This window comes from Burkholderia sp. LA-2-3-30-S1-D2 (genome assembly GCF_001523915.2).
Taxonomy (GTDB): domain Bacteria; phylum Pseudomonadota; class Gammaproteobacteria; order Burkholderiales; family Burkholderiaceae; genus Burkholderia; species Burkholderia diffusa.
In genome coordinates this window covers 1262976-1320469 of the sequence record NZ_CP013384.1, presented here as the reverse complement: position 1 = coordinate 1320469, position 57494 = coordinate 1262976, and the positions used below count along the sequence as shown (strand labels likewise).

Annotated in this window: 50 protein-coding genes and 1 tRNA gene (2 of these 51 cut by a window edge); 16 read left to right on the top strand and 35 right to left on the bottom strand. The window is 66.6% G+C overall.

Annotated elements, in window-relative coordinates; translation table 11 throughout:
* The 7 genes from WS66_RS18835 to WS66_RS18800 form a co-directional block, all read right to left on the bottom strand.
* Window positions 1–553, bottom strand: the 5' portion of a protein-coding gene (locus tag WS66_RS18835; RefSeq protein ID WP_059608386.1) for a class I SAM-dependent methyltransferase. It extends 50 nt beyond the left edge of the window; only the first 553 of its 603 coding nucleotides appear in the window; it begins with the start codon at window positions 551–553; the stop codon falls past the left edge of the window.
* Between the two features lie 9 nt (window positions 554–562).
* Window positions 563–1765, bottom strand: a complete 1203-nt coding sequence (locus WS66_RS18830; protein WP_044847993.1) for a tryptophan--tRNA ligase — start codon at window positions 1763–1765, stop codon at window positions 563–565.
* An 8-nt stretch (window positions 1766–1773) separates the two neighbouring features.
* Window positions 1774–2436: a site-2 protease family protein gene (locus WS66_RS18825; protein ID WP_059608387.1), complete on the bottom strand. Its 663-nt coding sequence runs from the start codon at window positions 2434–2436 to the stop codon at window positions 1774–1776.
* Window positions 2437–2481: 45 nt separating this feature from the next.
* On the bottom strand, window positions 2482–3114 hold the full coding sequence (locus WS66_RS18820) for an L-threonylcarbamoyladenylate synthase (RefSeq protein WP_059608388.1): 633 nt from the start codon (window positions 3112–3114) through the stop codon (window positions 2482–2484).
* 72 nt (window positions 3115–3186) lie between these two features.
* Entirely contained in the window at window positions 3187–4017 is an 831-nt protein-coding gene (locus WS66_RS18815) for a 3',5'-nucleoside bisphosphate phosphatase (protein WP_059608389.1), read from the bottom strand.
* Window positions 4018–4100: 83 nt separating this feature from the next.
* Window positions 4101–4991: an alpha/beta fold hydrolase gene (locus WS66_RS18810; protein ID WP_059608390.1), complete on the bottom strand. Its 891-nt coding sequence runs from the start codon at window positions 4989–4991 to the stop codon at window positions 4101–4103.
* A 200-nt stretch (window positions 4992–5191) separates the two neighbouring features.
* On the bottom strand, window positions 5192–6049 hold the full coding sequence (locus tag WS66_RS18800) for a ferritin-like domain-containing protein (protein ID WP_059608391.1): 858 nt from the start codon (window positions 6047–6049) through the stop codon (window positions 5192–5194).
* A 130-nt stretch (window positions 6050–6179) separates the two neighbouring features.
* On the opposite strand from WS66_RS18800, the gene WS66_RS18795 reads away from it, so the two are divergent.
* From WS66_RS18795 to WS66_RS18785, 3 genes are all read left to right on the top strand, one after another.
* Window positions 6180–6704: a gamma carbonic anhydrase family protein gene (locus WS66_RS18795; protein ID WP_059608392.1), complete on the top strand. Its 525-nt coding sequence runs from the start codon at window positions 6180–6182 to the stop codon at window positions 6702–6704.
* Window positions 6705–6729: 25 nt separating this feature from the next.
* On the top strand, window positions 6730–7680 hold the full coding sequence (gene hslO / locus WS66_RS18790) for an Hsp33 family molecular chaperone HslO (RefSeq protein WP_059608393.1): 951 nt from the start codon (window positions 6730–6732) through the stop codon (window positions 7678–7680).
* 138 nt (window positions 7681–7818) lie between these two features.
* On the top strand, window positions 7819–8178 hold the full coding sequence (locus WS66_RS18785) for a hypothetical protein (RefSeq protein ID WP_059608394.1): 360 nt from the start codon (window positions 7819–7821) through the stop codon (window positions 8176–8178).
* A gap of 95 nt (window positions 8179–8273) precedes the next feature.
* Here WS66_RS18785 and ftsB read toward each other — a convergent pair whose 3' ends face one another.
* The 9 genes from ftsB to WS66_RS18740 form a co-directional block, all read right to left on the bottom strand.
* The gene (ftsB, locus tag WS66_RS18780; protein ID WP_059608395.1) at window positions 8274–8699 is read right to left on the bottom strand and encodes a cell division protein FtsB; all 426 of its coding nucleotides are present in this window, start codon (window positions 8697–8699) and stop codon (window positions 8274–8276) included.
* A gap of 82 nt (window positions 8700–8781) precedes the next feature.
* Window positions 8782–10065 (bottom strand): phosphopyruvate hydratase, encoded by a 1284-nt coding sequence (gene eno / locus WS66_RS18775; RefSeq protein ID WP_011885396.1) that lies wholly within the window; start codon window positions 10063–10065, stop codon window positions 8782–8784.
* A gap of 106 nt (window positions 10066–10171) precedes the next feature.
* Window positions 10172–11026: a 3-deoxy-8-phosphooctulonate synthase gene (gene kdsA / locus WS66_RS18770; protein ID WP_044848177.1), complete on the bottom strand. Its 855-nt coding sequence runs from the start codon at window positions 11024–11026 to the stop codon at window positions 10172–10174.
* A complete protein-coding gene (locus tag WS66_RS18765) occupies window positions 11023–12681 on the bottom strand; it encodes a CTP synthase (protein WP_059464180.1) in 1659 nt (552 codons plus the stop codon). Before WS66_RS18765 ends, kdsA begins: the two co-directional genes overlap by 4 nt.
* Before the next feature lie 174 nt (window positions 12682–12855).
* Window positions 12856–13701 (bottom strand): alpha/beta fold hydrolase, encoded by an 846-nt coding sequence (locus WS66_RS18760; RefSeq protein WP_059608396.1) that lies wholly within the window; start codon window positions 13699–13701, stop codon window positions 12856–12858.
* A gap of 85 nt (window positions 13702–13786) precedes the next feature.
* Window positions 13787–16279: a DNA internalization-related competence protein ComEC/Rec2 gene (locus tag WS66_RS18755; protein WP_059608397.1), complete on the bottom strand. Its 2493-nt coding sequence runs from the start codon at window positions 16277–16279 to the stop codon at window positions 13787–13789.
* 54 nt (window positions 16280–16333) lie between these two features.
* Window positions 16334–17122 carry a TatD family hydrolase gene (locus WS66_RS18750; RefSeq protein WP_059608398.1) on the bottom strand — a complete coding sequence of 263 codons (789 nt, stop codon included), beginning with the start codon at window positions 17120–17122 and terminating at the stop codon, window positions 16334–16336.
* Window positions 17123–17186: 64 nt separating this feature from the next.
* Entirely contained in the window at window positions 17187–17882 is a 696-nt protein-coding gene (gene lolD / locus WS66_RS18745; RefSeq protein WP_059608399.1) for a lipoprotein-releasing ABC transporter ATP-binding protein LolD, read from the bottom strand.
* Window positions 17883–17937: 55 nt separating this feature from the next.
* The gene (locus tag WS66_RS18740) at window positions 17938–19191 is read right to left on the bottom strand and encodes a lipoprotein-releasing ABC transporter permease subunit (RefSeq protein WP_059608400.1); all 1254 of its coding nucleotides are present in this window, start codon (window positions 19189–19191) and stop codon (window positions 17938–17940) included.
* Between the two features lie 152 nt (window positions 19192–19343).
* Here WS66_RS18740 and WS66_RS18735 point away from each other — a divergent pair, with 152 nt between their 5' ends.
* The 5 genes from WS66_RS18735 to WS66_RS18715 all read left to right on the top strand — a co-directional run bounded on the left by WS66_RS18735 (window position 19344) and on the right by WS66_RS18715 (window position 26091).
* Entirely contained in the window at window positions 19344–20420 is a 1077-nt protein-coding gene (locus WS66_RS18735) for a hypothetical protein (RefSeq protein ID WP_059608401.1), read from the top strand.
* A 10-nt stretch (window positions 20421–20430) separates the two neighbouring features.
* Window positions 20431–22128, top strand: a complete 1698-nt coding sequence (gene recJ, locus WS66_RS18730) for a single-stranded-DNA-specific exonuclease RecJ (RefSeq protein ID WP_059608402.1) — start codon at window positions 20431–20433, stop codon at window positions 22126–22128.
* A gap of 171 nt (window positions 22129–22299) precedes the next feature.
* Window positions 22300–23404, top strand: a protein-coding gene (gene prfB, locus WS66_RS18725; protein WP_105787638.1) for a peptide chain release factor 2 whose coding sequence is annotated in 2 segments (ribosomal slippage) — window positions 22300–22380 and window positions 22382–23404 — 1104 coding nt in all. Because the reading frame shifts where the segments join, the coding sequence is not laid out codon by codon here.
* A 75-nt stretch (window positions 23405–23479) separates the two neighbouring features.
* On the top strand, window positions 23480–25006 hold the full coding sequence (gene lysS, locus WS66_RS18720; RefSeq protein ID WP_059535844.1) for a lysine--tRNA ligase: 1527 nt from the start codon (window positions 23480–23482) through the stop codon (window positions 25004–25006).
* Between the two features lie 341 nt (window positions 25007–25347).
* Window positions 25348–26091, top strand: coding sequence for a glycine zipper 2TM domain-containing protein (locus tag WS66_RS18715; protein ID WP_059608403.1), 744 nt, complete (start codon window positions 25348–25350; stop codon window positions 26089–26091).
* Between the two features lie 128 nt (window positions 26092–26219).
* Here the strand turns inward: WS66_RS18715 and iscX are convergent, their stop codons facing one another.
* The 12 genes from iscX to WS66_RS18655 form a co-directional block, all read right to left on the bottom strand.
* On the bottom strand, window positions 26220–26429 hold the full coding sequence (gene iscX, locus WS66_RS18710) for a Fe-S cluster assembly protein IscX (protein WP_059608404.1): 210 nt from the start codon (window positions 26427–26429) through the stop codon (window positions 26220–26222).
* Window positions 26430–26473: 44 nt separating this feature from the next.
* Window positions 26474–26815, bottom strand: a complete 342-nt coding sequence (gene fdx / locus WS66_RS18705; RefSeq protein WP_059464189.1) for an ISC system 2Fe-2S type ferredoxin — start codon at window positions 26813–26815, stop codon at window positions 26474–26476.
* A gap of 84 nt (window positions 26816–26899) precedes the next feature.
* The gene (hscA, locus tag WS66_RS18700; RefSeq protein WP_059608405.1) at window positions 26900–28768 is read right to left on the bottom strand and encodes a Fe-S protein assembly chaperone HscA; all 1869 of its coding nucleotides are present in this window, start codon (window positions 28766–28768) and stop codon (window positions 26900–26902) included.
* 54 nt (window positions 28769–28822) lie between these two features.
* The gene (hscB, locus tag WS66_RS18695; protein ID WP_034176899.1) at window positions 28823–29350 is read right to left on the bottom strand and encodes a Fe-S protein assembly co-chaperone HscB; all 528 of its coding nucleotides are present in this window, start codon (window positions 29348–29350) and stop codon (window positions 28823–28825) included.
* A 94-nt stretch (window positions 29351–29444) separates the two neighbouring features.
* Window positions 29445–29768 (bottom strand): iron-sulfur cluster assembly protein IscA, encoded by a 324-nt coding sequence (gene iscA / locus WS66_RS18690; protein ID WP_011885413.1) that lies wholly within the window; start codon window positions 29766–29768, stop codon window positions 29445–29447.
* Between the two features lie 64 nt (window positions 29769–29832).
* Entirely contained in the window at window positions 29833–30240 is a 408-nt protein-coding gene (gene iscU / locus WS66_RS18685) for a Fe-S cluster assembly scaffold IscU (RefSeq protein ID WP_009691729.1), read from the bottom strand.
* Window positions 30241–30308: 68 nt separating this feature from the next.
* Window positions 30309–31532 carry an IscS subfamily cysteine desulfurase gene (locus tag WS66_RS18680; RefSeq protein ID WP_059608406.1) on the bottom strand — a complete coding sequence of 408 codons (1224 nt, stop codon included), beginning with the start codon at window positions 31530–31532 and terminating at the stop codon, window positions 30309–30311.
* A 63-nt stretch (window positions 31533–31595) separates the two neighbouring features.
* On the bottom strand, window positions 31596–32135 hold the full coding sequence (gene iscR, locus WS66_RS18675; protein ID WP_009691731.1) for a Fe-S cluster assembly transcriptional regulator IscR: 540 nt from the start codon (window positions 32133–32135) through the stop codon (window positions 31596–31598).
* A gap of 117 nt (window positions 32136–32252) precedes the next feature.
* Complete coding sequence (locus WS66_RS18670) at window positions 32253–32735, bottom strand: low molecular weight protein-tyrosine-phosphatase (protein WP_059608407.1); 483 nt, start codon at window positions 32733–32735, stop codon at window positions 32253–32255.
* Window positions 32736–32836: 101 nt separating this feature from the next.
* Window positions 32837–33064, bottom strand: coding sequence for a hypothetical protein (locus tag WS66_RS18665; RefSeq protein ID WP_059608408.1), 228 nt, complete (start codon window positions 33062–33064; stop codon window positions 32837–32839).
* Between the two features lie 127 nt (window positions 33065–33191).
* Window positions 33192–34604: a lactate utilization protein B gene (locus WS66_RS18660; RefSeq protein ID WP_059608409.1), complete on the bottom strand. Its 1413-nt coding sequence runs from the start codon at window positions 34602–34604 to the stop codon at window positions 33192–33194.
* A gap of 34 nt (window positions 34605–34638) precedes the next feature.
* Window positions 34639–35361, bottom strand: a complete 723-nt coding sequence (locus tag WS66_RS18655; RefSeq protein WP_059535864.1) for a (Fe-S)-binding protein — start codon at window positions 35359–35361, stop codon at window positions 34639–34641.
* A gap of 184 nt (window positions 35362–35545) precedes the next feature.
* On the opposite strand from WS66_RS18655, the gene WS66_RS18650 reads away from it, so the two are divergent.
* Complete coding sequence (locus WS66_RS18650; RefSeq protein ID WP_059608410.1) at window positions 35546–36355, top strand: IclR family transcriptional regulator; 810 nt, start codon at window positions 35546–35548, stop codon at window positions 36353–36355.
* 101 nt (window positions 36356–36456) lie between these two features.
* Here WS66_RS18650 and pbpG read toward each other — a convergent pair whose 3' ends face one another.
* Complete coding sequence (gene pbpG / locus WS66_RS18645; RefSeq protein ID WP_059608411.1) at window positions 36457–37605, bottom strand: D-alanyl-D-alanine endopeptidase; 1149 nt, start codon at window positions 37603–37605, stop codon at window positions 36457–36459.
* A 654-nt stretch (window positions 37606–38259) separates the two neighbouring features.
* Here pbpG and WS66_RS18640 point away from each other — a divergent pair.
* On the top strand, window positions 38260–38826 hold the full coding sequence (locus tag WS66_RS18640; RefSeq protein ID WP_059608412.1) for a phasin family protein: 567 nt from the start codon (window positions 38260–38262) through the stop codon (window positions 38824–38826).
* 207 nt (window positions 38827–39033) lie between these two features.
* Here WS66_RS18640 and lpdA read toward each other — a convergent pair whose 3' ends face one another.
* The 3 genes from lpdA to aceE all read right to left on the bottom strand — a co-directional run bounded on the left by lpdA (window position 39034) and on the right by aceE (window position 45489).
* Window positions 39034–40803 (bottom strand): dihydrolipoyl dehydrogenase, encoded by a 1770-nt coding sequence (gene lpdA / locus WS66_RS18635; protein ID WP_059608413.1) that lies wholly within the window; start codon window positions 40801–40803, stop codon window positions 39034–39036.
* A 272-nt stretch (window positions 40804–41075) separates the two neighbouring features.
* Window positions 41076–42722: a dihydrolipoyllysine-residue acetyltransferase gene (gene aceF, locus WS66_RS18625; RefSeq protein WP_059608414.1), complete on the bottom strand. Its 1647-nt coding sequence runs from the start codon at window positions 42720–42722 to the stop codon at window positions 41076–41078.
* Between the two features lie 70 nt (window positions 42723–42792).
* Window positions 42793–45489, bottom strand: coding sequence for a pyruvate dehydrogenase (acetyl-transferring), homodimeric type (aceE, locus tag WS66_RS18620; RefSeq protein ID WP_059608415.1), 2697 nt, complete (start codon window positions 45487–45489; stop codon window positions 42793–42795).
* 273 nt (window positions 45490–45762) lie between these two features.
* Here aceE and fixL point away from each other — a divergent pair, with 273 nt between their 5' ends.
* The 4 genes from fixL to WS66_RS18600 all read left to right on the top strand — a co-directional run bounded on the left by fixL (window position 45763) and on the right by WS66_RS18600 (window position 52357).
* Window positions 45763–48279 carry an oxygen sensor histidine kinase FixL gene (gene fixL / locus WS66_RS18615; RefSeq protein ID WP_059608416.1) on the top strand — a complete coding sequence of 839 codons (2517 nt, stop codon included), beginning with the start codon at window positions 45763–45765 and terminating at the stop codon, window positions 48277–48279.
* Window positions 48276–48914, top strand: a complete 639-nt coding sequence (gene fixJ / locus WS66_RS18610; RefSeq protein ID WP_006493245.1) for an oxygen response regulator transcription factor FixJ — start codon at window positions 48276–48278, stop codon at window positions 48912–48914. The genes fixL and fixJ overlap by 4 nt, the downstream gene beginning before the upstream one ends.
* A 243-nt stretch (window positions 48915–49157) precedes the next feature.
* Window positions 49158–50015, top strand: a complete 858-nt coding sequence (gene folD, locus WS66_RS18605) for a bifunctional methylenetetrahydrofolate dehydrogenase/methenyltetrahydrofolate cyclohydrolase FolD (protein ID WP_059608417.1) — start codon at window positions 49158–49160, stop codon at window positions 50013–50015.
* Window positions 50016–50269: 254 nt separating this feature from the next.
* The gene (locus WS66_RS18600; RefSeq protein WP_059608418.1) at window positions 50270–52357 is read left to right on the top strand and encodes a M3 family metallopeptidase; all 2088 of its coding nucleotides are present in this window, start codon (window positions 50270–50272) and stop codon (window positions 52355–52357) included.
* Between the two features lie 63 nt (window positions 52358–52420).
* Here the strand turns inward: WS66_RS18600 and dinB are convergent, their stop codons facing one another.
* Window positions 52421–53626, bottom strand: coding sequence for a DNA polymerase IV (gene dinB, locus WS66_RS18595; protein ID WP_059608419.1), 1206 nt, complete (start codon window positions 53624–53626; stop codon window positions 52421–52423).
* A gap of 166 nt (window positions 53627–53792) precedes the next feature.
* On the opposite strand from dinB, the gene WS66_RS18590 reads away from it, so the two are divergent.
* Window positions 53793–54485: an aspartate/glutamate racemase family protein gene (locus WS66_RS18590; protein WP_059608420.1), complete on the top strand. Its 693-nt coding sequence runs from the start codon at window positions 53793–53795 to the stop codon at window positions 54483–54485.
* Between the two features lie 82 nt (window positions 54486–54567).
* On the opposite strand, the gene WS66_RS18585 is transcribed toward WS66_RS18590, so the two are convergent.
* Window positions 54568–54644 (bottom strand) — tRNA-Met (locus WS66_RS18585).
* A gap of 181 nt (window positions 54645–54825) precedes the next feature.
* Between WS66_RS18585 and xth the strand changes: the two genes are divergently transcribed.
* Window positions 54826–55602 (top strand): exodeoxyribonuclease III, encoded by a 777-nt coding sequence (gene xth, locus WS66_RS18580; RefSeq protein ID WP_203249536.1) that lies wholly within the window; start codon window positions 54826–54828, stop codon window positions 55600–55602.
* 26 nt (window positions 55603–55628) lie between these two features.
* Here the strand turns inward: xth and WS66_RS18575 are convergent, their stop codons facing one another.
* On the bottom strand, window positions 55629–57494 hold the 3' portion of the coding sequence (locus tag WS66_RS18575; protein ID WP_059608422.1) for a prolyl oligopeptidase family serine peptidase. Its footprint extends 261 nt past the window's final position; the window shows 1866 of its 2127 coding nt (coding positions 262–2127); its start codon lies beyond the right edge, outside the window — the gene reads right to left on this strand; its stop codon occupies window positions 55629–55631.

Genomic DNA, 57494 nt, shown 5'->3' with positions numbered 1-57494 from the left:
CGCCCTCGCGTACCGCGCAGATGCGCTGCACGAACGCCTCGCGCGGCGCGGCGACAAATCCGTCCTCGTACGCAACCACCCGCAGGCGGCCGCGCACCGCGTCCAGCAACTCGCCCGGGGCGAGCAGGAACGCAGGATTGGACGGCTTGCCGACCGTTTCGTTTCCTTGCGCGAAGGTTTCGTAGATCAGCACGCCGCCCGGCGCCACCGCATCGAGCAGTCGGGGCCAGAGCGGGCGATGCAGATAATGGGTGACGATCACCGCCGCGAACGACGCACCGGCCGGCAGCGGCCAGGGCGCGCCCTCGAGATCGGCGTCGCGCACATCGACACCGGGAATCGCGCGCAATGCGGCCAGCGCGGCCGCATCGCGGTCGAGCGCGACGACTGGATGCCCGTGCGACGCAAACCAGCGTGCATGGCGACCACCGCCCGCGGCGACGTCGAGCACCGTGCCGCTCGCCGGGACGAGCCGCGACCAGCGGGCGACCCAGCGCGACGGTTCGGTCTGGGCCACGTGGCCGCCCGCGGCGGCAATGACAGGTTCGCGCATGCCGTCAGGTCAGGTGTACGACAGGCCCATCGCCTCGCGCACGTCGCGCATCGTCTCGACCGCGTGCTTGCGCGCCTTGTCGCAGCCGTCCGCGACGATCGCGCGCAGCAGCGACGGATCGTCCATGTACTTCTGTGCGCGCTCGAGCATCGGCTGCTGTTCGCGCAGGATCCCTTCGACCACCGGCTGCTTGCAGTCGAGGCAGCCGATGCCCGCCGAGCGGCAGCCGCTCTGCACCCACTGGTGCGTCGCTTCGTCCGTATAGACCTGATGCAGCTGCCACACCGGGCACTTGTCCGGATCGCCCGGATCGGTGCGGCGCACGCGTGCCGGATCGGTCGGCATCGTGCGGACCTTCTTCGTGATCGTCTCCGCGTCCTCGCGCAGGCCGATCGTATTGCCGTACGACTTCGACATCTTCTGGCCGTCGAGACCCGGCATCCGGGACGCTTCGGTCAAAAGCGCCTGCGGCTCGACCAGGATGATCTTGCGCGCGCCTTCGAGATAGCCGAACAGGCGCTCGCGGTCGCTCATCGACAGGCTCTGCGATTCCTGCAGCATCGCGCGCGCCTGTTCGAGCGCCTCGTCGTCGCCTTCCTGCTGGTACGCGTTGCGCAGCTCGTGATAAAGCTTCGCGCGCTTGCCGCCGAGCTTCTTCGCGGCTTCGAGCGCCTTCTCCTCGAAACCCGGCTCGCGGCCGTACAAGTAGTTGAAGCGGCGCGCGATCTCGCGCGTCATCTCGACGTGCGGCACCTGATCCTCGCCGACCGGCACGAGCGAGCCGCGATACAGCAGGATGTCGGCCGCCATCAGCACCGGGTAGCCGAGGAAGCCGTAGGTCGACAGGTCCTTGTCCTTCAGCTTCTCCATCTGCTCCTTGTAGGTCGGCACGCGTTCGAGCCAGCCGAGCGGCGTGCTCATGCCGAGCAGCAACGCGAGTTCCGCATGTTCGGGCACCTTGCTCTGGATGAACAGCGTCGCCTGTGCCGGATCGATACCGGACGCGAGCCAGTCGATCAGCACGTCCCACACGTTCTTCTCGATGACCTCGGGTGTTTCGTAGTGCGTCGTCAGCGCATGCCAGTCAACCACGCAGAAGAAGCACGGGTACTCGGACTGCAGCTTCACCCAGTTTTTCAGCACGCCGTGGTAGTGGCCGAGGTGCAGCGACCCGGTGGGTCGCATGCCGGAGAAAATACGATCTGGGAACATGATTGTCGTTAGAAAAGCGAGGCGAAGGGAGACAGGATGGCGCTCAGCACGCCGGCCGCGGCATTCACGAGCGGCCGCAGCCAGAAGTTCGTCAGCACGCCCGTCGAGACCAGCACGAGGACGATGATGAAACCGTAAGGCTCGATTCGCGACAGCGCGATCGATTGCTTCGGCGGCAGCAGCGCCGCCAGGATGCGGCCGCCGTCGAGCGGCGGCAGCGGAAACAGGTTCAGCACGCCGAGCACCAGGTTCGCGCTGACGCCTGCGTAGGCCATCCGCGTGAAGAACGGCTCGTCGATGCCGGCAGCGGGCAGCACGATGGTCAGCACGCCCCAGATCAGTGCCTGCACGAAGTTGCAGGCCGGGCCCGCCAGCGACACCCACAGGCTGCCCCAGCGCGGATCGCGCAGGTTGCCGAACGATACCGGCACCGGCTTCGCATAGCCAAACAGGAACGCGCCGCCCGTCAGGAAATACATCGCGAGCGGGATCGCGATCGTGCCGAGCGGATCGATGTGGCGCATCGGGTTGAACGACACGCGCCCCATCATGTAGGCGGTGTTGTCGCCGAGCAGGCGCGCGGCATAGCCGTGCGCGGCCTCGTGCAACGTGATCGCGAAGATCACGGGCAGCGCGTAGACGGCGATGGTCTGTATCAGGGAAGCGTCCATATTGCGTTATTGTAACAAGCGCACTCGCGCAAAAATGAATGGCGCTTACGCGGCCGAAAGCCCGAACGGTTCGAGCGCACCGCGCCCGGCACGCACGAGCTGCGGCTCGTCGCCCGTCAGGTCGATCACCGTCGACGGTTCGCGCGGACACGCACCACCGTCGATCACGAGATCGACCTGCTTCTCGAGCCGCGCGCGGATGTCGTCGGGATCGTTGAGCGGCTCGGCGTCCGGCGGCAGGATCAGCGTCGTGCCAAGCAGCGGCTGTCCGAGCGATTCGAGCAGCGCGAGCGTGATCGCGTGATCGGGCACGCGCAGCCCGATCGTCTTGCGCGACGGGTGCGACAGACGACGCGGCACTTCCTTCGTCGCCTGCAGGATGAACACGTACGGGCCCGGCGTCACCGACTTGATCTGCCGGTACTGACGATTGTCCACCATCGCGAAGTTGGCCAGTTCCGACAGGTCGCGCACGAGCAGCGACAGGTGCTGCTTCTCGTCGAGGCCGCGGATGCGGCGCACGCGCTCGACTGCATCCTTGTCATCGAGGTGGCACGCGAGCGCGTAGCTCGAATCGGTCGGCATCGCGATCACGCCGCCCTTGCTGACGATGTCCGCGGCCTGCTTGATCAGGCGCGGCTGCGGATTATCCGGATGAATCCTGAAGAACTGGGACATGGGGACACGTAAAGAGGGAGAAGTCGGATGCGCGCCTCGGCGGCAGCGCCAGCGGCAAGCGGCCGCGGTACGTCAGAGCCAGCGCTCCCAGAGCGGTTTCAGGTCGGGCGGCAAAGGCGGCAGGCTGCCGAGCTCGATGCGACCCTCGCCCGGCGCATGGAAATCCGAGCCGCGCGACACCTCGAAGCCGAAGCGGCGCGCGACGTCTGCGTATTCGCGGTACTGGTCGGGGGTGTGGCTGCCCGTAATGACCTCGATCGCGCGGCCGCCGAGATCGATGAATTCACCGAAAAACGCATCGAATTCGACCGGCGTATAGCGGTAGCGGCCCGGGTGCGCGACCACGGCCTCGCCGCCCGCCGCGCGAATCCATGCAACGGCGTCGGACAACGTCGCCCAGCGGTGCGGGACGAACCCGGGCTTGCCGTCGCCGAGCAGGCGGTCGAACACATCGGAGGTCGATTCGGCATGGCCGTTCTCGACCAGGAAGCGCGCGAAGTGGGTGCGCGAGATCAGGTCGGGATTCGATACGTACTTCAGCGCGCCTTCGTACGCGCCGGGAATGCCAAGCGTCTCGAGTTGCGCGGCAATCGCCCGCGCACGGGCGGCGCGGCCGTGGCGCGTGCGGTAGAGGCCGTCGACGAGCGTCGGGTTCGACGGATCGATGTTCAGCCCGACGATGTGCACGGTGCGCGACGCCCACGTGACCGAAATCTCGACGCCGCTCAGGTAGCGCATCCCCAGCGCCTCCGCCTCGCTGCGCGCCGCCGCCTGGCCGCCGATCTCGTCGTGGTCGGTCAGCGCCCACAGGGTCACGCCGCCGGCATGGGCGCGGCGCGCGACGTCGGCAGGCGACAGCAACCCGTCGGAAACATTCGAATGGCAGTGGAGATCAGCGTTCATTGTCGATATGGCAGGTGAAGCTTCATTCTACTGCAATGCGGCAATTGCGCCGCCCGCCTGCCTCCCCCGCTGCCGCCACACGCCTACGCGCAGAACGCCTCGATCAGCGCCGCGATCTGCTCCGGCTGGTCGTGATGAACCATGTGGCCGGCATCCTCGACGAGCTTTTCGCGCCAGTCGGGGAACGCGCCGAAGCGCGCCTTGAACTCCGGCAGCGGGATGTCGCCGGCGAGATACGCGAGCGTCGGCGAATTGACGGCCTCGACGTGCAGCACCTTCGCGCGCACCTGCTTCCAGACGGCCATCACCTCGTCGAGCCGGTACAGCTGCGGGCCCGCCATCTTGTGCGCGGGGTCCGCCAGCAGGTGGTAGAGGCCGTCATCGCCACGCTTCGACCAGTGCGCGGCGAGGAACGCGGCGCGGTGCGGATCGAGCCGCGGATTGGTCTTGATCAGCCGGGCCGCCACGTCGTCGAGCGACGCATACGGCCGCAACACCGGCGGCTCGCGCAGCTCGTCGAGCCAGCCGCGCAGCCGGCGCGGCGCCTGCTCGGCCTGCGCGGGGGCGAGCCCGAACCCTTCGAGGTCGACCACGCGCCGCACGCGCTCCGGGCGCGCGCCCGCGTACAGGCACACGACGTTGGCCCCCATGCTGTGCCCGACCAGATTGACTTCGCCGGTGGGTGCATAGTGATCGACGAGCGCATCGAGGTCGCCCAGGTACTCGTGGAACCAGTAATGACCTCCGCCCTGCCTCGCGACCGGCCAGTCGGACAGGCCGAAGCCGCGTGCATCCGGCGCGATCACCTGCCAGTCGCCCGCGAGCGCGTCGACGACGAACTGGAACGATGCCGCGACGTCCATCCAGCCATGCAGCATGAACAGCGTCGGCGCATCGGGCCGGCCCCAGCGCCGCACATGCAGCTTGACGCCGCGCACCGTGACGAAATCGGAAACAGAACTCGATGCACTCATTGCAGCCGCCAAAAAAAGAATGATCGTTCGATTATAGCGATGACGCCTCCATTCCGGCGCCTGGCAGTCGAGGCAGCTCTCTAGCGACGGCGCGCGGAATCGGCCTGTCGGACGCCGCGGACATACCGCCGGACGCTGAGCGAGGCCGACGCAGCGACAGCCTTCGCCCGCCCGCCGGGAGCCGGCGGCGCCCGGACGTGCTAACCGGCCGCGTTGCCGTCCGCCGCGTCTTGCGCGGCGAGCTCGTCCAGCTCCGCCTGCTCGAATCCCGCGGTGCGGCGCGCGTCGAAATTGAACGGGCCGCGCAGCCGCGGCGCATGGTACTGCTCGGCGAGCTCGCGATAGGCCGGCACCGGATCGCGGCCGGCCTCGTCGCACAGGTACCGGAACCAGCGATTGCCGATCGCGACGTGGCCGATCTCGTCGCGCAGGATCACGTCGAGGATCGCCGCGGACGCATCGTCGCCCGCCTGCACGAGCCGCGCCCGGATCGGCGGCGACGCGTCGAGTCCGCGCGCCTCGAGCGTGCGCGGCACGAGCGCCATCCGCGCGAGCGGATCGGCCTTGGTCCGCTCGCACATCTCCCACAGCCCGTTGTGCGCGGGAAAATCCCCGTACGCATGCGCGAACTCGGCGAGCCGCCCGGACAACAGCGTGAAGTGATGAGCCTCCTCGGCCGCGACCTTCAGCCAGTCCGCATAGAATGCGTCGGGCATCCCGGCGAAGCGCCACACGGCGTCGAGCGCGAGGTTGATCGCGTTGAATTCGATATGCGCGAGGGCGTGCAGCAGCACCGCGCGCCCCGCGGGCGAGCGCATGCTGCGGCGCTCGAGCTCGCGCGGCTCGACGAGTGGCGGGCGCGCCGGACGGCCGGGCAGGTCGGTCGGTTCGTCCAGATCGAGCGTCGGTGCGGTCGTGGCCTGCCCGGCCAGCAGCGCGTCATGCAGCGCGCGGACCCGAGCGGCCTTCGCGGCCGGCTCGGACATCCGCAGGGCGTCCAGCGCGGCGCGACGCACGCAGTGTGGCGCAGCCATGAAAGAAGAAGGCTCCATGTTCATCAAACCGGGCACCGCCAGTGCGCATGCACGCGACGGTTTACAATGTACGTTTGTGCCGTCACGCAATGCACCCGGCACGCCAGACGCGCCATTCTACCGGCGCCCATCATCGAAGAGACCAGGAGACTCCGTGACGATCTACAAACTGGGCGAGACGGCCCCGACGATCCACGAAAGCGTATTCGTCGCCGATACGGCGGCCATCATCGGCAAGGTCGTGCTCGAGGAAAACGCGAGCGTATGGTTCGGTGCGACGATTCGCGGCGACAACGAGACGATCTCGGTCGGTGCCGGCAGCAACGTCCAGGAAGGCGCGGTCCTGCATACGGACCCCGGATTTCCTCTGACGATTGCCGAAAACGTGACGATCGGGCACCAGGCGATGCTGCACGGATGCACGATCGGGGAAGGTTCGCTGATCGGGATTCAGGCGGTGGTCTTGAATGGAGCGGTCATCGGCCGCAACTGTCTGGTTGGTGCCGGCGCGGTCGTGACAGAAGGCAAGACGTTCCCGGACAACTCGCTGATTCTCGGCGCCCCGGCGAAAGTCGTGCGCGAGCTGTCGGCAGACGACATCGCGCGGCTGCGCGCAAATGCGAAGACGTACGTCGAACGACGCGCGCATTTCAAGGAGCAACTCGTGCGGATCGGCTGATTCGCGCGGATTTCAAGGAAGAAGAGTGAGCGACCAGTTACAGAAATTCATGTTCAATTCGGCACCCGTGCGCGGCGAGATCGTGTCGCTGCGCAACACGTGGCAAGAGGTGCTTTCCCGCCGTGACTACCCTGCCCCGGTGCGCACGGTGCTCGGCGAGATGATGGCTGCGTGTGCGCTGCTGTCCGCGAACCTGAAATTTCACGGCACCCTGATCATGCAGATCTTCGGCGACGGGCCGGTCCAGATGCTGGTCGTCCAGTGCGGCTCGGACCTGTCGATGCGCGCCACGGCCAAGTTCGCCGGCGACGTCGCGCAGACGATCGGCGACGACACGCACTTCGCGTCGCTCGTCAACGCGAGCGGCCACGGCCGATGCGTGATCACGCTCGACCCGGCCGAGAAGCTGCCGGGCCAGCAGCCGTACCAGGGCATCGTGCCGCTGAACGGCGTCGACGGTCCGCTCGAATCGGTGTCGCAAGTGCTCGAGCATTACATGCATCACTCGGAGCAGCTCGACACGCGGCTGTGGCTCGCGGCCGATCGCGAGCGCGCGGTCGGCATGCTGCTGCAGAAGCTGCCGGGCGACGGCGGCATCGTGCCGCGCAACGCCGAGACCGACGCCGACACGTGGGAGCGCGTCTGCACGCTCGGCGGCACGCTGTCCGCGAAGGAATTGCTCGAGGTCGAACCAGAAGTCGTGTTCCGTCGGCTCTTCTGGCAGGAAAACGTGCAGCACTTCGACCCGGCCGGTACGCGCTTCCAGTGCTCGTGCTCGCGCGAGAAGGTCGGCGCGATGCTGCGCATGCTCGGACGCGACGAAGTCGACAGCGTGATCGTCGAGCGCGGTCACGTCGAGATCCACTGCGAGTTCTGCAACCAGCGCTACGAGTTCGATCCCGTCGACGTCGCGCAGTTGTTCGCCGCGCCGGAACTCGCGACCGGCATCACGCCCGCGACCGATCAGCGTCACTGAGTGAGCGGCGCGCCCGTGCCGGCCATGCGCGGCGCGGGTGCATAATGACGCACGAGCGTCGCACGCACGGCCCAGGCGCCGGAGGTCCGCCTTCGGCACAAACCGCTTTCCGCTGTCGGCGCGCTGCTGGAGAAACACATGAATCGCCCGTTCCGCACCCTCGTCCTGACCAGTGTCGCAGCCGGCACACTGGCCCTCGCCGGCTGCGCGGTGCAGCCGCCTTCGTCGACGATCCTGAGCCGCCTGCCCGAACCGGGCGCATCGGGCGGCCAGCCGCCCGCACTGTCGAGTGCGGAGCGCAAACGCTACGACGAGATCGACCGGCAAGTGCTGCGCGAGCAGAACAACGCGATGGCGGCGGAGGCCGCCGCGCGCGCGTGGGCGTATTACTCGCCGTCCCCCGTGACCGTCTACGGCGGCTATTACGGCGGCGGTTGGGGAAACCGGTGGGGCACCGGCATCGGATATGGCTACGGTTACCCGGGCTGGTGGTGGTGATGCGTGACGCGCGTCGACCGATTCGATTGACGACTGACAGGAAATAAAAAAGCGCGGCATTTCCCGCGCTTTTTCAATGGTTCGGACTCCCGCGCTCAGTGATGCGCGGCCTTGCCCTTCTCGCCGCCATGATGCCGCGACGGCTTCGCGATCGACTGCGGGTTCGGCACAACACGCACGGGCGCCGCGGAAACGGTACCGCGCGTCGACATGCTCGAAGGCGTGTTGTTCAGCGGCGCGGCCGGCGCATTCGGCGACACGAACTGCACGAATACTTCGCCGTCCTTCACCATGCCCATCTCGTAGCGCGCGCGCTCCTCGATGGCCGCGGTACCGCCCTGCAGATCCTGCACTTCGCCCGCGATCCGTTCATTGCGCAGCTTCTCGTCCGCGTTCTTCTGCAGTTGATCGCCGAGTTGCTGGCGCAATTCATGCACCCGCAACCAGCCGCCGTGTCCCCACCATAGGGGGTACTGAATGAGCGCCAGCAAGGCAATCAGGACGACAGTGACAAGCCGCATGTAGAAGACGCAGATATAAGAAGCGCCGCTCCGCGCGACATGCACAGAGCGGCGTCGAGATGACGAACCCGATAGTAGCGCGTTAGCGCAGGTTATAGAAAGCCGATTTGCCCGGGTAGCTCGCGATATCGCCGAGGTCTTCCTCGATGCGCAGCAGTTGGTTGTACTTCGAGATGCGGTCGCTGCGCGACAGCGAACCCGTCTTGATCTGACCGGCGTTCAAGCCGACCGCGATGTCCGCGATCGTCGAATCTTCCGTTTCGCCCGAGCGGTGCGAGATCACGGCCGTGTAGCCCGCGCGCTTCGCCATTTCGATTGCCGCGAACGTTTCGGTCAGCGTACCGATCTGGTTGATCTTGATGAGGATCGAGTTCGCGATACCCTTCTCGATGCCTTCCTTCAGGATGCGCGTGTTCGTGACGAACAGGTCGTCACCGACGAGCTGCACCTTCTTGCCGAGGCGCTCGGTCAACAGCTTCCAGCCGTCCCAGTCGCCTTCGTGCATGCCGTCCTCGATCGACACGATCGGGAACTTGTCGGCGAGCGTCGCGAGGTAGTCGGTGAATTCGGCCGACGACAGTTGCAGGCCTTCGCCCGCGAGCTGGTACTTGCCGTCGTGGTAGAACTCGGATGCCGCGCAGTCGAGCGCGAGCAGCACATCTTCGCCCGCACGGTAGCCGGCCTTCTCGATCGCCTGCAGGATCGTCGACAGGCACTCGTCGTTGCTGCCGAAGTTCGGCGCGAAGCCGCCTTCGTCGCCGACTGCCGTGCTCATGCCGCGGTCGCTCAGGATCTTCTTCAGTGCGTGGAACACTTCCGCGCCGCAACGCAGAGCTTCACGGAACGTCGGCTGGCTCACCGGGACGATCATGAATTCCTGGATGTCGAGGCTGTTGTTCGCGTGCGCGCCGCCGTTGACGATGTTCATCATCGGGACGGGCAGTTGCATCGCGCCCGAGCCGCCGAAGTAGCGGTACAGCGGCAGGCCGGCTTCTTCAGCGGCTGCCTTCGCGACGGCCATCGACACGGCCAGCATCGCGTTCGCGCCGAGGCGCGACTTGTTGTCGGTGCCGTCCAGCTCGAGCAGCGTCTTGTCGAGGAACGCCTGTTCCGACGCGTCGAGGCCCATGATGGCTTCGGAGATTTCGGTGTTGATATGCTCGACTGCCTTCAGCACGCCCTTGCCGTTGTAGCGGCCGGCTTCGCCGTCGCGCAGTTCGATCGCTTCACGCGAGCCGGTGGACGCGCCCGACGGCACCGCCGCGCGGCCCATCGTGCCCGATTCGAGCAGCACGTCGCATTCGACGGTGGGGTTGCCGCGCGAATCCAGAATCTCGCGGCCGATGATATCTACGATTGCACTCATGGGTTTCCTCTGAGAATGACGATGGATTCTTCAAACTGCGACGGCGCGCGCGCCTGAACCGCTTTCGCTACTGACGCGCGAAGCCGTCGCAAGGTTCATTCGATCTTTAATTGAAATCGTTTTCCAGGAACGGATTGCGCTTCACCGCCTGATCGAGCGTGACGAGCGTCTCCAGCAACGCACCCATCCGGTTCAGCGGCACCGCGTTCGGGCCGTCCGACTTCGCCTCGGCCGGATTCGGGTGCGTCTCCATGAAGAGACCCGCGACGCCCGTCGCGACCGCCGCACGCGCGAGCACCGGCACGAATTCGCGCTGACCGCCCGAGCTCGTGCCCTGCCCGCCCGGCAGCTGCACCGAGTGGGTCGCGTCGAACACGACCGGCGCGTTCGTCTCGCGCATGATCGCGAGCGAACGCATGTCGGACACAAGGTTGTTGTAGCCGAACGAGACGCCACGCTCGCACGCCATGAAGCGGTCTTCCGACAGACCGGCTTCACGCGCCGCGTCGCGCGCCTTGTCGATCACGTTCTTCATGTCGTGCGGCGCGAGGAACTGACCCTTCTTGATGTTGACGGGCTTGCCCGAGCGCGCGCACGCGTGGATGAAGTCGGTCTGACGGCACAGGAATGCGGGCGTTTGCAGCACGTCGACGACCGACGCGACCTGCTCGATCTCTTCGATCGAATGCACGTCCGTCAGCACCGGCAGGCCGAGCTGACGCTTCACCTCGCCGAGGATCCGCAGCCCCTCGTCCATTCCGAGGCCGCGAAACGACTTGCCCGAGCTGCGATTCGCCTTGTCGTAGGACGACTTGTAGATGAACGGAACGTTCAGCTTCTCGCAGATCTCCTTCAGGCGGCCCGCCGTGTCGATCGTCATTTGCTCCGATTCGACGACGCAGGTACCCGCGATCAGGAAGAAAGGCTGGTCGAGACCGACCTCGAAATCGCACAGCTTCATGCTTGCACTCCACGCGCTTGCTTGTTGGCGAGCGCGGCTTCGACGAACGACTTGAACAGGGGATGACCGTCACGCGGCGTGGACGTGAATTCCGGGTGGAACTGAACGCCGACGAACCACGGGTGCATCGAACGCGGCAGCTCCATCATTTCCGGCAGATCCTCGCTCGGGGTACGGGCGCTGATGATAAGGCCGCCGGCTTCGAGCTGGGGCACGAAGCGGTTATTGACTTCATAACGGTGGCGGTGACGCTCGTTCACGTCCTTGCCATAGATCTCTTCGGCCATCGTGCCGGGCTTGATCGGGCAACGTTGCGAGCCGAGGCGCATCGTGCCGCCGAGATCGGATTCCTCGGTGCGCGTCTCGACCTTGCCTTCGCGGTCGTACCACTCGGTAATCAGCGCGACCACGCGTTCCGGCGTATCCGGATCGAATTCCGTGCTGTTCGCCTGCTTCAGGCCGACGACGTCGCGTGCGAATTCGATCACCGCAAGCTGCATGCCGAGGCAGATGCCGAGGTACGGCACCTTCGACTCGCGCGCGTAGCGGATCGCCGCGATCTTGCCTTCCGTGCCACGACGGCCGAAACCGCCCGGCACCAGCACGGCGTCGAGATGCTTCAGGCTATCGACACCGTTCGTCTCGATCTCTTCCGAGTCGATGTACTCGATGTTGACCTTGGTCGACGTGTGCAGCGATGCGTGGCGCAGCGCCTCGATCAGCGACTTGTACGACTCGGTCAGGTCGACATACTTGCCGACCATGCCGATCGTGACTTCGTGCTTCGGGTTTTCCAGCTTCTCGACGAGCGCCGACCACATGCTCAGGTCGGCGTCCTTCGGCGACAGCTTCAGCTCTTCGCAGATGATCCGGTCGAGGCCCTGGTCGTGCAGCATCTGCGGAATCTTGTAGATGCTGTCGGCGTCCCACACCGAGATCACGGCGTCTTCCGGCACGTTCGAGAACATCGAGATCTTCTTCGATTCGTCGTCGGGGATGCGGCGATCCGCACGGCACAGCAGCACGTGCGGCAGGATGCCGATCTCGCGCAGCTTCTGCACGCTGTGCTGGGTCGGCTTCGTCTTCAGCTCGCCGGCCGTCGCGACGTACGGCACGAGCGTCAGGTGCACGAAGCACGCGCTGTTGCGGCCGAGGCGCAGGCTCATCTGGCGCGCGGCCTCGAGGAACGGCAGCGACTCGATGTCGCCGACCGTGCCGCCGATCTCGACGATCGCGACGTCCGGCTCGCCGCAGGTGGCAGATGCCGCCCCGCGCTCGATGAACGCCTGGATTTCGTTCGTGATGTGCGGAATCACCTGCACGGTCTTGCCGAGATAGTCGCCGCGGCGCTCCTTGCGGATCACCGATTCGTAGATCTGGCCGGTCGTGAAGTTGTTGGCCTTGCGCATCTTCGTGCTGATGAAGCGCTCATAGTGGCCGAGGTCGAGGTCGGTCTCCGCTCCGTCTTCCGTCACGAACACTTCGCCGTGCTGGAACGGGCTCATCGTGCCGGGGTCGACGTTGATGTAGGGATCGAGTTTGAGGAGGGTGACTTTCAGACCGCGCGATTCGAGGATCGCGGCGAGGGAGGCGGCGGCAATACCCTTGCCGAGGGAAGAAACTACGCCGCCGGTGACGAAAACATATTTGGTCATCGCTGAATGCTCGCGGGAAAAACGGATTATACCGTAAAGCCCGCCCTTCTCTCAGCAATTGACGCGATGATCCTGCCCTTTCGCGCTGTGCCGCGCCAACCGTGCGCGCCGGGGCGAACCGGCCGGCCGGTCGGTGCAACCGCGCACGCCGGCGCGGTGCACCGGACCGATGCGTCAGGCGCTTTTCGCGAGCGCCGCACTGTCGCGCGGCACGCCACCCTCCGCCATCTTCAGCGAACTCAGCATCCGTTGCAATGCGCGGGCCGTCTCGATCGGCCGCTCCATCGGGAACAGGTGGCTGCCCTCGAGCCATTCGATGCGCCCGCGCGCCGCGCGACGCGTCGCATCGAGCCCGACCTGCCGCACTTCGCGCGAGCGCGTGCCGGCGAGAAAGCCGAGCGGCACCGGCGCGCCGTGCGCGAGCCGCGGGCCGAGCGTATGCGGCAGCGTCCGGTAGATCAGGTATTCGACCTGCCGGTCGAACGCGAGCACGCGTTCGCCGTCGGCGCCCGCCTGCGGAATGCCGTAGTCGATGTAGTCGGACAGCATCCGCTCGTCCCAGAGCGCGAACGCGGGTTTCTCATGAAAGTGCCGCCAGGCTTCGTCGCGGCTCACCCAGCGCGTACGCCGGTTGCGCGTCGCGGCCGCAGGCGACAGCCGCTCGTCGAGCCCCGCCCACTGGCTCGCGCGCAATGCGCCGGCGCGCCATCCCGCGATGATCGGCGAATCGATCATCACCACGCCGCGCACCCAGTGCGGCTTCTTCAGCGCAGCCATCAGCGACAGGTAGCCGCCGAGCGAATGGCCGACGAGCCAGACCGGGCGCTCGTAGCGGCTGCCAATGTCGTCGAGCAGTTGCTCGACGAGATGCGGCCAGTCGCGCGTCACCGGGTAGCGGCGGTCGTGACCGATGCGCTCGATGTAGCGCAGCTCGTAGTCGTCTGCCAGCTCGGCGAAGATCGTCCGGTACGTCGATGCCGGAAAACCGTTCGCATGCGAGAAATGGAGGATGTCCTTCAAACGCCGATGTCTCCTTTGCCGGCGGGAGTCAATGCTTCAACACTTCCTCCGGCCGCCTCATTCTTGACCCGCGCCATCGCGCCGCTCACCGGTCCATCCAGTACCGCCGCTGCACATCGCGATGACGCTCAAACGCGAAACCGCCGCCCGTCGGGGCGACGTCGAACCTCACGGCCCCGTCGCGATCGGTGCGCGGCAGCGGAATCCCGCGCATTTCGTAGCGCGCAAGGACCGTCCGGTGCGGATGTCCGAATCGATTGCGATAGCCTACAGGAAATACCGCGACGCGCGGCCCGACCGAATCGAGGAAAGGCTCGACCGACGACGTCCGGCTGCCGTGGTGCGGCACAACGAGGATCTGCGCGGCCAGCGCGTCGCGCGCATCGCCCACCAGCCGGCGCTCGGAGCGTGCCTCGATGTCGCCCGTCAGCAGCGCCGACGTGTCGCCCGCGTCGATGCGCAGCACGCATGATTGTGCGTTCGAGGAACCAGCGCCGGCACCACCCGGCGGCCACAACATCGTGAATACGACACCGTCCCAGGTCCACCGCTGCCCGGCCGCGCACGGCAGCCGATCGGCCACGCCGGCCGCCCGCGCGTCACGCCACAGCCGGTGCTGCGGCGCAATGCCGGCGAGCAGCTGGCGGACCTCGGCGGCCGCATAGACGGCCGCCGCGCCGCCCGCGTGATCGGCGTCCGCATGACTCAGGACGAGCGAATCGACGGTACGGATTCCGCGGGCACGCAATGCCGGCGCGACGATCCGCGCACCGGCATGGGTCGACTCCGCCCCCGACCCCGCATCGAACAGCAAGGTCCTGCGCGCGGTCTCCACCAGCACCGACGCGCCCTGCCCGACATCGAGCACGGTCAGCCGGAAGCCGCCAGGCGGCGGCGCATCGGGTGCCGGCGCGACCAGCGGCAGCCATGTCATCGGCGCCGCCCAGCGCAGCGGCCAGCCGCGCGGCATCAAGACCCACGCGACACCCATGCACGCAAGCGCCAGAACCGGCCAGTCGGGCATGCGCAGCCAGAACACGCCGGCCGGCCAGTCGGCGAGGTGCCGGAGCAGCGTCATCATCGGTTCGAGCGCCGCATGCGCGAGCCGGAACGCATACGCGTCCAGCGGCGCGGGCAACCCGATCCCGGCGAGCACGATCGGCGTCACGACGGCGCTGACCCACGGGATCGCAAACGCATTGCCGAACGGGCCCGATACCGAGATCTGAGCGAACCACGCGGCCGTCAGCGGCGCAAGACCGATCGTCACCGCGTACTGCACGCGCGTCGCCTGTGCGACACGGTGCCCGGCACGCTTGCACCAAGCGCGCAGCCTGCGGCGGCGGTCGACCGGGGCAGTACCGTCCGTCCCACGGTCGTCACCGCCGTCGAATTCGCGCACCGCGCCCCAGCCCGCCACGGACATCAGGATTACGGCGACCGCGCCAAAAGACAGCCAGAACCCTGCCGACACCACCGCCCACGGATCGACAAGCAGCACGCCGCCGAGCGCCGCGCACAACACGGCGGACGTCGGCACGCTGCGTCCGGCAAGACAGGCAGCCGCCCCGGCCGCGATCATCCACCACGCGCGCTGCGCCGGCACGTTGAAGCCGGCAAGCGCCGCGTAGCCGGCGGCGGCCGTCAGCGCCGCCATCGAAGCCGCATAGGGCGCCGGCATCGCGAGCGCCGCGGCATGTCCGCGCCAGCGCAGACGTCGCCAGACCCACGATACGATCCCGCCCGCGATCGCGCCGACGAGTCCGACGTGCAGGCCCGAAATCGCGACCAGATGACTCGTGCCCGTATTGCGCAGCACGCGCCACGCGTCGTCGCCGATGCCGGATTGATCGCCGACCGCGAGCGCGGTCACGATGCCGCGATGGCGCGCGTCGCTGCCGAGCGCGTCACCGATACCGTTGCGCAGCGCGTCGCGCAGCCGATCGATCGACGCGCGCCACCCCGATGCACGTGCGTCGAGCAGTTCCGCCCGCTCGGGCGCGACCACATAGCCGATCGCACGAATGCCCGTGGCGAGCCACGCCGCCTCGCTGTCGCGCACGCCGGGATTCGCCTCGGCATGCGGGCGTTTCAGGCGCACGACGAGGCGCCAGCGCTGCGCGGCGCGCAAATCGGGCATCGCGTTGCGTGCGGCGGGCGCGCCGTAGGTGCGCCACGACAACCGGATCAGCGGAGGGAAACGGGCCAGCCCCGCATCGTTCGATTCGACGGCCAACAGCAGTCGCGCGCCGGTGTCGTCGATCACCGGCAACCCGCTGATCACGCCAGTGACGACGATGTCGCGCCCTTCCCGCTCGACAGGCAGGCCGTCACGCAGCCGCCATTCCGCGCGTGCGGCCGCATAGCCGAATCCGATCGCGCAGGCGGCGCAGGCGCACAGCATCCACCGGAGCGCGACGATCGAGCGGGTTCGACGGCGCCGTGCACACCATGCGAGCAGCGCACCGCAACCGGCCAGCACGACCGCGCCGCCTACCCAGCCGCCCATACCCGGCAACGCCGCCTGCCGCTGCAGCACGACGACACCGAGCGCAAACGCGATCCACCACACGCGCATCGCACCTCCTCGTCGACCTGGCGCCGCCGTCGATGCGGCACCCTCCAGCAACGATTATGCGGACGAAAGTGCGAGGCGCGGCAGCGCGGCGAGCGCGTTAGCCGTTGTGGATAGGGACAGCGCGTGCGCGTCGATCCCGCGCAGTTCGGCGAGCACGCCACCGATGCGCGGCACCTGGTCGGGCGCGTTGCGGGACTTGTACGCCCACTCGGGCGCGATGTCGGGCGCATCCGTCTCGACGACGATCGCGTCGAGCGGCAACTGCGCGGCGAGCCGCCGGATCTGCAACGCCCGTCCGAACGTCACGTTGCCGCCGAAACCGAGATGCAGCCCCTGTGCGAGATACGCGTCGGCCTGCTGGAAACTGCCGTTGAACGCATGTGCGATGCCGCGCCGCACGCCGAAGCGGCGCAGCCCGGCGAGCACGCGGTCCTGCGACTTGCGCACGTGGCACAGCACCGGCAGGTCGAATTCGCGCGCGAGCTTGAGCTGCCCCTGATAGAAGAATTGCTGGCGGTCCTCGTCGAGCCCCGGCACGAAGTAGTCGAGACCGATCTCGCCGATCGCGACGAAGCGCGGATCATCGAGGCTCGCCTCGATCTCCATGCGCAGGCGGTCGAGATCCTCGTCGCGCGCGTGCGGCGTATACATCGGATGGATGCCGAGCGCATAGACCGCACCCGGCGTGCGCTGGGCCAGTTCGCGCACGGTCGTGAAATTGTCGCGCCCGACGCTTGGGATCACGATGCGCGACACGCCGGCCGCGCGCGCCGCATGCACGACGACGTCGCGGTCGGTGTCGAACTCGGCAGCATCGAGATGGCAATGCGTATCGATCCACATGGCGGCTTTCCTGCGCCCTCGCCGCCGTGCCGGGACTCGCCCGGCGGCACGGCGGGGCGTTCGTTCACACCGGCAGCGCCGGCTCCTCGTGCAGCACGCCGTCGCGCAGGCGCATGATGCGGTCGCAGCGCGCCGCGAGCTCGGGATCGTGCGTGACGATCACGAAGCTCGTTTCGAGCGTCTCGGACAGTTCGAGCATCAGGTTGAACACCGTGTCGGCGGTCGTGCCGTCGAGGTTGCCGGTCGGCTCGTCGGCGAGTACGCACGCGGGCTTCGTCACCAGCGCGCGCGCGATCGCCACGCGTTGCCGCTCGCCGCCCGACAGCTCGCCCGGCCGGTGCTTCGCACGCGGGCCGAGACCGACGCGTTCGAGCATCGCCTGTGCCTGCGCGCGCGCGTCCTCGGTCGTCATCCGGCGGATGCGCAGCGGCATCGCGACGTTGTCGAGCGCGGTGAATTCCGGCAGCAGGTGATGGAACTGGTAGACGAAGCCGAGCGCGCGATTGCGCAGCTCGTTGCGTTCGCGCTCGGCGAGTTGCGTAAACGGCTTGCCGAGCAGCGACACTTCGCCCGCGCTCGGTTCGTCGAGGCCGCCCAGCACGTGCAGCAGCGTGCTCTTGCCGGAGCCCGACGCGCCGACGATCGCGAGCTTCTCGCCGCGCCGCACCGTCAATTCGGCGTTGTTGAGCACCTGCACGTTGAAGCCGCCCTGCACGAACGCCTTTGTGATCCCGCGCGCCTGAAGCACGTATTCCTGCATACCTGCCGAATCCTGTCTGATGGGTTGTCGTGAATCCGCCAATGCGGTCGCGCGATCATTCATAGCGCAGCGCCTCCGCCGGCTTCACCTTTGCGCCGCGCCAGCTCGGATAGAGCGTGGCGACGGCCGACAGCACGAACGCGATCAGGCCGATCTTGATGACGTCGCCCGCGACGAGCTCCGACGGCAGCTCGCTGATGAAGTACACCGACGGCGGCAGGAACTGCACGCCGAACAGATGCTCGATCATCGGGATCAGCCACGGAATGCTCCACGCGATCAGGCAGCCGAGCGCGACGCCCGACGCGGTGCCGACGAAGCCGATCGTCACGCCCTGCACGACGAAGATCTTCATGATCGACCCGGGCTGCGCGCCGAGCGTGCGCAGGATCGCGATGTCGGCCTGCTTGTTGGTCACCGTCATCACCAGCGACGAAACGAGGTTGAATGCGGCCACCGCGATGATCAGCGTGAGGATGATGAACATCATCCGCTTCTCGATCTGGACGGCCGAGAACCATGTCTTGTTCTGCTGGGTCCAGTCGCGAATGTACAGGCTGCCCGACAGCGTATGCGACAGCTCGACCGCGACCTGCGGCGCCTTCTGCATGTCGGTGAGCCGCAGCCGCACGCCGGTCGGCGCGGACATCCGGAACAGTGCCTCCGCGTCGCGGATGTTGATCATCGCGAGCGTGCTGTCGTATTCGTAGTGGCCCGACTCGAACACGCCGACCACCGTGAACTGCTTGAGTCGCGGCATCATCCCGGCCGGCGTGATCGTCCCTTCGGGCGCGACGAGCGTGACCTTGTCGCCGACCGTCACGCCGAGGTTGCCGGCGAGCGCGTCGCCGAGCACGATGCCGAACTGGCCGGGCACGAGCGCGGCGAGCTGGCCTGCCTTCATGTCCTTGCCGATGTCCGACACCTGCGGTTCGAGCGACGGCTCGACGCCGCGCAGCATCACGCCGCTCACCGCGTCCTGGCGCGTGAGCAGCGCCTGCGCGTCGACGTACGGCGCCGCGCCGACCACCGAAGTATTGCGCCGCGCTTCCTGCGCGGTCAGTTGCCAGTCGGGCATCGAGCCGGTCGGCGAGAACACCTCGACGTGCGCGAGCACCGACAGCATGCGGTCGCGCACTTCCTTCTGGAAGCCGTTCATCACGGACAGCACGACGATCAGCGCCGCGACGCCAAGCGCGATCCCGAGCATCGACACCAGTGCGATGAAGGAAATGAAGCCGTTGCCGGTCGTGCGTTTGCCGGCGCGCGTGTAGCGCCAGCCGATCTGCCATTCGTACGGAAGTTTCAAGCGAATCCTTTCTGCTGGTTACGGCGGGGATGGCGGCCCGTGGCCGGAGCGCCGTCCGGCGGCGGCCGGCCGCCCGGGCACGGCCGAAAAAACGGTCGCCGGACGCAATCGGGCCGTCCGCCGGCCCGATCACGCGCGCAGTTTGCCATACAATGCGCACCATCATGCACGACCGACGCCTCCATTTTCTCGTTCCGTTCGCGCTGCCGTCGGCGGCCGATGCGGCCTCGTCCCTGCACACGCTGGACAGCCCCGCGCTCGAAAAGTTGCTCGCCCGCGCCAACCTCGTCGAGCGCGTGGCAGGCGAGGACTTCCAGCGCACGCTGCCGCACGAGCGCTGGCTGGCCCGCCAGTTCGGCGCGACCCAGGGCAACGCCGCCGACGAGGCGCCGCTCGCACCCTACATGCTGCTGGCGGACGGCGGCGACCCGGGTACCCAGGCCTGGGCGTGCGTCGAGCCCGTCCATGTCGAAATCGCGCACGATCACCTTGTGCTCGTCGACCCGGCGAGCCTCGCGCTCGACGACGGCGACGCAGCCGCCTTGCTGGCAGTCGCGCGCCCGCTGATCGAGGAGCTCGGCGTGCGACTGGAGGCGCCGCAGCCAGCGCGCTGGTACCTGTCCAGCGAGCAGTTCGCCCGCCTCGCCGGCGCAGCGCCGCTGCGCGCGAGCGGCCGCAACATCGAGATCTGGCTGCCGCACGAGGCGCACACCGGCGAACGCTCGCGGATGTGGATGAAGCTGCAGAACGAAGTGCAGATGGCATGGTTCCAGCATCCGGTGAACGAAGCGCGCGAAGCGCGCGGGTTGCCCGCCGTCAATTCGATCTGGTTCCATGCGCAAGGCACGCTGAAGCCGGTCGGCAAGCCGTTCGCACGCGTGCTGTCCGCGTCGCCCGCGGCGCTCGGCCTCGCACGCGCGGCGCAAACCGAAGCCGGCGCCGTGCCGGCCGCATTCGATGCACTGCCCGCCGCCGCCGGCGCGTCGCTCGTCGAGCTGCCCACGCTGTCCGCCCCGTACATCGAGCAGGACTGGTCACGCTGGCACGATGCGCTCGCCGCGCTCGAGCGCGACTGGTTCGCGCCGTCCCTCGCCGCGCTGCAGAACGGCGAGCTGGCCGGCGTCGATTTCACGCTGTGCGGCGACACCAGCTCCGTGACGCTGCACGCGACGCGCGGCGACCTGCGCAAGTTCTGGCGCCGCCGCGCGCTGGCATCCCTGTTCGAATAACCCGACCTGTATGACCCGGATCGTTACCCGCCCCGTCGCGCCCGCCGACGCCGAAGCGCTCGCGCGCCACGGCCTGCATCCCGTCCTCGCGCGCCTGTATGCGTCGCGCGGCGTGCAGTCCCCGACCGACATCGAGACGGCCCTCGCGCGCCTCGTCCCGCCCACCGAACTGAAAGGCTGCGCGGACGCCGCGGCGCTGCTCGCCGACGCGATTGCCGACAAGCGGCGCCTGCTGGTCGTCGCCGACTACGACTGCGACGGCGCAACCGCCTGCGCAGTCGCGGTGCGTGGCCTGCGGATGTTCGGCGCGCAGATCGACTACCTGGTGCCGAACCGCTTCGAATACGGCTACGGGCTCACGCCCGAAATCGTCGAACTCGCGGCCGCGCGCAAGCCCGACCTGCTGATCACCGTCGACAACGGGATCGCGAGCGTCGCGGGTGTCGAAGCCGCGAACGCGCGCGGCATCGATGTGCTCGTCACCGACCACCATCTGCCCGGCGACGCGCTGCCCGCCGCGCGCGCGATCGTCAACCCGAACCAGCCTGGCTGCGCGTTCCCGAGCAAGCACATCGCCGGCGTCGGCGTGATGTTCTACGTGCTGCTCGCGCTGCGCGCCGAGCTGCGCCGCCGCGGCGCGTTCGCGAGCAAGGAGGCCGAACCCCGCCTCGACGGACTGCTCGACCTCGTCGCGCTCGGCACCGTCGCCGACGTGGTGCGGCTCGACGGCAACAACCGCGTGCTCGTCGCGCAGGGGCTGCAGCGCATCCGCAACGGCCGCATGCAGCCGGGCATCGCCGCGCTGTTCCGCGCGGCCGGCCGCGAGGCGCGCACCGCGTCGGGGTTCGACCTCGGCTTTGGCCTCGGCCCGCGCCTGAACGCCGCCGGGCGGCTGTCGGACATGTCGCTCGGCATCGAGTGCCTGATCACCGACGACATCGGCCGCGCATGGGACCTCGCGCAACAGCTCGACACGATGAACCGCGAGCGCCGCGAGATCGAGGCCGGCATGCAGCAGCAGGCGCTCGCCGATCTCGCCGACGTCGATCCGGCCGACGCATGCACGATCACGCTGTTCAACCCCGAATGGCACCAGGGCGTGATCGGCATCGTCGCCGGGCGGCTCAAGGAGAAGTTCCATCGCCCGTCGTTCACGTTCGCGCATGCGGACGAAGCCGGCACGCGGGTCAAAGGTTCGGGCCGCTCGATTCCCGGCTTCCACCTGCGCGATGCACTCGACCTGGTGTCGAAGCGCGAACCCGACCTGATCGTCGCGTTCGGCGGCCACGCGATGGCGGCCGGCCTCACGCTCGACACCGGCAACGTGCCGCGCTTCGCGGCCGCGTTCGAGGCCGTCGCGCGAGAGTGGTTGTCCGACGACGCGCTGGCGCGCGTGATCGAGACCGACGGCGAACTCGAGGAAGCGTATTTCACGCCGCAGTTCGTCGGGCTGCTCGACGAAGCCGTCTGGGGCCAGGGTTTTCCGGCCCCGCTTTTCTCCGGCGAATTCGACGTCGTGTCGCAGTCGCTCGTGAAGGAAAAGCACCTGAAGCTGCAGTTGGCGCGCGGCCGCCAGCGCTTCAACGCGATCTGGTTCAATCACACCGAGCCGCTGCCGGCGAGCGCGCTGATCGCGTACCGCCTCGTGGCCGACACGTGGAACGGCGTGACGCGCGTCCAGCTGATCGTCGAACACGCGGCCGGCTGAACGCCGCCGGCCCGGCCAACCGGCCAACCGGCCCGCGGCACTCGCGGGCCGCATGCGCGCCGCGCCGAACGCTCGGCCGCGGCGCGCATGCAAGCACGTTCCGCGTCACCGGGAAACCCCGCCGATCGGCTATAATTCCGCTTTTTTACGAAGCAAGAATAGCGAACGATCATGGAAGCGGAACGTCTCAACGCGATCGAAAGCTCCCTGCTCGACCTGCGCACGCGCGCGGGCGAGCTTCGGGGGTATCTTTGACTACGACGCCAAATCTGCGCGTCTGACCGAAGTCAACAAGGAACTCGAAGACCCGAACGTCTGGAACGATTCGAAGAACGCCCAGGCACTCGGCCGCGAGAAGAAGCTGCTCGAAGGCGTCGTCACGACGCTGACGGCACTCGATAGCGACCTGCGCGATGCGCTCGACCTGTTCGAGCTGGCACGCGAGGAAGGCGACGAAGACACCCTCATCGCATCCGAAGACGACGCGAAGAAGCTCGAAGCGCGCGTCGGCGACATCGAATTCCGCCGGATGTTCTCGAACCCGGCCGACCCGAACAACTGCTTCATCGACATCCAGGCCGGCGCCGGCGGCACCGAGGCGTGCGACTGGGCTTCGATGCTGCTGCGCCAGTACCTGCGCTACTGCGAGCGCAAGGGCTTCAAGGCCGAAGTGCTCGAAGAATCCGACGGCGACGTCGCCGGCATCAAGAACGCGACGGTCAAGGTCACGGGCGAATACGCATACGGCTTCCTGCGCACCGAAACGGGCATTCACCGCCTCGTGCGCAAGTCGCCGTTCGACTCGTCGGGCGGCCGCCACACGTCGTTCTCGTCGGTGTTCGTGTATCCGGAAATCGACGACTCGATCGAAGTCGAAGTCAACCCGGCCGACCTGCGCATCGACACGTACCGCGCCTCGGGCGCCGGCGGCCAGCACATCAACAAGACCGACTCGGCCGTGCGGATCACGCACATGCCGACCGGCATTGTCGTGCAGTGCCAGAACGACCGCTCGCAGCACCGCAACCGTGCCGAAGCGATGGCCATGCTGAAGTCGCGCCTGTACGAAGCCGAAATGCGCAAGCGCCAGGCCGAGCAGGACAAGCTCGAATCGAGCAAGACCGATGTGGGCTGGGGCCACCAGATCCGCTCGTACGTGCTCGACCAGAGCCGCGTGAAGGACCTCCGTACGAACGTCGAAATGAGCAACACGCGAGCCGTGCTCGACGGCGATCTCGACGACTTCATCAGCGCGAGCCTCAAACAGGGCGTGTAAGCGCCGCGGCGCGGCCTCTCCGGTCGCGCCGCCCTTCCCGTTGCGTTGCCGCACCCACTCCGAATTCCGACCATCATGACCGAACCGACCCAAACGCAGCCCGCCGTCGCGGCGGACGAAAACCAGATCATCGCCGAGCGCCGCGAGAAGCTGCGCGCATTGCGCGAGCAAGGCGTCGCCTATCCGAACGATTTTCGGCCGACGCATCACGCCGCCGATCTCCAGGCGAAATTCGCCGACTCGGACAAGGCCGCGCTCGAGGCGAACCCGGTCGAGGTTTCGGTCGCCGGCCGCATGATGCTCAAGCGCGTGATGGGCAAGGCGAGCTTCGCGACGGTGCAGGACGGGTCGGGCCAGATCCAGTTCTTCGTGACGCCGAACGACGTCGGCGCGGAAACCTACGACGCATTCAAGAAGTGGGACCTCGGCGACATCGTCGCCGCACGCGGCGTGCTGTTCCGCACCAACAAGGGCGAGCTGTCGGTCCAGTGCAAGGAGCTGCGCCTGCTGTCGAAGGCACTGCGTCCGCTGCCGGACAAGTTCCACGGCCTCGCCGACCAGGAAATGCGCTACCGCCAGCGCTACGTCGACCTGATCGTCACGCCGGAAACGCGCGACACGTTCCGCGCGCGCACCAAGACCATTGCGTCGATCCGCAAGTTCATGGACAACGCCGACTTCATGGAAGTCGAAACGCCGATGCTGCACCCGATCCCGGGCGGTGCCGCGGCGAAGCCGTTCGTCACGCACCACAACGCGCTCGACATGCAGATGTTCCTGCGTATCGCGCCGGAGCTGTACCTGAAGCGCCTGATCGTCGGCGGCTTCGAGCGCGTGTTCGAGATCAACCGCAACTTCCGGAATGAAGGCGTGTCGCCGCGCCACAACCCGGAATTCACGATGATGGAGTTCTACGCCGCGTACACCGACTACCGCTGGCTGATGGACTTCACCGAGCAGCTGATCCGCCAGGCGGCGATCGATGCGCTCGGCACCGCGACGATCCAGTACCAGGGCCGCGAGCTCGACCTCGCGAAGCCGTTCCACCGCCTGACGATCACGCAGGCGATCCAGAAGTACGCGCCGCAGTACACCGACGGCCAGCTGTCGGACGACGCGTTCCTGCGCTCCGAACTGAAGCGCCTCGGCGTGGACGTGTCGCAGCCGGCCTTCCTGAACGCCGGCATCGGCGCGCTGCAGCTCGCGCTGTTCGAGGAAACCGCCGAATCGCAGCTGTGGGAGCCGACCTACATCATCGACTACCCGGTCGAGGTGTCGCCGCTCGCACGCGCATCGGATACGGTGCCGGGCATTACCGAGCGTTTCGAACTGTTCATGACCGGCCGCGAGATCGCGAACGGCTTCTCGGAGCTGAACGATCCGGAAGACCAGGCCGCGCGCTTCAAGAAGCAGGTCGAGCAGAAGGATGCAGGCGACGAGGAAGCGATGTTCTTCGACGCCGACTACATCCGCGCGCTCGAACACGGAATGCCGCCGACGGGTGGTTGCGGGATTGGCATCGACCGTCTCGTGATGCTGCTGACCGACAGCCCGACGATTCGCGACGTGCTGCTGTTCCCGCACCTGCGCCGCGAAGACTGACGGCCCCCCCGCGTGCGCCGCGCCCCGCAGCGCACGCGTCAGCTTTGTAACCACGCGTAAATCCCGCTCGCCGGCGTTCGCCGGCTTTCGATCCTCCCCCGTTTTATCCCCTCGTCGCGACGGCCCTCTCCGGGTTTTCCCGATAACGCCCGCCTGCTTCCCGCTGCAATTCGTTACACCTTGATACGGTGCGACCCTCGCCCGTGGACGACACTCCTGTTGCGTCACCACGCATGACCACGGGACCAGAACGCGGCGCCGGAACGCCAAGTCTGCTCGCTCCCGAGCGTGGGATCCGGCCAGCGCCAACGTGCGAAGCCGGGTCGACATCGGAGAACAAAATGGACAACCAGAATCAAACCACCCCGCAAAAGCAACGCCTCCACCCGCTTATCGCGACTGCGGCAGGCGCCGTGATCGTCGCGAGCCTCGCGGCCACCGCAGCGATCACGGGCATCTTCCCGAAGGCCAACAGCAATAACGCGCAGAACGGCCAGACCCAGGCCGCGCTGATCGCGTCGCAGCCGGCCGTCGATACGGCCGCTGCAGCCAGCGCCGCGCTCGCCGCGCAGGCGCAGCAGCAGGCAGCCGAACAGGCCGCGCAGCAGAAGGCCGCTGCCGAGAAGGCTGCGGCAGCCCACGTCGAACCGAAGCCCGCGCCGCGCCCGGCAGCCACGCACCGCCGCCATACGCCGGCGCCGCAACCGCCGCAATACGCGCAGCAGCCGTCCGCGCCCGCGCAGCCGGCCTATTGCCAGACCTGCGGCACGGTCGTCGCGATCACGCAGACGCGTACGCCGGGTCAGAGTTCGGGGATCGGAGCGGTCGGCGGCGCAGCGGCCGGCGGCCTGCTCGGCAACCAGTTCGGTCACGGCAACGGCCGCACCGCGATGACGATCATCGGCGCGCTCGGCGGCGGTCTCGCCGGCAACCAGGTCGAGAAGCAGGTGCGCGCGGAAACCGACTACCAGGTACAGGTCCAGATGGAAAGCGGCGCGACGCGCACGTTCACGTACCACAACCCGCCGCCGTTCGGCCAGGGCCAGCGCGTGCGGATCGAGAACGGGACGCTGGTCGGCGCCTGACGCCTGACGCATCGCCGGACAGCCCTTGCGCCGCGCCGGAAACGAAAAAGGCTCGTGAAGCATCACGAGCCTTTTCTTTTTGCGGGAGCCTTGCCGGAGCCACATGGTGCGGGGCGCCAGCGCGAACCTCAGTCTTCGTCGTCGAAGTCGGATTCATCGATCCAGTGGGCCTGGATCGCTTCGAGGATCTTCTCGCCCGAGTGCGCCGGGTCGTCGGTGAAGCCATCCAGATCGATGACCCATTGGCGCAGGTCGACGAAATTGATCTTCTGCGGATCGACGTCCGGATGCTTGTCTGCCAGCGCGATGGCAATTTCGCGCGAATCGGTCCATTTCATGACTTGCTCTCCCGTGTACGCGGCGAGTCCGCCCCGCCGGTCCGTCAGTGATTTTCCTTCGCGTGGTTGATCGAGTACTTCGGGATCTCGACCACCAGGTCCGAATCTTCCTTCACGATTGCCTGGCACGACAGGCGCGACGTCGGCTCGAGGCCCCATGCCTTGTCGAGCAGGTCGTCTTCGTCCTCGTCGGACGGATCGAGATCGTTGAAGCCCTCGCGAATCACCACGTGGCAGGTCGTGCATGCGCACGACTTCTCGCATGCATGCTCGATCTCGATCCCGTTGTCGAGCAGGTTGTCGCAAATACTCTTGCCGGGCGTCGCGTCGATCACTGCGCCGTCCGGGCACAGTTCGACGTGAGGCAGCACCACCAGTTGAGGCATGTCCGTTCCGTCAGTCAGGGTGCGGCGGCTGGCGCCGCACGGTTCACTATCGCGCGGGCCGTCGCCGGCCCGCGTGCATTTCGTTCAGATCTCGTCGAGCCGTCGGCCCGACAGTGCGCGCTTGATGCTCTTGTCCATCCGACGCGCCGCGAATTCGTCGGTGCCGTCGGCCAGCGTCTTGGTTGCGGTTTCGATCGCGTCCGTGTCGTCGCTCTGCGCGATCGTGCGCAGCGCCGCGACGAGCGCGTCGACCTGCGCGCGTTCGGCGTCATCGAGCAATTCGCCGTCGGTCGCCAACGCCGCCTGCGTCGCCTCGATCATCCGCTCGGCCTCGACCTGCGCTTCGCGCAGCGCGCGTGCCCGCATGTCGATCTCGGCGGTCTTGAAGCTGTCCTCGAGCATCTTCGCGATGTCGTCGTCAGCGAGGCCGTACGACGGCTTCACGACGACCGACGCCTCGACGCCCGAATGTTGCTCGCGCGCGAACACCGACAGCAACCCGTCCGCATCGACCTGGTAAGTCACGCGGATGCGCGCCGCACCGGCCGTCATCGGCGGGATGCCGCGCAGCTCGAAGCGCGCGAGCGACCGGCAGTCGGCGACGAGCTCGCGCTCGCCTTGCACGACGTGGATCGCCATCGCGGTCTGGCCATCCTTGAAGGTCGTGAATTCCTGCGCACGCGCGATCGGAATCGTCGAATTGCGCGGAATGATCTTCTCGACGAGACCGCCCATCGTCTCGACACCGAGCGACAGCGGGATCACGTCGAGCAGCAGCCAGTCGTCGCCGCTGCCGCGATTGCCGGCGAGCAGGTCGGCCTGGATCGCCGCGCCAAGCGCGACGACCTGGTCGGGATCGAGATTGACGAGCGGCGGCTGGCCGAAATGCTTCGCGACCGCCTCGCGGATCACCGGCATGCGCGTCGCGCCGCCGACCAGCACGACACCCTTGATGTCGGCCGGCGTTACCTGCGCGTCGCGCAATGCCTTGCGGGTCGGCGTCAGCGTACGCTGCACGAGCGGCTCGACGAGCGCGGCGAACGTGTCGTGCGAGATCGTCTGCTCGAGCCGGGCACCATTCGACAGCGTCACGTCGAGCGACGCCTGCGGCGCGGACGACAGCGCTTCCTTCAGCACGCGCACGCGATCGAGCAGCAGGCGCACGTCCTCGGGCGCAAGCACCTTCGCATCGATGCCGGCATGCGCGAGCACGTGGCCGAACAGCGCGTGGTCGAAATCGTCGCCGCCGAGCGCGGAATCACCGCCCGCGGCCAGCACTTCGAACACGCCCTTGGTCAGCTTCAGGATCGACAGGTCGAACGTGCCGCCGCCGAGGTCGTACACCGCGTAGAGGCCTTCGGCCGCGTTGTCGAGACCATAGGCGATCGCGGCCGCGGTCGGTTCGTTCAGCAGGCGCAGCACGTTGATGCCCGCGAGACGCGCGGCGTCCTTCGTCGCCTGGCGCTGCGCGTCATCGAAGTATGCGGGCACCGTGATCACCGCGCCGACCAGTTCGTCGCCGAGCGTGTCTTCCGCGCGGTAACGCAGCGTCGCGAGAATCTCGGCCGACACTTCGACCGGGCTCTTCACGCCGTCGATCGTGCGGATCTGCACCATGCCCGGTGCATCGACGAATTCGTAAGGCGCGTTCGCCGCGCCTTCGACCTCGGCCTTGCCGCGGCCCATGAAGCGCTTGACCGACACGATCGTGTTGCGCGGATCGGTCGCGGCCTGCTCCTTCGCTTCGTGACCGATGCGGCGGCCGCCCTTCTCCAGATAACGGACCACCGACGGCAGCAGTACGCGGCCCGCCTCGTCCGGCAGCACTTCGGGCACGCTGTTGCGCACGGCCGCAACGAGCGAGTTCGTCGTGCCGAGATCGATCCCGACAGCGAGTCGCCGCTGGTGCGGCGCCGGCGCCATGCCCGGTTCGGAAATTTGCAGTAAAGCCATCTTGGTTCGTTCGGGCGCTCGGCCCGTTTGCTGCGCGTGCCGCGAGGCACGCGGTTAAGTTTCCAGGCGCTCGATCTGCGCGCCCACTTCCGACGCGACCCGTTCGATGAACATCAGCTGGCGCACGGCTTCGGCGGCGGCCTGGTCGGCTGCGCTGTCGAGCAGCGTGCCGAGGCGCTCGAGGCGCACGCGCTTTTCGTCGCGCAATTCGGCGAGCAGCGCATCGAGCGCATCGACGTTGCGGGCGGCAGCGGCATCCTCGATGCCTTCGCGCCACTCCATCTGCTGCATCAGGAACGCGGGCTCCATCGCGGTGTTGTTTTCGGCACCGATGTCGACGCCGCGCAGCGACAGCAGATAGGTCGCGCGTTTCAGCGGATCGCGCAACGTGCGGTAGGCTTCGTTCGCACGGGTCGCCCATTGCATCGCGATGCGCTTTTGCGCGTCGCCGGCCGCCGCGAAGCGGTCCGGGTGGACCTGCGTCTGCACGGTGCGATACGCGCTGTCGAGCGCAGCCTCGTCGAGCGCGAATTGCGCCGGCAGGTGAAACAGATCGAAGTGGCTGTCTTTCAGCGAAACCATCGTCGCGTTCAATTCCGGTTCGTCGCACGGCAAACGCCGCACATTAAAAAGGCGGCTCGTGCCGCCTCTTGCCCGCATCGCGCGGATACCCGCGTCACACGCGGAACGATTCGCCGCAACCGCACTCGTCCTTCACGTTCGGGTTGTTGAACTTGAACCCTTCGTTCAGGCCTTCGCGTGCAAAGTCGAGCTCGGTGCCGTCGATGTACGCGAGGCTTTTCGGGTCGACGACGACCTTCACGCCATGGCTCTCGAACACCTGATCCTCGGGGGCCAGCTCGTCGACATACTCGAGCTTGTACGCGAGCCCCGAGCACCCGGTCGTGCGAACGCCAAGCCGCAGGCCCACACCCTTGCCGCGACGGACGAGGTACTTCTGGACGTGCTGTGCTGCTTTTTCGGTCAGTGTAATTGCCATGATGTCCTTGCCGCGGCGCGCCGCCCGGGCCCGCCGCGTTCCTTCACAAGCCGCTCGATGGCGCTCAGGCCGCTGCCTGATCGCCTTCCTTCGTGTCGTGGCGCTTCTTGTAGTCGGCCACGGCTGCCTTGATCGCGTCTTCCGCGAGAATCGAGCAGTGAATCTTCACCGGCGGCAGGGCCAGCTCTTCGGCGATCTGCGTGTTCTTGATCGACAGCGCCTCGTCGAGGGTCTTGCCCTTCACCCATTCGGTCACGAGCGAGCTCGACGCGATCGCCGAACCGCAGCCGTACGTCTTGAACTTCGCGTCTTCGATCACGCCGTCCGCGCCGACGCGGATCTGCAGCTTCATCACGTCGCCGCAGGCCGGCGCGCCGACCATGCCCGTGCCGACCGCGTCGTCGTCTTTCGCGAACGAACCGACGTTACGCGGGTTTTCGTAGTGATCCAGAACCTTGTTGCTGTATGACATGACTCAGACTCCTTGACTCGTTACGTCTGCGTGCGCAAATCCGCCCGCGAATGTATTCAATGCGGTGTTCAGTGTGCAGCCCATTCGATCGTCGACAGATCGATGCCTTCCTGGTGCATTTCCCAGAGCGGCGACAGTTCGCGTAGCTTCGCGATCTTGCTGTTCAGGAGTGCGATCACGAAGTCGACTTCCTGCTCCGTCGTGAAGCGGCCGACCGTGAAACGGATCGAGCTGTGCGCGAGTTCGTCGTTGCGGCCGAGCGCACGCAGCACGTACGACGGCTCCAGCGAGGCCGACGTGCACGCCGAGCCCGACGACACCGCGACGTCCTTGATCGCCATGATCAGTGACTCGCCTTCGACGAAGTTGAAACTGATGTTCAGGTTGTGCGGGACACGGTGCTCCATGTCGCCGTTCACGTACGTTTCCTCGATCTGCGACAGGCCGCGCAGCAGCTTGTCGCGCAGCATGCGGATGCGCTCGTTCTCGGTCGCCATTTCTTCACGCGCGATGCGGAACGCTTCACCCATGCCGACGATCTGATGCGTCGCCAGCGTGCCCGAACGCATCCCGCGCTCGTGGCCGCCGCCGTGCATCTGCGCTTCGATACGCACCCGCGGCTTGCGGCGCACGTACAGCGCGCCGATGCCCTTCGGGCCGTAGGTCTTGTGTGCCGAGAACGACATCAGGTCGACCTTCAGCTTCGCGAGGTCGATCTCGACCTTGCCGGTCGACTGTGCGGCGTCGACGTGGAACACGATGCCCTTCTCGCGGCAGATTTCACCGATCGTCTCGATGTCCTGGATCACGCCGATCTCGTTGTTCACGTGCATCACCGACACGAGGATCGTGCCCGGGCGCAGCGCGGCCTTGAACACGTCGAGGTCGATCAGGCCGTCTTCCTTCACGTCGAGATAGGTGACTTCGAAGCCGTCGCGCTCGAGCTCGCGGCAGGTGTCGAGCACAGCCTTGTGCTCGGTCTTCACCGTGATGATGTGCTTGCCCTTGCCCTTGTAGAAGTTCGCGGCACCCTTGATGGCGAGGTTGTCCGATTCCGTCGCGCCGGACGTCCAGATGATCTCGCGCGGATCCGCGTTCACGAGCGCAGCCACCTGCTCGCGCGCTTCCTCGACCGCGCGTTCCGCGTCCCAGCCGTATGCGTGGCTGCGCGACGCCGGGTTGCCGAACTGCTCGCGCAGATACGGCACCATCTTGTCGACCACGCGCGGGTCGACCGGCGTCGTCGCGCTGTAATCCATGTAGATGGGCAGGTGGAGAGTCTCTTGGGTCATCTGTCGCTCCGGGAATTCTGTGCAGGGACTATGTGCGTTATGGGGTGTGCGGCGCGTTCGCGCTCACGAACTCGCGATGTTGAACACCGAATTGGGACCGAGCGGCATCGTGCGCACCGGTTCGGCCGGTGCCGCGACGGGCTCCGGCGTGCGCCGGTCGCGCAGCACCGCGGGTGCGCCCTCGCGTGCGCGCTGCTGATCGACGAGATCCTGCAGCGATACCGAATCGAGGTATTCGACCATTTTCTGGTTCAGGGTCGACCACAGCTCGTGCGTCATGCAATGGCCGTCGGGCTGCTTCGAGCCGTCGCACGTGCCTTTGCCGCCGCACTGCGTGGCGTCGAGCGGTTCATCGACCGCGATGATGATGTCGGCGACGGTGACGTCCTGCGCGCGGCGCGCGAGGTTGTAGCCGCCGCCCGGGCCGCGCACGGATTCGACGATTTCATGCCTGCGCAGCTTGCCGAACAGCTGTTCGAGATACGAGAGCGAAATCCGCTGGCGCTGGCTGATGCCTGCAAGCGTCACCGGGCCCTGCTCCTGGCGCAGTGCCAAGTCAATCATCGCCGTGACGGCGAAACGGCCTTTGGTGGTGAGTCTCATGGTGTCTAGGGGACTGCAATCTTGACGATTTTGGTCAAGTATAAATATTTGACGATTTTAGTCAAGTATCCATGTCTTCGACAGGGTATTCGCAGATCGCTGAATACCTCGCCGCGATCAGTGTGCGGCACCGCTGCGGAGGGTATCGAGCAGGCCCGCGCACGCGCGCTCGACCTGGTCGAGCACCTGTTCGAAGCCCCGCGCGCCGCCGAAATAAGGATCCGCCACTTCGATCTCGGTCGCGCCCGGCGCGAATTCCATCAGGAGGCGCACCTTGTCGCGATGCTCGGGCGGGCAGCGCCGCCGCAATTCCGCGAAATTGGCCTCGTCCATCGCCAGCAGCAGATCGAACCGCTCGAAATCCACCGCGCTCACTTGCCGCGCCCGCAGCGCCGACAGGTCGTAGCCGCGCGTACGCGCCGCCGCCTGCGCGCGCGTGTCGGGCGGCTCGCCGACGTGCCAGTCGCCCGTCCCGGCCGAATCGATCGCGATCCAGTCGGCCAGCCCGGCCGCGTCGACCTGGTGGCGCATCACGCCTTCCGCCGTGGGCGAACGGCAGATGTTGCCGAGACAGACGAAACAGATCGCAACGCGGGACATCGCACTCTCGAAAAGCCGCGGTGAACCGCGTGGAAGAACATCGCGCCATTATACAAAGGCGCCCGGAATCGCGCCGCCGCGCAAAGCGACGGCGGCGTGACTTACAGCGCCTTGGGTGCGGCGAGCGCGACGTCGCCGGATACGGCCGGCAACGGCTTCGCCGCGTCGCCAACCAGCCCGAACGACACCGCGCGCGCGAGTTCGGCCGATGCCTGATGAACGGCAATCGGGCCACGCGACGGCGCGTCGGCCATCGCGTGCAAATAAGCGACCGCGGCGAGCGGGACGACGATTGCCAGCGGCCAGTACATCGATATTGTCTTTCTCATGATGCGGCTCCTTGACCTCATGCCCCGAAACCCGATTCCGGGGACTACAGGCAGGATTCTATAGACCGCACCTATCGAGATAAATACATGAATAGCGAACGCACTGTTGTCGCTCGATGAACAGTGGTCAGCCGAGGTGGCTTTGGGATGCCGCGTACAGCTCGCGGAACGTGCGCCCGGTCGGCGTCGGCATGTCGCGCGTGTCCATCCAGCCGCCCATCATTGGCAGGCGCCGCAGCGTGCCGCCATTGCCGCCCAGCCGCTCGAGGATGCGCACCGCGAGCTTGGTCGTCAGCGCATACAGCATCGGCCGGCGCGCGACGAAGCCCCACGCGGCGAGCGCGGCGCGCTCGCGCCACGGCCGCAGATGCCGCTCGACCTGTTTCTCGCGCAGCGTACGCAGCAAGTGCGACAACGGGATCCCGGCCGGGCACACGCTGTCGCATTCGCCGCACAGCGTCGCGGCCTGCGGCAAGTCGAGCGCTTGGTCGATCCCCACGTAGCTCGGTGTCAGCACCGAGCCCATCGGGCCCGGATAGACCCATCCGTACGCGTGCCCGCCGACCTTCTGATATACCGGGCAGTGGTTCATGCATGCGCCGCAGCGAATGCAACGCAGCATCTCCTGGAATTCGCCGCCGATCAGTCCCGTCCGACCGCCGTCGACGAGCACCACGTAGTTGTGCTCCGGGCCGTCCTCGTCGCCGAGGCCGCGCGGCCCGGTGAGCAGCGAGAAATAGTTCGAGGTCTTCTGCCCGGTCGCCGAGCGCGGCAGCAGACGCATCGCGGTCGCGAGATCCTCGAGCGTCGGCAGCACCTTCTCGATGCCCGTCACCGCGACATGCACGCGCGGCATCACCGTGCACATCCCTTCGTTGCCTTCGTTCGTGACGACCGCGACCGACCCCGTCTCGGCGATCACGAAGTTGCCGCCCGTCACCCCCATGTCGGCCGACAGGAAATGCGGGCGCAGCACCTCACGCGCCTCGCGCGTCATGTCGGGGATCTCGGTCAGCCGCTCGCGGTGGTGCGTGCGCGCGAACAGGTCCGCGATCTCGTCCTTGTCCTTGTGCACGACGGGCGCGATGATGTGGCTCGGCGGCTCGTTGTCGTTGATCTGCAGGATGTATTCGCCCAGGTCCGTCTCGATCGACTGCACTCCCATCTCGGCGAGCACCGCGTTCAGGCGCATTTCCTCGGACACCATCGACTTCGTCTTGATGACCTTCTTCACGTCGTGGCGTCGCGCGATGTCGGCGACGAGCCGCGCGGCGTCGGCGGTCGTTTCCGCGAACAGCACCGTCGTGCCGCGCCGCGTCGCCTCGCGTTCGAACGCCTCGAGCCACACGTCGAGATTCTCCAGTGCACGGTTGCGGCGCGCCTTCAGCGCGGCGCGCGTCGCCTGGAAGTCGATCTCGGTCATCGCGTCGGCGCGTGCGGACACGAACTTCGTCGACAGCTTCTTCAGGTTCTGCTGCAGGCGCTGGTCGGCCAGCTTCTGGCCGGCACGGGCCTTGAAATGCATCGATTGGACTTGCATCGCGGTATCGGGGAAAAGTGAGCGGAACCGGGTGTCAGACGTCGCCCGCCAGCACCTGCGCGACGTGCAGCACGCGCGTGTCGCGGTCGCCCGTGCGGCGCAACCGCCCTTCGATGTTCAGCATGCAGCCGAGATCGCCGAGCACGACGGCGCCCGCGCCGGATGCGCGGACATTCGCGCATTTCTCGTCCGCGATGGCCGCCGAAATGTCGCCGTACTTGACCGCGAACGTGCCGCCGAAGCCGCAGCAGTGCTCGCAATCCTTCATCTCGGTGACGGCCACGCCGCGCTGCGCGAGCAGCGCGCGCGGCTGCGCCTTCACGCCGAGCTCGCGCAGGCCCGAGCACGAGTCGTGATAGGTGACCGGCCCCGTGAATTCGCCGGGCGCAAGCGTCACCTTCGCGACGTTCGCAAGGAAATCGGTCAGTTCATAGACTTTCTGCTGAAATCGCGCATAGCGCCCCATCAGTTCGGGGTCGTCGCGGAACAGGTCGCCGTAGTGCGTGCGGATCATGCCGCCGCACGAGCCCGACGGCGCGACGACGTAGTCGAACTGCTCGAACTCGCGCAGCGTCTTTTCGGCGAGATCGCGTGCGAGCGCGCGATCGCCCGAGTTGTAGGCCGGCTGGCCACAGCAGGTTTGCGCGGGCGGCACGAATACCTCGTATCCGGCTTCGCGAATCAGTTTCAGCGCGGAAAAACCGATTTCCGGACGCATCAGGTCGACCAGGCAGGTCACGAACAAACCGACTCGCATATGCGCTCCTTCGAGAAAACGGCTCTCATTATCCGCCGTTTGGCCGGCGAGACCAACGCCGGCGCGTAAGCAAGCGCGCACGGCCGGAAACGAGGACTTCCTCGAACGGCGTTCGCTTTTTTCACGATACGAGATACAATCGACGCAACACCGCTTGATGCGTCAACCGATTCCCCCCCCCGACATGAGCCAACCCACCCCGGATTCCAAAACGTCGATCCAGGTGATCGAACGCATGATGCGGCTGCTGGACGCGCTCGCCGCGCACAGCGACCCCGTCAGCCTGAAGGAGCTTGCGCAGCGCACCGAACTTCATCCGTCGACCGCGCACCGTATCCTCAACGACATGGTGACCTGCCGCCTGGTCGACCGCTCCGACCCCGGCACCTACCGGCTCGGCATGAGGCTACTCGAGCTCGGCAACCTCGTGAAGGCGCGCCTGTCGGTACGCGACGCCGCGCTGATGCCGATGCGCGAACTGCACCGCCTGACCGGCCAGACCGTGAACCTGTCGGTACGCCAGGGCGACGAAATCGTCTATATCGAGCGCGCGTATTCGGAGCGCTCGGGGATGCAGGTCGTCCGCGCGATCGGCGGCCGCGCGCCGCTGCACCTGACATCGGTCGGCAAGCTGTTTCTCGCGGTCGACGAAACGTCGCGCGTGCGCGCCTACGCGACGCGCACCGGGCTGTCCGGCCATACGCAGAACAGCATTACCGACATCGCGAAGCTCGAGCGCGAACTGACGCTCGTGCGCCAGCAATCGTGCGCGCGCGACAACGAGGAACTGGAGCTGGGCGTGCGCTGTATCGCGGCCGGCATCTACGACGACTCGGGCAAGCTCGTCGCGGGCCTGTCGCTGTCGGCACCGGCCGATCGCCTGCAGGACGCGTGGCTCGGCCAGTTGAGCCGCACCGCCCTCACCATTTCGGAATCGCTCGGCTACCGGCCGGAGCCCACGAAGGACGCCGAAGGGCTGCAACGGCACGCATGACCCGCACCGCCCGCCGTTCGACGGCCGGACGAAAAAAAGCCCCGCGATTGCGGGGCTTTTCGTTTGCGGCGACGGCACGGCGGCGAACCGCCGTGGCGCGATCAGGTACCGCCGTTCGCCGTATTGGCCGCCGTCAGGCGCTCGCCGCCGCCGGCGTCGAGCCAGTTGCGCAGGCGCGCCGCGTCGGCGAAGCGCGAGTACTTGCCGAACGAATCCAGCAACACCATCACCATCGGCCGGCCGTGGATAGTCGCCTGCATCACGAGACATTCGCCGGCCTCGTTGATGAAGCCCGTTTTCTGCAGGCCGATGTCCCACGAGCCGTTGCCGCGGATCAGCGCGTTCGTGCTGTTGTAGATCAGGTTGCGCTTGCCCGTATTGACTTCGTACGTGCGATCGGTCGAGAACTGGCGAATCATCGGGTACTGGTACGCCGCATTGACCATCTTCACGAGGTCGCGCGCGCTCGACACGTTCGAGCTCGACAGGCCCGTCGAATTCTCGAAGTGCGTGTCGTTCATGCCGAGCGACTTCGCCTTCGCGTTCATCGCGGCGATGAACGCCGGACGGCCGCCCGGGTAGTAGCGCGACAGCGCGGCAGCGGCACGGTTTTCCGACGCCATCAGCGCGATGTGCAGCATGTCCTCGCGCGACAGGACCGAGCCGACCGACAGGCGCGAGCCCGTGCCTTTCTCGTAGTCGCGGTCTTCGTCGGTGACTTCGATCTGGTCGGTCATCGGCGACTTCGAGTCGAGCACGACCATCGCCGTCATCAGCTTCGAGATCGACGCGATCGGCACGACAGCGTGCGAATTCTTGTCGAACAACGGCTCGCCGGTGTTCTGGTCGACGACGTACGCGACGCTCGAGCGCAGCGCGAGCGCGTCCGGCGTGTCGTGCAGGCCGAATGCCTGGCCGACCGTCGGGCGACGCGGCTGGAACGCGACCTTGCGCACCGCACCACGGTGGCCGTGTACGTTCGACGCGAGCGTCGCGCGCTTGCGCGTGGCCTTCGGCGCATCGGCCGCGACGTTGGCGGATTTCGCGGAGGCGGCCTTCACCGTCTTCTTCTTCGCCGAGGAAGTGGAAGCGGCTTTCTTGGCGGCCTGGTGGGTCTTCGCAGTGGCGGCAAAGGCGTCAGCGGGTGCGACGGACGCAGCGGTCGCCAGCAAGGCGACGGCGACCGACACAGCCGTGCCGAGCGTCATGCTCTGCAACAATCTGCGCGGTGAAAACGATTCGGCTTTCATTGGGGTCTGGACAAAGCGGGCGGGAGTTTCCGCAAGTGTAGTTAAAGCTGAAAAAAAGAGCAATATTAGGCACTTACCGATCGTCGTTAAACCGGAATGTAAGAGTTGACCAACGACGAGTCGATCAACCCTCCCGCTCCCATCGAAAAAATTGATGAGATGCGCTGCCCGACAGCACCCGTCTCCCGATTACCACGCGGTTAATTGAGATAACGTCACTTTGGCGACGAAATAAAGCGGGGAAAGTACGTATCCGGCGCTCGGTGTGCCAGCGGCACCGGTGTCGACCGCGGCGGCGGCACGTCGCCACGGCACGCGCATTGAAACGGCGCGCTTTTCGACAGGAGCAGAAGCATAACGTTCCACATGCCTGTCAGGTTTACCTGTGCATGATCATTGTGCGCCGCGCCTTCCCCAGCCAGGTGCGCACCATGTGGGAACACGCCTGAAACCGATTCCGAATCGTCATGATAACTCGTTGTTTTATCGATAATTTGTCGCGATTGTGCAACGCACAAAAAATACTTGACAAGCGTTTTCTCTGCCCTAAAATACGACTCATTGCTGCGTTGCACAAAGCACGCGGCTCCGAGGTTCCCCAGCGTAGTGCCCCTTACCCCTGCGATCGACGCGATCGCTTTTCAGGAGCTTGACATGTCCTTGCTGACCCCCGAGCAAATCGCCGCCGCACAGAAAGCCAACCTCGAAAGCCTGTTCGGTCTGACGACCAAGGCGTTCGAAGGCGTCGAAAAGCTGATCGAACTCAACCTGCAGGTCGTGAAGTCGTCGCTGGCGGAAAGCCAGGAAAACGCGCAGCGCCTGCTGTCGGTGAAGGACGCACAGGAACTGATCGCGCTGCAAGCGAGCCTGTCGCAGCCGGTCGCGGAAAAGGTGCTCTCGTACAGCCGTCACCTGTATGAAATCGCCTCGTCGACGCAAGCCGAGTTCGCGAAGGTTGCCGAAGCGCAATTCGACGAGCAGAACAAGAAGGTCCAGGCACTCGTCGACAACGTCGCGAAGAACGCCCCGGCCGGTTCGGAAACGGCTGTCGCCGCACTGAAGTCGGCACTGAACGCAGCGAACACGACGTACGAAACGGTCCAGAAGGCTGCCAAGCAAGCCGTCGAGATCGCCGAAACGAACTTCAACGCGGCTGCCGCTGTCGCGACGAAGGCTGCGAGCGCTGCTGCATCGCGCCGTTCGAGCAAGCCGGCCGCGTAAGCGTCCCCTGCTCCTGAAAAAGCCGCGCACTGCGCGGCTTTTTTCGTTTCCGGCGTCGGAACATCGGGGCATCCGGTCGTCGCCGTTGCGGTGGTGCATTTGCCGTCTGCTGCGGGCAAAAGAAAACGCCGCCGTCCGGATATCCCGGGCGGCGGCGTTTTTCGTGGCCGGCACGAGGCCGACACAAGGCCGGCCATGCCGGTCGCGTTACTTCTTGCGTTGCGGCGGCAGGTCCGTGCAGACGCCTTCGTACAGCTCGGCGGCCATGCCGACCGATTCGCCGAGCGTCGGGTGCGGATGGATCGTCTTGCCGATGTCTTCCGCGTCCGCGCCCATCTCGACGGCGAGGCACACTTCGCTGATCAGGTCGCCCGCGTTCAGGCCGACGATGCCGCCGCCGATCACGCGATGGGTTTCCTCGTCGAAGATCAGCTTCGTGAAGCCTTCGTCGCGGCCGTTCGCGATCGCGCGACCCGATGCGGCCCACGGGAACACGGCCTTGCCGTACTTGATGCCTTCGGCCTTGCACTGGTCTTCCGTCTTGCCGGCCCAGGCCACTTCCGGATCCGTGTACGCCACCGACGGGATTTGCAGCGCATCGAAGTACGCCTTCTCGCCGTGCGCGGCTTCCGCTGCGACGTGGCCTTCATGCACGGCCTTGTGCGCGAGCATCGGCTGACCGACGACGTCGCCGATCGCGAAGATGTGCGGGACGTTCGTGCGCATCTGCTTGTCGACTTCGATGAAGCCGCGATCCGTGACGGCGACACCGGCCTTGTCGGCGCCGATCTTCTTGCCGTTCGGGCTGCGGCCCACCGCGACGAGCACGAGGTCGTAGCGCTGCGCTTCCGCCGGCGCCTTCTCGCCCTCGAACTTGACGTAGATGCCGTCTTCCTTCGCTTCCGCGCCGACCGTCTTGGTCTTCAGCATCACGTTGCCGAAGCGCTTCGCGTTGTACTTTTCCCAGACCTTCACGAGATCGCGGTCCGCGCCCATCATCAGGCCGTCCATCATTTCGACCACATCGATCTCGGCGCCGAGCGTCGCGTACACCGTTGCCATTTCGAGGCCGATGATGCCGCCGCCGATCACGAGCATGCGCTTGGGCAGCTGGCGCAGTTCGAGCGCGCCCGTCGAATCGACGACGCGCGGGTCTTCCGGCATGAACGGCAGCTTCACTGCCTGCGAGCCGGCGGCGATGATCGCCTGCTTGAACTTGACGACCTTCTTGCCGTTTTCGCCCTGTACTTCCATGTGATACGGATCGACGAATGCGCCGACGCCCGTGACCACTTCGACCTTGCGCGCCTTCGCCATGCCGGCGAGGCCCGTCGTCAGCTTCTTGACGACGCCGCCCTTGAAGTCGCGCAGCTTGTCGAGATCCACTTCCGGCTTGCCGAACGTGATGCCGTGCGACGCCAGCGCCGCGGCTTCGTCGATGACGAGTGCCGTGTGCAGCAGCGCCTTCGACGGGATGCAACCGACGTTCAGGCACACGCCGCCGAGGGTCGAGTAGCGTTCGACCAGCACCGTCTTCATGCCGAGGTCGGCTGAGCGGAACGCGGCCGAGTAGCCGCCGGGGCCGGCGCCGAGCACGAGCATGTCGCACTCGATGTCGGCGGCACCTGCGTAGCTGCCGGCTTGCGGCGCGGGTGCAGGAGCGGCTGCGGGTGCAGCGGCCGGGGCCGGTGCTGCGGCCTTCGCGGGTTCGGCTGCTTTCGCGGGGGCGGCGGCGCCGGCCGTTGCTTCGACGATGGCGATGACCGTGCCTTGCGAGACTTTCTCGCCGGCCTTGACCTTGACTTCCTTGACCGTGCCGGCGACGTCGCTGGGCACTTCCATGGAGGCTTTGTCCGATTCGAGCGTGATGAGCGTTTGCTCTTTTTCGATCACGTCGCCCGGCTTCACGTTGACTTCGATGACATCGACGCCGCTGAAATCGCCGATATCCGGAACCTTGACTTCGATGAGACTCATTACTGTCCCCTTCTTGATTAGCTGCAGACAGAGAGGGAGCTGCTCGCGGAAGAACTACGGCCTGGCGAGAGAACGCGCACATGGGCAGGACCACCTTTGCCGTCCGCCCAAGGACGCGCCTTTCTTTTGGTTACTTTTCTTTGGAAGACAAAGAAAAGTGACCGCCGCCCCGCGCAGGGGCGACGCTAGCAGACCGTCAAGAAAGCCAGTTCAACGACGAGGCATGGATAACCGACAAAAAACCCACGCCCCGCGAGCAAACTCCCCGCTCATCAAAGAATGATGCGACGGAAATCGGCAAGCAACGCACCGAGATACGCATTGAACCGCGCGGCTTCCGCGCCATCGATGACACGATGGTCATACGACAGCGACAGCGGCAGCGTCAGACGCGGCACGAACTGCTTGCCGTCCCACACCGGCTTCATCTGGCCGCGCGACAACCCGAGGATCGCGACTTCCGGCGCGTTGATGATCGGCGTGAAGTTGGTGCCGCCGATCCCGCCGAGCGACGAGATCGAGAAGCAGCCGCCCTGCATCTGGTCCGGCTTGAGCTTGCCGTCGCGCGCGGCCTTCGACAGATCGGCCATTTCCTTCGCGATGTCGACGAGGCCCTTTTTGTCCGCGTCGCGGATCACCGGCACGACGAGACCGTTCGGCGTGTCCGCGGCGAAACCGATGTGGTAGTACTGCTTGAACACCAGGTTGTCGCCGTCGAGGCTTGCGTTGAAGGTCGGGAACTTCTTCAGCGCGGCGACGACCGCCTTGATCACGAATGCGAGCATCGTGAATTTCACACCGGCCTTCTCGTGCTCCTTGTTCAGTTGCACGCGCAGCGCTTCGAGCTCGGTGATGTCCGCTTCGTCGTTGTTCGTGACGTGCGGGATCATCACCCAGTTGCGATGCAGGTTCGCGCCCGAGATCTTCTTGATGCGCGACAGCGGCTTCGCCTCGAACGGGCCGAACTTCGAGAAGTCGACCTTCGGCCACGGCAGCAGGTTCAGCTCGCCGCCGCCTGCCGGCGCGGCTGCTGCGCCCGGCGCTGCGCGCTGGCCCGTCATCACGCCCTTCACGAAGCCCGTGATGTCGTCCTTCGTGATACGGCCCTTCGGACCGCTACCCTGCACGCGTGCGACTTCGACGCCGAGTTCGCGCGCGAACTTGCGCACGGACGGCGATGCGTGGCTCGCGCGATACTCGCCCGACGGTGCGGCGGCCGGCGCGGCAGCAGCCGGAGCCGGCGCAGCCTTCGCGGGTGCCGGTGCGGCGGCGGGCGCCGGCGCGGCAGCGGCCGGTGCCGGTGCCGGTGCCGGTGCGCTCGCTTGCGGCGCTGCGCCGGCGGCGTCGAGCAGCACGATCAGCGTGCCTTCCGACACCGAATCGCCCACCTTGACCTTGATTTCCTTCACGACGCCGGCGGCCGGGCTCGGCACGTCCATCGTCGCCTTGTCCGATTCGAGCGTGACGAGCGATTGCTCCTTCTCGACCGTGTCGCCGACCTTCACGCCGATCTCGATCACCGGGACGTCCTTGTAGTCGCCGATGTCGGGTACCTTCACCTCGAGCGTGCCACCCGCAGCAGCGGGTGCGGCAGCCGGCGCTGCTGCAGCCGGTGCCGGCGCTGCCGCCTGTGCGGGAGCTGCTGCCGGTGCGGCCGCGCCGTTCACCTGCGCCGCGGCACCGCCTTCGAGCAGGATGATCAACGAGCCTTCCGACACGGAATCGCCCACCTTGATCTTCACTTCCTTGACCGTGCCGGCTGCCGGGCTCGGGACGTCCATCGTCGCCTTGTCCGATTCGAGCGTGACGAGCGACTGCTCGGGCTCGACCGTGTCGCCCACCTTCACGAGCACCTCGATGACGGGCACGTCCTTGTAATCGCCGATATCCGGCACCTTCACTTCGATCGCTTGACTCATCTTTTTGTGTCTCCATGGCCGCGCGCGCCCCTCCCGGAAGCGGCGCGCGGCATCACACGGCGCGTGTGCGTTAAACGGTCATCGGGTTGGGCTTCGACGGATCGAGGTTGTACTTGGCAATCGCATCCGCGACCACCTTGCGCTCGATCGTGCCTTCGTCGGCCAGCGCGTTCAGCGCGGCGACGGTGACCCAGTGACGGTCGACTTCGAAGAAGTGACGCAGCTTCTCGCGGGTGTCCGAACGACCGAAACCGTCCGTGCCCAGCACGACGAAGCGGCGATCGACCTGACCGCGGATCTGGTCGACCAGCGCGCGCACGTAGTCGGTCGATGCGATGACCGGACCCTGCGTGTCCTTCAGGCACTTCTGCACGTGCGACAGGCGACGCTCCTCGGTCGGATGGAGCAGATTCCAGCGCTCGACTTCGTGGCCTTCACGCGCGAGTTCGGTGAAGCTCGGCACGCTCCACAGGTCGGCCGCGACGCCCCAGTCGTTCTTCAGCAGGTCGGCAGCAGCGATCACTTCGTTGAAGATCGTGCCTGCGCCGAGCAGCTGCACGCGCGGCGCCTTCTGGTCGGCGTCGGCCTTCTTGAACGCGTACATACCCTTGATGATGTCGGCCGCCACGTACTCGCCCTGCGGAATCGCCGGGTGCTCGTAGTTCTCGTTCATCACCGTGATGTAGTAGTACACGTCTTCCTGTTCCTGCACCATGCGGCGCAGACCGTCCTGGATGATCACCGCGAGTTCGTAGCCGAACGTCGGGTCGTAGCTCACGCAGTTCGGCACCGATGCCGCCCACAGGAGCGAGTGACCGTCTTCGTGCTGCAGGCCTTCGCCGTTCAGCGTCGTGCGGCCCGCGGTGCCGCCGAGCAGGAAGCCGCGCGAGCGCATGTCGCCCGCCGCCCATGCCAGGTCGCCGATCCGCTGGAAGCCGAACATCGAATAGAAGATGTAGAACGGCACCATGATCTCGCCGTGCGTCGAATACGACGTCGCCGCCGCGATCCAGTCGCACATGCCGCCCGCTTCGTTGATGCCTTCCTGCAGGATCTGGCCGGTTTCCGATTCCTTGTAGAACATCAGCTGGTCGGAATCTTCCGGCACGTACTTCTGGCCTTCCTGGTTCCAGATACCGATCTGGCGGAACAGGCCTTCCATGCCGAACGTACGCGATTCGTCCGGGACGATCGGCACGACGCGCTTGCCCAGCGCCTTGTCCTTCAGCAGGATGTTCAGGATCCGCACGAACGCCATCGTCGTCGAGATCTCGCGGCCTTCGCCCGTGCCCTTCAGCAGCGGCTCGAATGCGTCGAGCGCCGGTACCGGCAGCGACGTCGCCTTCTCGCGGCGGTGCGGCAGGTAGCCGCCGAGGTCCATGCGCTTCTGGCGCATGTATTCGAGTTCCTTCGAGCCTTCCTCGAACTTCAGGTACGGCACGTCGGCGATCTGCTCGTCGGTAATCGGCAGGCGGAACTGGTCACGGAACTTCTTCAGTTGCTCGACCGGCAGCTTCTTCTGCTGGTGCGTGATGTTCATCGCCTGGCCCGACTCGCCCATCCCGTAGCCCTTGATGGTCTTCGCGAGGATGACGGTCGGCGCGCCCTTCGTGTTGCTGGCTTCGTGGAACGCCGCGTAGATCTTGTGCGGATCGTGGCCGCCGCGGTTCAGCGCCCAGATGTCGTCGTCCGACCAGTCGGCGACCAGCGCCTTCAGCTCGGGCGAGTTGAAGAAGTGCTCGCGAACGTACGCGCCCGACTCCGACTTGTACGTCTGGTATTCACCGTCGACGCATTCCATCATGCGGCGCATCAGCGCGCCCGTCTTGTCGCGTGCGAACAGCGCATCCCAGCGGCTGCCCCAGATGACCTTGATCACGTTCCAGCCGGCACCGCGGAATTCCGATTCCAGTTCCTGGATGATCTTGCCGTTGCCGCGCACCGGGCCATCGAGACGCTGCAGGTTGCAGTTGATCACGAACACGAGGTTGTCGAGCTTCTCGCGGCTCGCCATGCCGATCGCGCCGAGCGATTCCGGCTCGTCCGTCTCGCCGTCGCCGAGGAACGCCCAGACCTTGCGGCCGGCGGTCTTCGCGATGCCGCGTGATTCCAGGTACTTCATGAAGCGCGCCTGGTAGATCGCCATGATCGGGCCGAGACCCATCGACACGGTCGGGAACTGCCAGAAGTCCGGCATCAGCCACGGGTGCGGGTACGACGAAATGCCGTTGCCGTCGACTTCCTGGCGGAAGTTGTCGAGCTGCTCTTCCTTCAGGCGGCCGAGCAGGAACGCGCGCGAATACACGCCCGGCGACGAGTGACCCTGAACGAACACGAGATCGCCGCCGTGCTGGTCGGACGCCGCGTGCCAGAAGTGGTTGTAGCCGACGTCATAGAGCGTCGCGGCCGACGCGAACGATGCGATGTGACCGCCGACGTTCGTATCCTTGCCTGCGCGCAGCACCATCGCCAGCGCATTCCAGCGCGTGTACGAACGGATGCGGTGCTCGATATCCTGGTCGCCAGGAATCTTCGCCTGGGCTTCGACCGGGATCGTGTTGATGTACGGGGTGTTGGCAGAGAACGGGAGGTGTTCGCCGTGCATGCGGGCGAATTCGATCTGCTTTTCGATCAGGTAGTGCGCGCGGCCAGTGCCCACGGAGGAGATCACGCCGTCGAGCGACTCGAGCCATTCAACGGTTTCTTGCGGGTCGTCGTCACGATCGGCGGCGACATATTTCATCACTTCGTTCGGTACAGCGGACATTCTCGTCTCCTGGGTCCTGGAATGTGAGGATCGCTCTTGTGCAGACGCCGCGACGCGGCCGGCTGCGGGCAAGCTCCGACGGATTGTAATGAGCGTGTACGACCACGCGCAACAAAATTTTCGAATTATGAGATCTTTTCTCGCAATGCGGAATATTGCTGCGCTGCACCCTCGCTTCGGGCCTCTCCGGCACGCGCCGCAAGGACAAATCCGTTTCCGTTCAACATATCCGGTATGGGTTTTCCATGTATTGCGCTGCGCTACAATCCTGCCATGTTGACCGATCGGCTTTTCGCACGCTCGGCGCGACCGTCGGGCCCGCCGGCGGAGTCGCAGCCGTCCCGCTGGCACCACGGACCGTGGTGGTCCAACTCCTATTTGCTGACGCCGCTGCTGTCGATCCTCGTGTTCCTCGTGGTGATGAGCCTGATTCTATGGAGCCTCAATCGCCGCGAACAGCAGCAGCAGGAAGACACCCTGTTCCGTAACGTCGCGTGGGCGCAGCAGCAGATCCGCCTGTCGATGACGGGCGCGCAGGAGCAGTTGCAGGCGCTGTCGCGCGATCTCGCGTCCGGCCGCCTCGACCAGAATGCATTCCAGATGGCCGTCGCGGACGTGATGCAGACGCATCCGGAAATCCTCTACCTGAACTGGTACACCGCGCCCGGCGTGCAGCGCTGGCCGACCGTGCACCCGCCGCTGCTCGGCCAGCGGCTCGCGAAGCCCGGCGACGCGCAGATGGAGGACGCCGTGCGCGGCGCGTACGACGAAGCGCGCAGCACGCGCCGCCAGGCCTATTCGCCGCTGATCTACGACGACTTCGGCAACGGCTTCATCACGCTGCAGACGCCCGTGATGCGCGGCGACCGCGAATATCTCGGCTCGATCGCCGCGGTGTTCTCGGTCGAAGGGATCCTGAAGCACGACATCCCGCAGGAGCTGTCGTCGAAGTACAAGATCTCGATCACCGACTCGAACAACCGCGAGCTGTCGTCCACGTCGACGCGCCCGCGCCTGCCGCGCGACTCCCACTACGACCTGCCGCTCGATCCGCCCGGCCAGGGGCTCACCGTGCGCGTGTACGCATTCCCGCAGCTCACGAACCTGACCAACAATACGCTCGTGTGGCTCGTCGCCGGACTGTCGTGCTTCGTGCTGTGGAGCCTCTGGAGCCTGTGGAAGCACACGCGCCAGCGTTTCGAGGCGCAGCAGGCGCTGTACGCGGAAGCGTTCTTCCGCCGCGCGATGGAAAACTCGGTGCTGATCGGCATGCGCGTGCTCGACATGCACGGCCGCATCACGCACGTGAACCCCGCGTTCTGCCGGATGACGGGCTGGGACGAAACCGACCTCGTCGGCAAGGTCGCGCCGTTCCCGTACTGGCCGCGCGACGCCTACCCGGAAATGCAGCGCCAGCTCGACATGACCCTGCGTGGCAAGGCGCCGAGCTCGGGCTTCGAGTTGCGCGTGCGGCGCAAGAACGGCACGCTGTTCCATGCGCGCCTCTACGTGTCGCCGCTGATCGACAGCTCGGGCCGCCAGACCGGCTGGATGTCGTCGATGACCGACATCACCGAGCCGAAGCGCGCTCGCGAGGAACTCGCGGCCGCGCACGAGCGCTTCACGACGGTGCTCGAAAGCCTCGACGCCGCCGTGTCGGTGCTCGCCGCCGACGAAGCCGAGCTGCTGTTCGCGAACCGCTACTACCGCCACCTGTTCGGCATCCGTCCGGACGGCCACCTCGAGCTGTCCGGCGGCGGCTTCGACCGCGCGCAGGCGTCATCCGACTCGATCGACATGGTCGACGCGTTCGCGGGCCTGCCGGCCGCCGCGCTGACGAGCAGCACGGCCGATGCGCAGGAGGTGTACGTCGAGAGCATCCAGAAGTGGTTCGAGGTGCGCCGCCAGTACATCCAGTGGGTGGACGGCCACCTCGCGCAGATGCAGATCGCGACCGACATCACGACCCGCAAGAAGGCGCAGGAACTCGCGCACCAGCAGGAAGAGAAGCTGCAGTTCACGAGCCGATTGATGACGATGGGTGAAATGGCGTCGTCGATTGCACACGAATTGAATCAGCCGCTCGCCGCGATCAACAACTACTGCTCGGGCACGCTCGCGCTCGTCAAGAGCGGCCGCGGCACGCCCGAGACGCTGCAGCCCGCGCTGGAAAAGACCGCACAGCAGGCGCTGCGCGCGGGGATGATCGTCAAGCGGATCCGCGAATTCGTGAAGCGCAGCGAGCCGAAGCGCCAGCCGGCGCGCGTCGCGGACATCGTCGCCGACGCCGTCGGGCTCGCCGAAATCGAGGCCAGGAAGCGCAGAATCCGGATCGTCACGGAAATCCTCGCAAGAATGCCTATTATTTATGTCGACCCCGTGCTGATCGAGCAGGTGCTGATGAACCTGCTGAAGAACGCGGCCGAGGCGATGGCCGACGTGAAGCCGGCGTCGGCGGACGGCGTGATCCGCGTGGTCGCCGACATCGACGCGGGTTTCGTCGACATCCGCGTGATCGACCAGGGCCCGGGCGTCGACGAAGCGACCGCCGAGCGCCTGTTCGAACCGTTTTACAGCACCAAGTCCGATGGCATGGGCATGGGGCTGAACATCTGCCGTTCGATCATCGAATCGCATCGGGGGCGTCTGTGGGTGGTCAACAACGTCGAGCCGGATGGCCGCATTTCCGGCGCGACGTTCCACTGCAGCCTGCCCATTGGGGAACCCGCTGATCTCGGCCAAGGGGGGCGCGAGGTATCGGCATCACATACCGTTACGGGAGAACTATGAATAGCCCTGTCACCACCACTCAGGAAACTGTCTTCGTCGTCGACGACGACGAAGCCGTACGGGACTCGCTGCGCTGGCTGCTGGAGGCGAACGGCTATCGCGTGCAATGCTTCTCGAGCGCGGAGCAGTTCCTCGATGCCTATCAGCCGGCGCAGCAGGCCGGCCAGATCGCCTGCCTGATCCTCGACGTGCGGATGTCGGGCATGAGCGGTCTCGAGTTGCAGGAGCGCCTGATCGCGGACAACGCCGCGCTGCCGATCATCTTCGTCACGGGCCACGGCGACGTGCCGATGGCGGTGTCGACGATGAAAAAGGGTGCGATGGACTTTATCGAGAAACCGTTCGACGAGGCCGAGCTGCGCAAGCTCGTCGAGCGGATGCTCGACAAGGCCCGAAGCGAAAGCAAGAGCGTCCAGGAACAGCGCGCTGCGAGCGAGCGTCTGTCGAAGCTGACCGCGCGCGAGCAGCAGGTGCTCGAGCGGATCATCGCCGGCCGGCTGAACAAGCAGATCGCCGACGATCTCGGGATCAGCATCAAGACGGTCGAAGCTCACCGCGCGAACATCATGGAAAAGCTCAACGTCAATACGGTCGCCGACCTGCTGCGCCTCGCCCTGTCGAAGAAGCAGGCCTGAACGTTGCGCGGTCGCGGGGCACCTGCCCCGCCGGCCGCACCACCGCACGACTGCGCCGCGCGATGCGGCCCGCTCGCACGGCACGTGCCCGGCGCCGCCTCCCGGGGCGTCGGCACTGCCGCCGTGACGCTTTCCTTGTATTCGCTGTCGGACGACGGCAGGCGACCGGTATAATTGCGTGCTTTGCTGCGGCGTTTCGTGCGCCGCACGCCCGCATTCCAACTTCCCGGCAAAACCACCACCATGACAGCCCTCCTCATCGACGGCAACGCCCTTTCGAAGACCTTGCGCGCACAGGCCGCCGAACGCGCCGCCGCCCTGACCGCACGCGGCCACCAGCCTGGTCTCGCGGTGATCCTCGTCGGCGCGAACCCCGCGAGCGAAGTCTACGTGCGCAACAAGATCAAGGCGTGCGAGGACAACGGTTTCTTCTCGCAGAAGGATGCGTACCCGGACACCCTGTCGGAAGCCGACCTGCTCGCGCGCATCGACGAACTGAACCGCGACCCGAAGATCCACGGCATCCTGGTCCAGCTGCCGCTACCGAAACACATCGACAGCCACAAGGTGATCGAGGCGATCGCGCCGGAGAAGGACGTCGACGGCTTCCACGTCGCGAACGCCGGCGCGCTGATGACGGGCAAGCCGCTGTTCCGCCCGTGCACGCCGTACGGCGTGATGAAGATGTTCGAGGCGCATGACATCCCGCTGCAGGGCGCGAACGCGGTCGTGATCGGCCGCTCGAACATCGTCGGCAAGCCGATGGCGATGCTGCTGCTCGAAGCCGGCGCGACCGTGACGATCTGCCACAGCAAGACGCGCGACCTCGCCGCGCACACGCGCCAGGCCGACGTCGTGGTCGCCGCGGTCGGCAAGCGCAACATCCTGACCGCCGACATGGTCAAGCCCGGCGCGACCGTGATCGACGTCGGCATGAACCGCGACGATGCGGGCAAGCTGTGTGGCGACGTCGACTTCGCCGGTGTGAGGGAAGTTGCCGGTCACATCACGCCGGTGCCGGGCGGTGTCGGCCCGATGACCATCACGATGCTGCTGATCAACACGATCGAAGCCGCCGAGCGCGCTGCCGCGGCCGCCTGAGCGCCGCCCGATTGCTCTGCCCGCCCAGCCGGCGCGCATTCGCGCGCCGGCGTCTCGCCGGTCGCCCGCCGTGGCCGCGCCGTCGCACTGAATTCCCCCGTATCCGACCCCGTACCGAGCGCATCCAATCGCGTCGTTAGAAACTAACGATTGGAAAGCGCGCGATGCGCCCCAATAATGTCGGTATCGGGCGCCGCCGCATCGCGCCTCACCCTTTTCACCCCGGTTCATCCGGCAACAGACAGGGAGTCTTAATGTCCGCCAGCGCCAACACCAATCCGCTCCTCGATTTTTCCGGCCTGCCCCGCTTCGGCGAGATTCGTCCGGAACACGTGACGCCCGCGCTCGACACGCTGCTCGATGCCGCCAACCGCGCGGTCGACACCGCGAGCGCGCCAGCGACGCCGGCGACATGGGCCGCGATCGTCGAGACGGTCGAGCAGGCGACGGAGCCGCTCGGGCGTGCATGGGGCGTCGTCGGCCACCTGAACGCGGTCGCCGATACGCCGGAGCTGCGCGCCGCCTACGGCGAAAACCTGCCGCGCGTAACCGAGTTCTGGTCGAGCGTCGGCCAGAATCTCGCGCTGTACGAGAAGTACAAGGCGATCGCCGCGAGCGCCGAATACGCGACGCTGTCCGCCGAGCGCAAGAAGATCCTCGACAACGCGCTGCGCGATTTCCGCCTGTCGGGCGCCGAGTTGCCCGAGGACCAGAAGCCGCGCTTCGCGGAACTGCAGGAGCAGCAGGCCGCGCTGTCGAAGGCGTTCTCCGACCACGTGCTCGACGCAACCAACGCGTATGCGTATTTCGCGCACGACGAAGCCGAGCTGGCCGGCCTGCCGGGCGACGCGATCGAAGCGGCCCGCGAAGCCGCGCAGAAGGAAGGCAAGGAAGGCTGGAAGTTCACGCTGCACTTCCCGTCCTACTTCCCGGTACTGCAGTACGCCGAGAACCGCGCGATGCGCGAGACGCTGTACCGCGCGTATGCAACCCGCGCATCGGAACTCGGCCCGCAGTACGGCGGCGGCAAGGCCGAGTGGGACAACACGGCGATCGTCGCCGACGAACTGAAGCTGCGCCGCGAAGAAGCGCAGATGCTCGGCTACCGCAACTTCGCCGAAGTGTCGCTCGCGCCGAAGATGGCCGAATCGCCACAGCAGGTGATCGCGTTCCTCGAGGATCTCGCGACGCGCGCGCGACCGCACGCTGACAAGGACTGGGACGAACTGCGCGCGTTCGCCGCGAAGGAACTCGGTCTGGCCGAGCTCGCGCCGTGGGACGTCGCGTTCTCGGCCGAGCGGCTGCGCCAGCAGCGCTACGCGTTCTCGGAAAACGAGGTCAAGCAGTACTTCCCGGAACCGGCCGTGCTGAAGGGCCTGTTCACGGTCACCGAAACGCTGTTCGGCGTGCGGATCAAGCCGGACGACGCACCGGTGTGGCACAAGGACGTGCGCTTCTTCCGCGTGGAGAACCGCGACGGCTCGCTCGTCGCGCAGTTCTATCTCGACCTGTATGCACGCGAAGGCAAGCGCGGCGGCGCGTGGATGGACGATGCGCGTGCGCGCGCGAAGCGCGGCAACGCCGTGCAGACGCCGGTCGCGTACCTGACCTGCAATTTCTCGGCGCCGGTCGGCGGCAAGCCTGCATGCTTCACGCACGACGAAGTCATCACGCTGTTCCATGAATTCGGCCACGGGCTGCATCACATGCTCACGCGCGTCGACGAACTCGGCGTGTCGGGCATCAACGGCGTCGAATGGGATGCGGTCGAATTGCCGTCGCAGTTCATGGAAAACTTCTGCTGGGAATGGGACGTGCTGTCGTCGATGTCGTCGCACGTCGATACGGGCGCCGCGCTGCCGCGCGAGCTGTTCGACAAGATGATCGCCGCGAAGAACTTCCAGAGCGGTCTCGGCACGCTCCGCCAGATCGTGTTCTCGATGTTTGACATGCTGCTGCACGTCGACTTCGACCCGGCCGGCACGACCGGCGTGAACGCGTTCGCGCGCGAGATCAACGAGCGTTACCACGTGATTCCGCAGGCGGCGTTCTCGCGCTGGCCGAACACGTTCAGCCACATCTTCGCGGGCGGCTATGCGGCCGGCTATTACAGCTACAAGTGGGCCGAGGTGCTGTCGGCCGACGCGTACGCGGCGTTCGAGGAAGCGGCTGCCGCGAGCGGCAGCGTGCTCGACGCGGCGACCGGCACGCGCTATCGCCGCGAGATCCTCGAAGTCGGCGGCAGCCGGCCGGCGATGGATTCGTTCAAGGCGTTCCGCGGCCGCGAGCCGGAAATCGACGCGCTGCTGCGCCACAACGGGATGGCTTCCCCCGCGCACTGAGCATGCCCTGCCCGGCTCGTCCGCCTGCATCGAAAGGCACCGCTTCGGCGGTGCCTTTTTTCATCATGGTGCCGGCGTTTCGCCGCCTGCTTCGTCCGTGTTGTCGGTGTTGAGGTCGGCCTCGTCGTCGAACAGCGAAAACTGCCCGTGACGCTCGGCCGTGTCCTCGTCGATGCGCACGCCGACGCCGAGCAGCCGCACGGCCTGCGCGCGCCGCTGCAGCCCCTTCGCGAGCAGCGTGACGGCCGTCTGCGCATTCGTCGCGTCGGCCACGCACTCGACCGTCGTGCGCTGGAAATCCGCGAATCGGATCTTCACGTACAGCTTGCGGATCGTGCGGGCCGCGCCCGCGCGCGCGATCCGCGCGTCGAGCTGCACGACCAGGCGACGAATCTCGTCCGCGCATTGCTCGAGCGTCGTCAGGTCGGTCACGTAGGTCGTCTCGACGCTGACCGACTTGCGCTCCTGGTCGGCCTGCACGGGCCGCTCGTCGATTCCGCGCGCGAGCTGATACAGCCGCCGGCCGAATGCGCCAAACTCGCGATGCAGATCGATCAGCGACCAGTCGCGCAGCTGAGCGCAGGTCTGGATGCCGAGCCGGTCGAGCCGCGTGGCCGTCACCTGCCCGACGCCGTGCAGCTTGCGCACCGGCAACGCCGCGACGAATGCGTCGACCTCATGCGGACGCACGACGAACAGGCCGTCGGGCTTGTTCCAGTCGGACGCGATCTTCGCGATGAACTTGTTCGGCGCGACGCCCGCCGACACCGTCACGCCGACCGTGTCGTACACGCGCCGGCGAATCTCCCGTGCAATCAGCGTCGCGCTGCCCTGGCACAGTTCGGAACCGCTGACGTCGAGGTACGCCTCGTCGAGCGACAGCGGCTCGACGTCACGCGTGTAGTCGCGATAGATCGCCATGATCTGCCGCGACGCCGCGCGGTACTTGTCCATCGCGGACGGCAGGATCAGCAGGTCCGGGCACTTGCGCATCGCCAGCGCCGACGACATCGCCGAATGCACGCCATAGCGCCGCGCCTCGTAGTTGCAGGTCGCGATCACGCCGCGCTGGTCGGGCCGGCCGCCGACCGCGAGCGGCCGGTTGCGCAGCGACGGGTCGTCGCGCATCTCGACCGACGCGTAAAAGCAGTCGCAGTCGCAATGGATGATCTTGCGCACGCGTGACGGTGCGCCGCCGGGTGGCGGTACGCGCGGATCGGCAGGCGGGATGATGGTCGGATTCACGGTGCCAATACTGTACAAAAACACAGTGCCCGTTTCAACTGTCGCGTGATGTCGCGTTCGGTCGCCTCCGCGCAGTTCCGGCACGTTCCGGCGGCACCGTACCGGTCCGCTTCGCGCGGATCGTACCGCCGCGCGCAAGGACCGCCCCCTATACTCGTCTGCCACAGTTCAAGAAACGCACGGGTGACGGATGAAGACGATCGGACTGATCGGCGGGATGAGCTGGGAATCGTCGGCGGAGTACTACCGGATGATCAATCGCCATTCGAAGGCGCTGCACGGCGGCCATCACAATGCGAAGAGCGTGCTGGTCACGGTGGATTTCGCGGAGATCGAAGCATTGCAGCGCGCGCAGGACTGGGCCGCGCTCGGTGAACGGATGGCCGATGCCGCGCGCCGGCTCGAAGCGGCCGGCGCCGATCTCGTCGTGCTGACGACCAACACGATGCACCGCGTGCACGACGCGATCGAGGCTGCGGTGGCGCTGCCATTCCTGCACATCGCCGATCCGACCGGCACCGCACTGCGAGCAGCGGGCGTCGAGCGCGTCGCGCTGCTCGGCACGCGCTACACGATGGAACTGCCGTTCTATACGGAGCGTCTGCGCGACAAATTCGGCCTCGACGTGCTGGTGCCGGACGAATCCGCGCGTAGCGACGTGCACCGGATCATCTACGACGAGCTGTGTCATGGCGTCATCGATGCCGAGTCGCGCGCGACCTACGTAGCGATCATCGACGAACTGGCGAAACGCGGCGCGCAGGCGGTGATACTCGGCTGTACGGAAATCACGCTGCTGATCGGCGCAGACGATTCGCCGCTGCCGGTGTTTGATACGACCGCGCTGCATGCGAAGGCGGCGGTCGAGTGGGCGGCGGGCTGAAAACAAAAAACCCGGCACGAGGCCGGGTTCCTGTCGACGAAGCGCGCATCGGTCACTTGCGCTGCACATCGTCTGGTGTGCTTGGTTGCGGGGGTAGGATTTGAACCTACGACCTTCGGGTTATGAGCCCGACGAGCTGCCAGACTGCTCCACCCCGCGTCAGAGAAATAAATTATAGGGTGATGAAGTACTCACGTCAACACTTTTGTCACAATTTCTTTGCAGGTCGTCGATCACGCGATGCATCGCCCCTGCTTCGCGTCGCGTGTCGCGCGCGTTCGCGCCCCTTGCTCGCGGTAAGATGGCGGCCTTCGCATTCACCCCGCACGCATTCCCGTTCATGAAAATCGCCACCTGGAACGTCAACTCGCTCAACGTCCGCAAGCAGCACGTGCTCGACTGGCTCGCGCAAAGCGGAACCGACGTGCTGTGCCTGCAGGAACTGAAGCTGCCCGACGAGAAGTATCCGCGCGCCGATCTCGAGGCTGCCGGCTACCGCAGCTGGTTCGCGGGCCAGAAGACCTACAACGGCGTCGCGATCCTCGTGCGCGACACGCTCGCCGTCGACGAATCGGACGTCGTGCGCAACATCCCCGGCTTCGACGATCCGCAGCAGCGCGTGATCGCCGTGACGGTCGACGGTGTGCGCATCGTGTCCGCCTATTTCCCGAACGGCCAGGCACCCGACTCCGACAAGTTCGTCTACAAGATGCAGTGGCTCGACGCGCTGCATGCGTGGCTGGCCACCGAGATGCAGCGCTACCCGAAGCTCGCGCTGCTCGGCGACTACAACATCGCGCCCGAAGACCGCGACGTGCACGACCCGGCGAAATGGGAAGGCCAGAACCTCGTGTCGCCGCAGGAGCGCGCGCACTTCGCGAAGCTGATCGAGCTCGGCTTCGTCGATGCGTTCCGCCGCTTCGAACAGCCGGAGAAGACCTTCACGTGGTGGGACTACCGGATGTTCGCGTTCCGCCGCAACGCGGGGCTGCGCATCGACCACGTCCTGCTGTCGCCGGCGCTCGCCGCCACCTGCACGTCGTGCGAAGTCGACCGCGTGCCGCGCACGTGGGACCAGCCGTCCGACCACACACCCGTCGTCGCGATCGTCGGCTGAGCCCCTGCCCACTCTCACGCGCGCGCTCAATCGCGCGCGGGCGCGGGCCCGAGATGGGCCCATAGGAAACCGAACTCCGCCGCATCCGATTCGGCGCGCTCCAGATCGTCGGCGCTGCCGTGGCCGCCGTCGGTGTTCTCCCAGTACCACACCCGTTCGTGGCCGAGCGCATGCATGCGCGCGGCCATCTTGCGCGCATGCGCCGGATGCACGCGGTCGTCGCGCGTCGACGTCGTCAGCAGCAGCGGCGGATACACGACACCTTCGCGCACGCGGTGATACGGCGAGTACGCGGCGAGCGCCGCACCCTCGCGCGAATCGTCCGGATCGCCATACTCGTCGAGCCACGCGGCGCCCGCGTGCAGTTTCGGATAGCGCCGCATGTCGAGCAGCGGCACGCGGCACAGCACCGCGCCGAACAGTTCCGGACGCTGCACCATGCAGGCGCCCACCAGCAGCCCGCCGTTGCTGCCGCCCTCGATGCCGAGTTGCGCGGCCGTCGTCACGCCCGTGCGGATCAGGTCCTCGGCCACCGCGATGAAGTCGTCGAACGAGCGCTGCCGATGTTCGCGCTGCGCGTCGACGTGCCAGCCCGGCCCGAATTCGCCGCCACCACGGATGTGCGCGAACGCCGCGACACCGCCGCGTTCGAGCCACGCAATGCCGAGTGCATCGCTGTAGCCGGGCAGGTTCGGAATCGCGAAGCCGCCATAGCCTGACAGCAGGCACGGGCGCGCGACGCGGGCGCTGCCGTCGGCGCGATCCGGCGCATCGCGCGCATCGAGCGCGTCACGCGGCCCGATCAGCGTGTACGGCACCACCGTGCCGTCGCGCGAACGGGCATTCGCGCGACGCACGACGAGCCCGGCCGCATCGAACCGCACCGGCGGCCGATCGAGCAGCACGCGGCGCGACGGCGCATCGGCCGCGCGATCGGCCAGGTCGGCGAGCCAGCATTCGGGCGGATCGAGATAGGTATCGACGTCCACGTACACGTCGTCGTTCAGCGTCGACTCGACCGACTCGACGTCGATCTGCGCATCGCCCGGCCAGTCGAACGGCCGCGCGTCCCACGTCCATGCGCCGTCCTCGCCCTGGCGCGGCTGCCACAGCATCGTGCGGTTGTGCACGTCGTCGAGCCAGCTCGCGATCAGCATCGTGCGCGTGTGCGTCCACGTGCAGGCGGACGTCGACGGCCGCGGCGCGAACAGCGTCGTGAGCTCGCGCGACCCTGCCAGGAACGCCTGCTCGCGGATCGCGAGCAGCGAGCCGCCCGCGTGATGCACGCCGCCGCAGTCCCAGTCGAGCCGCGGCTCCAGCACGAGCCAGCCTTCCCAGAAGCCGACCTCGACATGCGTCGGCACGTCGTAGCGCGCCCACTCGCCCGCGTCGGTCAGCCAGTACGCGTGTGCGTCGAAGAAATCCACGCTGCGCCACGCGACGTGACGGCCATCGATCGGGTCGAACCACGCGCCGGCGCTGATGTCGTCGGGCTCGCCGCGAAACACGACCGGCGCATCGGCGAGCGGCGTGCCGCGTACCCAGCGGCGCGCTTCGTACGGATAGCCGGCCGCGGTCGCATGGGCTTCGCCGCGATCCCAGCTCACGTAGACGGTATCGCGGTCGATCCAGCCGACCGTGTGATGCCCCGGCTCGTCGATCGTGAAACCGCCGTCGACGAAACGACGCTGCACGAGATCGAACTCGCGCACGACGACGGCGTCGGCACCGCCCGGCGACAGCGACAGCAGCGCGCGGTCACCGTCGGGATACAGGATTGCGTCCTGCTCGAACACCCACGACTCGCCCTCTTGCGCGCCGAGCGCGTCGACGTCGAGGAGCGTTTCCCACTCGGGCCGGCCGGCGCGCCAGTCGTCCCAGCGCGCGCGGCG

Excerpts from the sequence above, each read along its gene's own strand:
- folD (WP_059608417.1), top strand. The coding sequence starts at position 49,158 with ATGACAGCCCTCCTCATCGACGGCAACGCCCTTTCGAAGACCTTGCGC.
- lolD (WP_059608399.1), bottom strand. The coding sequence starts at position 17,882 with ATGCAGGAATACGTGCTTCAGGCGCGCGGGATCACAAAGGCGTTCGTG.
- WS66_RS18785 (WP_059608394.1), top strand. The coding sequence starts at position 7,819 with ATGAATCGCCCGTTCCGCACCCTCGTCCTGACCAGTGTCGCAGCCGGC.
- kdsA (WP_044848177.1), bottom strand. The coding sequence starts at position 11,026 with ATGAAGCTGTGCGATTTCGAGGTCGGTCTCGACCAGCCTTTCTTCCTG.
- xth (WP_203249536.1), top strand. The coding sequence starts at position 54,826 with ATGAAAATCGCCACCTGGAACGTCAACTCGCTCAACGTCCGCAAGCAG.
- pbpG (WP_059608411.1), bottom strand. The coding sequence starts at position 37,605 with ATGAAAGCCGAATCGTTTTCACCGCGCAGATTGTTGCAGAGCATGACG.
- WS66_RS18800 (WP_059608391.1), bottom strand. The coding sequence starts at position 6,049 with ATGAACATGGAGCCTTCTTCTTTCATGGCTGCGCCACACTGCGTGCGT.
- iscX (WP_059608404.1), bottom strand. The coding sequence starts at position 26,429 with ATGAAATGGACCGATTCGCGCGAAATTGCCATCGCGCTGGCAGACAAG.
- WS66_RS18735 (WP_059608401.1), top strand. The coding sequence starts at position 19,344 with ATGCGCACCATCATGCACGACCGACGCCTCCATTTTCTCGTTCCGTTC.
- iscU (WP_009691729.1), bottom strand. The coding sequence starts at position 30,240 with ATGTCATACAGCAACAAGGTTCTGGATCACTACGAAAACCCGCGTAAC.
- recJ (WP_059608402.1), top strand. The coding sequence starts at position 20,431 with ATGACCCGGATCGTTACCCGCCCCGTCGCGCCCGCCGACGCCGAAGCG.
- lpdA (WP_059608413.1), bottom strand. The coding sequence starts at position 40,803 with ATGAGTCTCATCGAAGTCAAGGTTCCGGATATCGGCGATTTCAGCGGC.
- WS66_RS18830 (WP_044847993.1), bottom strand. The coding sequence starts at position 1,765 with ATGTTCCCAGATCGTATTTTCTCCGGCATGCGACCCACCGGGTCGCTG.
- WS66_RS18650 (WP_059608410.1), top strand. The coding sequence starts at position 35,546 with ATGAGCCAACCCACCCCGGATTCCAAAACGTCGATCCAGGTGATCGAA.
- aceE (WP_059608415.1), bottom strand. The coding sequence starts at position 45,489 with ATGTCCGCTGTACCGAACGAAGTGATGAAATATGTCGCCGCCGATCGT.
- WS66_RS18680 (WP_059608406.1), bottom strand. The coding sequence starts at position 31,532 with ATGACCCAAGAGACTCTCCACCTGCCCATCTACATGGATTACAGCGCG.
- iscR (WP_009691731.1), bottom strand. The coding sequence starts at position 32,135 with ATGAGACTCACCACCAAAGGCCGTTTCGCCGTCACGGCGATGATTGAC.
- WS66_RS18590 (WP_059608420.1), top strand. The coding sequence starts at position 53,793 with ATGAAGACGATCGGACTGATCGGCGGGATGAGCTGGGAATCGTCGGCG.
- WS66_RS18660 (WP_059608409.1), bottom strand. The coding sequence starts at position 34,604 with ATGCAAGTCCAATCGATGCATTTCAAGGCCCGTGCCGGCCAGAAGCTG.
- WS66_RS18655 (WP_059535864.1), bottom strand. The coding sequence starts at position 35,361 with ATGCGAGTCGGTTTGTTCGTGACCTGCCTGGTCGACCTGATGCGTCCG.
- eno (WP_011885396.1), bottom strand. The coding sequence starts at position 10,065 with ATGAGTGCAATCGTAGATATCATCGGCCGCGAGATTCTGGATTCGCGC.
- fdx (WP_059464189.1), bottom strand. The coding sequence starts at position 26,815 with ATGCCTCAACTGGTGGTGCTGCCTCACGTCGAACTGTGCCCGGACGGC.
- iscA (WP_011885413.1), bottom strand. The coding sequence starts at position 29,768 with ATGGCAATTACACTGACCGAAAAAGCAGCACAGCACGTCCAGAAGTAC.
- WS66_RS18755 (WP_059608397.1), bottom strand. The coding sequence starts at position 16,279 with ATGCGCGTGTGGTGGATCGCGTTTGCGCTCGGTGTCGTCGTGCTGCAG.
- WS66_RS18600 (WP_059608418.1), top strand. The coding sequence starts at position 50,270 with ATGTCCGCCAGCGCCAACACCAATCCGCTCCTCGATTTTTCCGGCCTG.
- ftsB (WP_059608395.1), bottom strand. The coding sequence starts at position 8,699 with ATGCGGCTTGTCACTGTCGTCCTGATTGCCTTGCTGGCGCTCATTCAG.
- WS66_RS18825 (WP_059608387.1), bottom strand. The coding sequence starts at position 2,436 with ATGGACGCTTCCCTGATACAGACCATCGCCGTCTACGCGCTGCCCGTG.
- WS66_RS18815 (WP_059608389.1), bottom strand. The coding sequence starts at position 4,017 with ATGAACGCTGATCTCCACTGCCATTCGAATGTTTCCGACGGGTTGCTG.
- WS66_RS18640 (WP_059608412.1), top strand. The coding sequence starts at position 38,260 with ATGTCCTTGCTGACCCCCGAGCAAATCGCCGCCGCACAGAAAGCCAAC.
- WS66_RS18810 (WP_059608390.1), bottom strand. The coding sequence starts at position 4,991 with ATGAGTGCATCGAGTTCTGTTTCCGATTTCGTCACGGTGCGCGGCGTC.
- lysS (WP_059535844.1), top strand. The coding sequence starts at position 23,480 with ATGACCGAACCGACCCAAACGCAGCCCGCCGTCGCGGCGGACGAAAAC.
- aceF (WP_059608414.1), bottom strand. The coding sequence starts at position 42,722 with ATGAGTCAAGCGATCGAAGTGAAGGTGCCGGATATCGGCGATTACAAG.
- hscA (WP_059608405.1), bottom strand. The coding sequence starts at position 28,768 with ATGGCTTTACTGCAAATTTCCGAACCGGGCATGGCGCCGGCGCCGCAC.
- WS66_RS18670 (WP_059608407.1), bottom strand. The coding sequence starts at position 32,735 with ATGTCCCGCGTTGCGATCTGTTTCGTCTGTCTCGGCAACATCTGCCGT.
- WS66_RS18765 (WP_059464180.1), bottom strand. The coding sequence starts at position 12,681 with ATGACCAAATATGTTTTCGTCACCGGCGGCGTAGTTTCTTCCCTCGGC.
- WS66_RS18715 (WP_059608403.1), top strand. The coding sequence starts at position 25,348 with ATGGACAACCAGAATCAAACCACCCCGCAAAAGCAACGCCTCCACCCG.
- WS66_RS18665 (WP_059608408.1), bottom strand. The coding sequence starts at position 33,064 with ATGAGAAAGACAATATCGATGTACTGGCCGCTGGCAATCGTCGTCCCG.
- hscB (WP_034176899.1), bottom strand. The coding sequence starts at position 29,350 with ATGGTTTCGCTGAAAGACAGCCACTTCGATCTGTTTCACCTGCCGGCG.
- WS66_RS18750 (WP_059608398.1), bottom strand. The coding sequence starts at position 17,122 with ATGTGGATCGATACGCATTGCCATCTCGATGCTGCCGAGTTCGACACC.
- fixL (WP_059608416.1), top strand. The coding sequence starts at position 45,763 with ATGTTGACCGATCGGCTTTTCGCACGCTCGGCGCGACCGTCGGGCCCG.
- fixJ (WP_006493245.1), top strand. The coding sequence starts at position 48,276 with ATGAATAGCCCTGTCACCACCACTCAGGAAACTGTCTTCGTCGTCGAC.
- WS66_RS18820 (WP_059608388.1), bottom strand. The coding sequence starts at position 3,114 with ATGTCCCAGTTCTTCAGGATTCATCCGGATAATCCGCAGCCGCGCCTG.